We start from the raw sequence: 57089 nt of genomic DNA, 5'->3' as shown, positions 1-57089 counted from the left end.
GCCAAATCACTCAAGATTTGGCGGGTGGCGATATAGACCCTTTGGAGGAACTGGTTTCAGCAGTTCCAGAACAGGATTATCAAAATCTTGATGATTTTACTCAGTGTTCTTCAGCAAATGAACAACAGCAAGCGTCTGGAGATTCTCTACACCCAAATCATATTCCTTCCCGTGAGATGGAGCCAGAACTTAAAAAGGCGATCGCACAAATTAAGTCGGACGAACGCCATGATGTTGCCCGTGAATTTCTCAAGCAACTAAAAGGAATAGGGATAAGCGATCGCGATTTAGAAGAGCAACTGAAATTATCTAGCAGCCATGCCAATCACATGAATGGGAATGACGTTAGCCAACTTGCAGTGTTCACCTATGACAATCATCCGGAAATTTTTCAGAACGTGGTATCTGAAAAACCTGTAATTGTCAAATTTCTCAGTAATTCTCTCGTGGGAGCGATTTTAGGTGCAATTGCTGCCAAGTGGTTGGGAAACCGTAGATACTAAGCTCTTGTGCATCTCGCATCACCTATTTAACTAATCGGTGTTAGGGAAAAGCTGAAGGGTGAAAGGTTAAAGGGGAAAAGGTTTTTCCCTTGCCCTTTAACCCTTTGCCCAGACTGCATAATACAAATTAAATGCGTGACCGCTTAAGCAAGCCCCTCAAACTTACAGCTTGCGTGGTAATGCAAGACACATCTAGGGACACACTCTACAGTGCCCCTATTTTTCGTGACTGATGCCCTTAAAGCAATTGTGAAGTTCAGGACAATTTTGTGTGAATTTTTACAGAAATTCTTGCCGTTCTCCGAAAAGAGGAAAAAACTAGAATTTATTAGGAGATTGCACCAAGATAACTTAGATTAGCTAATTTCAATATTAATAAGGGACGTTAGGAATGGCACTTACATTTATCGGTCAGTCAAGTTTTGACTCAACAACAACGTTTGACGGAACCACAGTCGGTGGGTTATCCGGGATTACCTACGATGCAGCAAATAACGTTTACTACGCCATCTCCGATAGCCGCAACAATGGTAATGGTCCCGTCCGCTTCTACTCCCTCACAGTTGACCTAAGTACTTTAAGTGCAGGTACTCCACAAGCGGTTAATTTCACAGATGTAACATTCCTAGCCAACCCAAACGGTACTCCCTTTGCTGCCAATGTTTCTGATACAGAGGGCATCGCCGTCACCAATGGCGGCAATGTTTTCATCTCGTCAGAAGGTGTTTTTGGTTCGCCAATCGCTCAGCCATTTGTGAATCAATTTAACGTAGACACAGGACTACAAAATCAGACACTGGCTCTTCCTGAGAAGTTTACCGCCTCAGCCGACACAACATTTGGGATTCGGGATAATCGAGGGTTTGAAGGTCTAACGATTACCCCTGACCAACAATTTCTCTTTGCAGCAACAGAAAATGCTCTCGAACAGGATGGTACGGCTTCAACATTCAATGCTGGTAGTGCTTGCCGCATCTTGAGCTACGACCTGACGACAAATTCAGCAGGAGCCGAATATCTTTACAACACTGACAACGCTACTGGCATTTCTGAAATCCTAGCGATAGATGAAAACACACTGCTCGTGATGGAGCGCTCTGTCGTCAACGTTTTACCTAGCTTAAAGCTGTATCAGGTGTCTTTAGAGGGTGCAACAGATATTAGTGCTTTTGACGATATTGGTAATGCACCTGGCATTATACCTGTAGAGAAAACCTTAGTTGCTAATTTACTTTCTCCAGAATTCTCGTCTTTAGGTTTTACCCCTGACAATTTTGAAGGGATGACCTTTGGCCCAACGTTGCCTGATGGAACGCGATCGCTTATTTTAATGAGCGACAATAGTTTCGGTCAGTTTGAAGCGTTTGGTAGCCTCACCCGGTTTGCCGCTTTTGAATGGGATACTAATCCCTTGCTGTCTTCTGTTAGCACCACTCTGCCAGCAGGTGAAGCAAATCTAACTTTAACGGGAACCGATAATATCAATGGCATAGGCAATGAACTCGACAACATTATCGCCGGGAATGATGCCAACAATACACTAATAGGTAAGTCTGGAAGTGATACGCTCTTAGGGAATGAAGGTAGCGATCGCATAGTTGGTGGTTTAGATAACGATCTCCTAACTGGCGGCGATGGGGCGGATCGTTTCTTCCGTTGGTACAGCACAACCGGAGTAGACACCATCACTGATTTCCAAGTGACTGAGGATAAACTCTGTTTCTCTGCTAGTGGTTTTGGGGGTGAACTCACTGCTGGTGCGGTGCTAGGTTCTGAGCAATTTACCTTTGGTTCAGCTGCTGGGGATGCAAGCACTCGCTTTATTTATGACAGCAACAGTGGTGCCCTCTTCTTTGATGTAGATGGTACAGGCGCAATTGAACAAGTACAGGTAGCAACCTTATCTGCGGGACTTGACATGGGCTACACTAACATCTTCATTTTTGCCTAGAACACTAATAGTTGTTGGTTGTTAGTGAGTTGGGATTTATAGAGCGGTTTTCACTTGGATGAGGTACGACGGGAGGTGTGTGAAAACTAGAGAGAGCAAGGAAAACAAAAAAGCTGATAGCTGACCGCTTTCTGCTACAGCTAAATTAGCAATCCTAACTTAGGACTTACTCACCTTAGTTTCAAAGTGAGTAAGCCTTCGTTTGCTAAATGCCTAAGCGTTGATAAATCTCATCTAAGTGCTTCAAGTGGTGTTGCGGGTCAAAACACGCCTCAATTTCTTCTGGCGTTAACTGACTAGTCACACGAGCATCTTTGGCAATGAGAGCGTGAAAATCACCTTCTGGTTTATTCCAAGCTTCATGGGCGCAAGATTGCACGATGCTGTACGCTTCTTCGCGGTTCATTCCCTTTCCCACCAGAGTGAGTAGCACCCGTTGGCTGAAGACAACGCCACCATAGAGATTCATATTCCGCTTCATGTTTTCTGGATAAACCAACAGGTTTTTCACCAAATCGGTGATTTCTACCAACATGAAGTGAGTCAAGATGCAAACATCTGGTAAGATGACTCGTTCAACAGAACTGTGAGAAATATCTCGCTCGTGCCAAAGAGCAACATTTTCTAACGCAGCAACAGCGTGTCCCCGTAGGATTCGCGCCATCCCGGTGAGTCGTTCTGAACGAATCGGGTTGCGCTTGTGAGGCATTGCTGAGGAGCCTTTTTGTCCTTTGGAGAAGAATTCTTCGACCTCTAGGACATCAGTTCTTTGCAGGTTGCGAATTTCAACAGCAAAGCGTTCAATTGTTGCTCCTAAAAGGGCAAACTGCTGTACATAATCAGCATGGCGATCGCGTGAAATTACCTGTGTTGAAGCCGTATCCGGTCGCAGCCCCAATTTCTGACAAGCGATCGCTTCAATTTTCGGGTCAATGTTGGCGTAGGTTCCTACTGCGCCCGATATTTTCCCAACCGCAATTTGTTGCTGGAGACGCACAAGGCGATCGCGATTCCGACACACTTCTGCTAACCAACCTGCCAACTTAAAACCAAAGGTTATCGGTTCAGCGTGAATTCCATGAGAACGACCAATCATCACCGTATCGCGATGCTTCTGGGCTTGGAAGCGAATCGCTTGACTAAGTTGCTCCAATCGTTCCAGGATAATGTCTAAACTTGCGACAAGTTGCAGAGCAAGAGCAGTATCCAAAACATCGGAACTTGTCAAACCCAAGTGGATGTAACGACCCGCATCGCCGACATACTCATTAACATTCGTAAGAAAGGCGATCATATCGTGGCGGACTTCCGCCTCAATTTCTAGCACCCGCTTGGGGTCAAAGTTCGCTTTCTGTTTAATTTCCTCAACTGCCGCCTCTGGAATTTCACCCAGTTCGGCTTGTGCCTCGCAAACGGCAATTTCTACCTGAAGCCAGGTTTTGAGCTTGTAGGTTTCCGTCCACAATTCGCCCATTTCGGGCAGGGTGTAGCGCTCGATCACTGCCTGTGTCGCAGAATACAACCGTCATATTGTACAACTCACTGTCAGTCTAAGTTCGACATCAGCGATCGCTTTTGAAGAACAGCCCTTAACTCTCCACGCTAACTAGCAGCTTAGGGTAGTGATTTCCGCCGAATTGGATAAAAGTCCCATGTTGTGAACTTCTATCATAGAGATAGACTAGCAAAAGTACTCATCCAAATTCGTGAATGTTCGACTTCAACGCATTATCTGAGTTTTCACGCGCTAACTGTATCGCCATTTGTGCATTTTTGGTTCCTGCCAATTTGCTCTTTACGATACGGACGGTAGTTTTCACAGGACTACACCGCCCTCAAGCTCAGGTGCGCCAAGCGGCTGTACTTGCCTGTATCCCGGCTTTGGTGATGGTACTGCATGTCTGGACTTGGTTAATGATTGGAGTAGTCATGGCTCCGACTTACATCCTGTTTTGGCTGGCAAGTACCTGTGTATGTCTTAATGTTTGGGCGATCGCACATCCCAAAAGTATGGCTAGTTTACTCAAAGCTGTACTTCTTCGGTTGCAAAAACATCTGAGTTTGGCACTTATCAACAGGTAGAAGTATAAATTCTTCCTGCTTTTTCTTCATACTCCTGATATAGCGAATGAGGATGCCAAAGAAGGCTGTAGGTCGGGTTAACGCCTCATGGATTCCTTAAACTTGATAGAACGTAGGAGTTGAGATGCATCCTCGCTCAACCCTTTTACCCGTTACCATCATTGCATTCTGTCAATTGTGCGGTACTGAATTGCTTCTGCAACGTGATGTGTTTTGAGTTCATCATCTCCTGCCAAATCAGCAATGGTACGCGCTACTTTCAGAATGCGATCGCTTGCTCTGGCAGATAGCCCCAATTTGCGAATTGCTCCTTCGAGCAAGTTCCGAGAGGTATCATCCAGTTGGCACCAAAGGCGTAGGTGATTACTCTGCATCTGGGCATTGCAACGAACCACTGAATCATTCTTGAACCGAGTTCGGGCGCGATCGCGTGCAGCTTGTACTCGTTCTCGCACAGGTGCCGACTCCTCCCCCGTTGGTTGTCGCGTAATCTCCTCCGGCTTCAAGCGATTCACCGCCACTTGCAGATCGATCCGATCCATCAAGGGACCTGAAAGCTTTGCCCAATATTGCTCTCTAGCCCTAGGTGAACAGGTGCAGCCTTGAATCGTATCGCCAAAATAGCCGCACGGACAAGGATTAGTACTGGCGACTAGGGTAAATTGAGCAGGAAATAGCACCGATTGACGGGTGCGGGAAATGGTGACGTGACCATCTTCTAGAGGTTGACGCAAGAACTCTAGTACATCACGTTTAAACTCTGTCAATTCGTCGGCAATTTTTATATAGCTTTTTTTTATAACTCCCTTGTAGTCTTGACTTGAATTGCGTAGCATTCAAATGAACGATAGCAGACCTGAAAGATTTTTGAATCTGTCAGTACTCAAGTTCCACCTACTAGTTTGTAATACTTAAGTACTTTACAAATTCGCTATAGTATGCAATGAACACGAATTACATATTTACCATATAATTGCTTTTCTGCCAAGGTGTAAGTCCAAGTAGATTTGTTGCTAGCAATAACTGACAAAGCCAAGACTTCTCTAAACGGAACCCCTCAGCCACATCTTGGTCATTTGATAGAGTTTTATCTAACTCGTACTAAGCGACCGCAACTGGGAACCGCTTCACTAGATTGGGCGGGTCATGGCACTCCCTACAGCAATTCGGGTGAGCCATGACAATTAATCAAAGGGAGCGCCAAGCCCTCCGCTGTCGCCGCCCAATCTTTCCCAGTAGCTAGTTAATGGTTGAGGCAAGGGTTAGATGGCTTGATGTAACTGCCCATGCTTCGCGTCAAGCGAATATTCCTACTCCATTAAGAATGCGCTCTGTGCTGCCTAGGATTCAATCTAAGCGGGGTCAGTTAGGGTTGGTGGCAGATACATCTATGAAGTTAGGGAACTGAGCAGTGCGTTGGGTTAGAGCGCACGTAGATTGGCTCGTTCTCTAAAGCGTTCAAGGACATGGCTAAAGAGTTTGATGTCCCCTTTGTGTGTCTGGCTTAAATCAATCGAAGTGTTGAGGGTCACACTAACAAGCGACCAACTATAACAGATATCAAGGGCAGTAGTGCATCAAGCAGGATATGGATTTATGTCTGCTCCTTTACCAAGATGAGTACTACAACTCAGACACGCCCAAAAAAGAAATCATGGAGGTGGCTGTTGCCAAGAACCGTAACAGTCCTACAGGGGTCTGTAAGGTGCTGTTTAACCCTTCGCTAGGACAGTTCCGCAACTTGATTGCTCATGATTCCTAATTGGCGTAGTCCTTAATGCTTTGTAGGGTGCAGCATTGTCTAGTTTGCGCTGACTAGGTAATTACTTCAGGAATTAGTAGCTGAGCCACAAGAGTTGATAGGTGAGGATGACTTAGGAGAAGTGGATGAAAGCCATCTCTACTTTGGTTTGTCAACGAAAAGAGAAAAAGTATAGGCTTAATAGTTAATCTGGTACCAAATTTCCGATGAAAGCATGTCAGTTTTGCAAGCAACGAATCGTAGGTTGGGTTAAGCGTTATCGAAGACCAACAGAAAAAACGAGAGTGTTGGGTTAAGGTATCAACCTAACCTAGAAAGGTGACCTACTTCGATGTCCTACTGCATTATTTTGTAAGAGTGTGATGACTAAAAAACTGAAAGTCGATTTTTATCAAATAGAATTACCAACTACATCTAATGTATCTTTTGAAGCCCTCTTGCAAAAAGCTATCCAAATACAAGAGCAAGCTCGTATTAAAATCATTCGTAGTTTTCCAATTAGATTACAGTCACTAGATTGTAATGATTTCAATGGTGAACAATTTTTTGAAGGAGAAATAATTCGCATACGTATGGAGGATGCTCCTGTTATAGCGAATCTCAAGGGAGGTCTTGAGGATATTCATCTCACAGATGACCAAGGAATTGGTGAGCAAACAGCGTTTCTATACCATCCAAAGACACGAATTTTACTAATTCATACTACGCAAACTGGAGTTTCGATTTCTCTTTTATTAGGATATTTTAAAGAAATTGGAGGTTTCAATGAACTCATTTATGGCAATGCAGTTATTCAATTAGATACTATGCAAAAGCTTGATACTATGCAATATTTTCGTAGGTTTGAAGTTCGTGTAGCGGGGCTTGAAAACGCTGAAGTTTTTAAAGATCAGAATCGCAGTATTGAAGAAATGGTTAAGCTTTCGGAAGAGTTTCGTGCGCCTGTTTTAGATATTAGTATGTCCATAGGATATAAAAAAAATAAATCCTTAGATCCCAATATTATTAAAAGTACGGTAAATTCATTAAGAAGTATGTTGGGCAGCAGGCATAAACAAATTAGCAAAATAAAAGTCTCTGGCGTTACTGAGGATGGAGAGTTGGTCTTGCTTGATTTTATTAAAGATAGAATGATTGAAGTTGTGGATATTAGTACTCAGAAGAATCAACGTAAGATTCCGTACTCTACTCGTCAACGAGCTATTCGCGAGGCTTGGAATCATCGTCAAGATGAATTACTCAAGATGTACTGCCCTCCAAAGCCTAGTCAGAACTTCTGAGTATGAGTGAAAAGAGTTTAATTACTCTGTAGTATGAAAAAGTTGCAGTTATAAGACAAAGCAGCCAAAAGCTAATTATCCAAGGATGCCAAACTTCTTTTTGATTGAAATTAACGATTAAGCCAAAAGCACTGCTGATTGCTAATGTAAAAGACCAATGTATAGCAGTCATAAAATAATCAATTAGTTTGTCGTAATAACCTCCGGATTTTAGTTGCTGAATTACTCGTTTGTTACCTATTGAAAGTAGTATTGATTGTGAAGTACCCAGAAAGCCAACTGTTATAGCGCAGATGTTTATTGCTGCGGAAAAGAGGTCTCTTATTGCGTTAGGAAGTGAATAGCTTTTCAGGAAGAGAAGGTAGATAAGTGCGGCTATGAAACCGAATATTATTGGATGCCATCTTTCTGCTAAAGCTTTTCTACTTCCTGTTAAGCTTCTTCTGCCTGTACTCATAATCCACCCACCCTTGCAGTTACAGTTAGCCAAAGCTACTAGTACCGCTACGCGGAAGTCATAAAGTCAAAAACCTTACAAAAGGAAGCTTTTCGTCTATTTTGCATGGTAGCTTTATTTCCACCGCACTGTACTAGAAAATATTTTCTCTAAGTTCTTTAATTTTTTTGTAAACTCAAAAAAGTACATGTGTACTATAACGCGCTATCTATATTGTACTATATATACAGTTGGTATCAAATTCTATTTACAGTAGCTTTACATAGAATCTACAAAACTTTGTAAGGTGCTGTTCAATCCTTCAGTAGAACAGTTCCATAACTTGTCATAACTTGGTTGTTTAGATTGCTACCAATTGCTGTAAAAATTGTAGAATTTTTGGCTCTTTACAAGATCAAAAAACTAATTCAATTGGTATCCAGCTAATGTATTCATATCGGAATTGAGTTAAAGGAATAATGAATTAGGTTGTAATCATTTTTAAAGTGAAGCTCTAACAATGTAGCATTAGCAAGTAGTTACAATATCTATTTATTTTTATCAGAAATCTGAGGATATTTCTCTTCTGCTTTTTCAACCCTAGTTTTATCCCACTCCTCTACTGTTGGTCTATACAACCAATGTTCTAACTTAGATTCATCAATATATCCTCTTAGTTCAGAATCAACCCAAATATGAAGCCGCTCAATGCATCCTATCTCTTTAGCAGCAGCTTCAATATATTCCCATTGCTGAATAAAGTTTTCCGCCCAGGACTTCTTAGTCATAATAGAACGAGCAAATTCTAAACCTGCTGCTAACATCCTTTTTCCATTAGTGCCACGAGCATTGATAGGTTCCCAAAAAATCACCTCTGGATTAAAACACATAATTTTCTCCAAGTGCTTCCTGAAAGCATCTAAAGTCATGCTGGGAGGAGTGGGAGCAATTGCAACATATAGCCGACATCCAGCTTCGTAACCTACAAGCATTGCTTTGTAACGTTCAGTAGGTAGAGGTGCAGAAGGTTCAATCTTACGAGAGAGTTCATCGTCTAAAAACGGTAGGCTCATACCAACTATTACATTGGGGCGATTAAGAGTCTCAATATCATTTACCCATAAAGGACTACGGGTGAGAATTCTAACTCTTTTGTTAGACTGTGAGAGAGCTTCAACAGCTCCACGAGTGACGCTTGCTGTTTGCTTGTTTTGGTAAGGATCAGTACCAGAACAAAGTAAAACTACACCTTTCCCTTCTGGTGTTTCACGCCAAGATTTTTTACGTGAGAGAATTTTCTCTAGTAAAGCTGGTATTTCTTCACGGACAAAAATATACTGTCCCCAATCTAGTTGTGGGTCAGTTACTCCTTTTTCTTTCAGTTGTGCTTGACGAGTCCGAATTGCGGGAGTTGAAGGTACATAACAGAAAGTACATCCATGCAAACACCCTGATGCAACATTTATCACGTAATCACATAATCCCTTTTTATTAAGCGCACTTTCTTGAAGAGGATTAACAATTTTTTCGGTGCCTTTTATGATAGACATTGTATCAAGTTACTCAATGTGAAGATTATAACTAATTATTAGGTAAAGGAAAATTCAATGGGTAAGAAAGAAGAGATTCTTTGGAGTGCTGATGGAACCCTTTTACTCGAACTGCAACCTCACACTAGAGCAAAACATCAACTACTAGCTGAATATATTAGAAACTGGATAGATACTCTTTGCTCCAATAATAGATGGCGTGAATCAAAAGTAACTTTAGTAGACGGCTTTTGTGGCGGTGGTTTATACAGAGATGGCAATAGTTTTTGGGAAGGCTCTCCCATCAAGATGATAAGAATGCTTGAAGAAGGATACAGAATGGTTAGAGAGGAAAGATCTAAACCTTACTATCACCTTCATTTTAAATTTATCTTTATAGATAAACAGAAAGAACACATAGATTGCTTAAGAAAGCAAATTATAGATGCAGGTCTAGGTCACTATTTAGACTCTGATAGATGCCAATTGATATGTAAAGAATTTGAAAAAGCAGTTGATGAATGTATTTCTCAAGCGAAAGGAGGACATTCTTTCTTCTTATTAGACCCATGTGGCATAGATGATGTAAGCATGAGTAGTATTAGAAAAATTATTGATCTTGGTAATTCAGAAATTCTTTGGACATATATGATTAAACATCTTTTGAGGTTGCTACCTCAAAGTAAAATAAATGATAAGGAAATAAAAAGAAGAGTTATACAAGATATTCTAGAAGCAGAAATGTATTATGACTATAAGCATTATAAGCAGCTCGAAAGCACTAAAAATATAACGGCTGCTCAACAGTATCTTAAAAATCAGTCTCTTCAGTTAATCAGAAACCAGGGAAGAATTAAGTACTTGTACCCTTTTGCACTAATGAAGGATAAAAATACAGTTTTATACTATTTAGTTCATTTAGCTAATGACCCAAAAGCAATAGAAGTGATGAAATATAGTACTTGGAAATATAATAATTTAGAGTACCGATATCACTATGATTGCTATGGTGTAGGATTTAGAACCCTTGAGTACTATGAAGAGAATTCAAAATTCTGTGATGTTGATGAGACTAATCTCAATATATGTCTTGAAGATTTGAGTAAAAAAATCTTACCTTTGATAGGTAATAGTGAAGATGGCTTAACACTTTCCGAAATTCAGGATAGAATTATTGAAGCTACTCCGGCGACATCTGAGCATTTAATTTTCTTGATTAATGAATTAAAAAAATTTAATGAAGTTGAAGTTATTAAGACCAACGGAAAGGATTTTAAAGGTTATAACATTGCTCCGAAATATCTAATTAGGAAGCCATGGCAGAGGACTTTATTTGATCTCAGATCAATCATTAGATAGTGACTGAGAAGTGTGAGTAGTAACGGTGCCATGCTCTCCATGTATTCCACTGAGCTGCCAATCTCCGATTTTTATACAGATTTCTATGACAAAGCTCCCTGGAAGCGCTTTGAGTATGGCACTCCGTCCAAGTCATTGGCAGATTGGGGTTGGGTGCAGCATATTCTGGCTTCGCTGAATGACCAGGGACGGGCGGGGGTTGTGTTAGATACGCAGGCGGTGTCCCGTGGTTCGAGTGTATGTTGTAACTATTCAATGTAATAGTATCAATAGCAATTTTTAAGAGGAGCTTTAGATGTCTGACGAGAACCTTATAGGGCTAGCAGCACTGATTGAGCAGGTAAAGCAGGAATTACTCGCGCCCTCCCTTGAAGGTGAGTCTGACATCCCTCTGTTGAGTGTGGATGAGGTGGAACTCGAACTCCAAGTAACGGTTAAGAAGGAAGGCAAGGGAGGAATAAAAATTTATGTTCTAGAGTTAGGTGGGGGAGGTAGTCGGGATGATGTACAAAAAGTGAAGGTTAAGCTTTCTCCTATTGTTAGCAAAGAAACTCTTTTGGGTCTGTACAAAAAACGCCATCCGGAACGCTTGAACGAACTGGTGGATACCAGTATTGAAGGAATCTTTAAAGGTGGTAGCGAGAACTTAAGCGAAGAGTTTTGAGCGCTGTAACCAACAAACTCATGGAACTATTTGAGTTATATCTCTCACCCATTGATGCTACTCGGTTCAAAGTCATCATAACTCAATCGCCAGCGGGTGAGGGGGAAGTGGAGTCAGCGCTACCGTTCTGTGACGGTTCTCAAGATTGGCGAATCACTCTGATCAAAACACTCGAAAGTGCCAGCTTCCGTTCGGAGAGCTTCGCCGGGGAAGGAGAAAAGGAGTGGATGGTCAAGGCTGAGATTTTGGCGGCTGACCGGACAACTTTCCATTTCGATTATCAAGCCAGGATTGGTAAAGCACTCTATCAAGCCCTGTTTCCCTCCGGTTCAAAGGTCGAGAGAGCGTTACATTCCTCACTGCGTCAAGCCGAAGAAAAAAACACCCAATTGCTCGTGCAGTTAAAGTTAGAAGCTGATGCAGTGCAGCGCTCCCGCCTATCCGATTACCCGTGGGAACTGCTGCATGATGGGCAGCGATTTTTATTACATCACCAGCTCGGTTTTTCTCGATACATTGCTCACGATACTGCACCACCTTCCTTATCCCCTTCTGAACAAGTCAATGTGCTGTTGGTGTCATCGGCAGCGTTTGACTCACAAATGGGACTCAAACGGCTCTCGAAACAGGAACAACAAGCGATTGGTAAAGGACTGGACAAGGCAAGCGATGCCGAACATATTTGTCTGAGGGAACTGGAATATCCCACCTTCAATGAACTAAGAACTTATCTCACCGAAAACCGAGGCAAGGAAGCACCCCATATTGTACACTTTGACGGACATGGTTTGTATGGCAAGCGCTGTCAGCAGTGCGGTGCCATGCATAAGGGAATCAAGGTAGAACGCTGTAAAAAAGAAGCTTGTCTTGCTCCATTGCCTGAGCCTCAAGGATATCTGGTGTTTGAGGATGAGGAGGGTGAAGCTGATTATATCAGTGCCAGAGAATTGGGAACACTGCTACACCAGATCCGTTTGAGCGACGGTACTCATCAAACTGGTGGAGTGGCTTTGGTGGTACTGAGTGCCTGTCAATCAGGTATGGCAGTAGATGGGGAATCAGTCTTTAATGGCACAGCGCAAAACTTAATTGGTCACTGCGTCCCGGCAGTGGTGGCGATGCAATACTCGGTCAGTGTCGAGGCAGCGACTTCGTTTGCCGAACAATTTTATCGGTCTTTGGGGCAAAAAGATTCTCTTAGTATAGCTGTCAACCAGGGACGAGAGGCGATGGGGACAGACGGCAATCAGTGGTATCGTCCGGTTCTCTACTTGCGCTGGCGAGACAATGAAGGTGGACAGCTCTTTTCCGCCTCAAGGTCGCCTTTCCCTATTGGTATTTTGTCGCAACACAATAGTCAGACCCAAATCAGTAACTTCACTGTACAACAGTCGTTCAAGACTGCTGCTTACTCTTATGAAAAGGGATTTACACTACCCAGTTATGGTGCAACTAAACAGGTTGCTCTCAAGAAAATATTCATTCAGTACATCAACCCGGAAATTTTGTCACTTTATGGTGTACTTCAAAATATCAGTAACTCTAAAATTTGTGAACAAGCATTAAGAATAACAAAGTATGCTCTTTTATTTTCAGATGATATTATCATTATGCCAGCGTCATATCTTTTTGAGAGTCCGTTCATCTATAAATTTCTTGAAAAACTCCAACCGCTGATAGCAGATGGTATATTGCATTTTGCAAGTCCCACTTCAAGCTGGCAGGAGTATCTAGACACCAAGCTAATAGAGTATCGTGATGAATTGTCACTGTATTCCAATTCCCAGAATCGAAAAGTTGCTGCTGGAATAAAAAAACTAAATCCACAATGGATTCCTAGAATCCAACGTTCTTCTGCACAAGACATAAGTAGCGCATGGAAAAAGGAGTTATATAAAGATACAGGAATATGGAAAAAAATTTTAGATAAAACAATACAAAAACATGGCTCAATCCCTCAAAAGTTAGATTTGGCTATTGACAATGTTCCGGAACGTTTAGATGGTAAAGCTTTTATTTATAAGTACGCTGTATCGCTTCTACCCGTGACATTTGAAGCTTCAGAGAATACCCAAATAGGAATGTTAATATCTCGCTCTTACTTAGAAAGCTATTTAGAAGAGTTTGATGCGATTATGTTTACTAATACGCCTTTAGGACAGTTAGATTGTGGCTTACAACAGTTTAGTACTGAAGGGAAACTTCGCACAATCTCCCTCCGTGCATTATTCTCATTCTTAAAGTCGATAAGGATTCAACAGTATATTGATAACTCTCTGGAATGGGAGGAATTAATTGAACTACGAGAAAACTTCAAGTTCCGCTGGTTGAAAAAGCAAATTTTAGAAAATACATTATGCCCAAATCACCCCTTAGAAAGGGTTATTATCAAATCTAATTATAGGTTGGATGACAGACCTTTAAACCCAGACCCTTTACAAGCTATTGATGAAATTCTTGAGCAGCTAATAGTTACATTAGAACCTTTCCTAACTTAATTGAGTATGCAACATTTTATCTGTATTGCAGGAAATGTGGGAGCTGGAAAGACAAGTCTGACTAAACTTTTAGCTCAAAGAATGGGCTGGAAACCGCTATTTGAACCTGTAGACCATAATCCCTACTTAATCGAGTTTTATCAAAACATGACTCGATGGAGTTTTCATTCAAACGTAGCTTTCCTATCACATCATGCACGTCAGCATTCTGAATCGTTAAGGACTAATACTCCAATAGTACAAGACCGCAGTATTTATGAACACGCGGAAATTTTCGCATACAATGCCTACCGACAAGGTTACATGACTAGTCGCGACTGGAATTTATATTGTACTTTATATGAAACATTCAAGAGTCTGCTACCCATCCCAGATCTATTAGTTTACCTTAGAGCGTCTGTATCTACTTTGATAAAGCGCGTTGCTCAACGCGATCTTTCCTTTGATCGTGTTACTAGCGTTGAATATATATCTCAATTAAATGAGCTATACGAAAACTGGATATCAAGAGCTGTTTCCTGTAAAATATTAACTTTGAACACTGAGAATTTAGATTTTGTAAACAATCATGAACATCTTGAAGCAGCAATTAGCAATATATTGAGTGTACTTCCTTCTAAATCACTCGATTAATTGTTAGTGTTATTGTCGAACTAGCTTCAGCTTTTTTGTATTAATCTCGATATTGTACATCCTAGATTAGAGAGGTTAAGTAGATGCTAGTAACAGTTTATTGTTCTGGTAGTATTCAGAAAGGTTCAGCAGATACAGGGAAGATATGTTGGACTGATGTAGAACGAACTATGGTAGCAAGAGCGGCATTACCTATAGAAGTAAGATTTTTAAATCCTGATGACCCAGTAGCTGATCTGGGCAACGTTACTGCTGTTTTTGGGCGAGATATGTATCAAATACAGTTTGCCAACTTTGTCATAGTGGATGCAAGACAACGCAGAGGTCTTGGAATAGGTACAGAGATGGTTATCTCAAAAATTTTAAGTAAGCCATTGATTGCTGTTGTGCCACCGAATACGAACTATCGCAAAGATCAGCTTAGCTATCGTGGTTCAGAGGTCAGGGACTATATTCATCCGCATCTCAAAAGTCTTGCGGATGCAGTTGTTGATGATTTTGAATCAGCAGGCGTTTGGATAAAGAATTATTTGGCTACACCAACTTCATTGAAAACTACTTCAGTAGTTTTTGATGCAATTGAAACATATAAGGTAGAAATGCTACCTAATGATAAGCCTATGCAGGAAATAGTAAAAGAAATAAAGTTGAACAAATAGAATAAAAATAACATATTAAGACATTGATACAATTTGCCTCTTGAAGAGGACAAAGGAGGATGACATGCCCCAATCATGGCTAGAACAGGAGGGTAGTTACATGAGGCTAATTCAAATTGATGGTATAGACAAGGCGTATATTATAGAAAACGCTGCTCTTGAGAAAATACTTTTTAATCGAAATCTTATTGGACTCGAATTTACTCAAGCTTGTGAAAATGCAACTAGAGCATTCTTACTTCATTTAGAACCAGAGCTAAGTCCTATATTTAATAATATAGCTGAATTAATGATTCTGACGAAAGGTATATACTATTGGATGCATAATGCTTATGCAATGGCTTTCAATCGCAATCTTGAGATTAATTTTTCATCTACAAATCGTCTTGAAGTCTCTGGTGACTCAGCCCGTATTACAGTACACTCATCTAACTTTGATGTACCTGTTCCAAACTTAATTATCGGAGACACAATTGCATCGGGAGCAACCATTTGTGCTGTTCTTTCAGAGTATTTGAAATTCAATGAGCTGAAAAAAATTTTTGTTTTTACTATGGTAGGTAGTAAGCAAGGTGGGCAGGTAATTGCTCAGTTTTGTAAATCCCACAATATCGATTTGACATTAGGTTATGGTTTAGCCGCCTTTGGATTAGCAGATAATGGATTCGATCTATCATTTTTGCACCCTGACACGGTTACTAGCGTAGAGTACCAAGAGCGTGCGCGGAAAGTGTTTGAAGGAAAGCCTGTGTCTTCTGCTGGATGGGACTTTGGGACACAAGCTCAAGCTCTACGTAAGTATAGGATGCTTTGTTGGATTGAAGCTAAATATTGGGGATTAGAGGATAGTAATGTATTTCAGGAGAAAGAACCCCCTGTTGATAGGCATCTTGTGGAAAAAGAACGTGCAGCATATGAGGATATATATGGAGACATATTCTAAAATTTATAAGCTTATTAATTAAACTCTGTTTTCCTTTAGATATGTAAGAACTTTATTTAAAATGAATTCTTTATTATGAGAAGCGGGTATACGTAGAAGACTGTAATTTGACTCAAAACTTTGAATGACTGGCTTAACGTTACTATTGAACCAACTAATCCTAGAGCGAATTGATTGAATTTGAGTGTCGTCCAGCCTTTGGATTAAAGAGCCACCACACATTGAGCAAACACTAGAATTATTCTCAGACGGATTTCCACAACTAGAGCATATTACTCTTTTTTGTAATCTCTCTTTTATCAAAGTTTCACATGCATCTAACCAAACTCCAGTGATTGTTTGATAGCTGAAATCTAATTCTGAAAGTAAATTCTCTAAGTTCGTTAACTGTACTGCATCCCTAGGATATCCATCAAAGACAATATTTTTCAAAGACTTTCCTGCTAGCTCTTCTTTAATCAAACTAACAACCAAACTGTAAGGTGTAGAGGTTCCTTTAAGAATTACCTCCTTCGCTACTTTAGTGTTTTCATTATTTTGATTTTCCTCTAAAAGCTTTCTAAGTAAGCAACCAATACTTACTTGAGTGAAGTTAGTTTGGGCTGATAAGCTTTTAACGAGGCTACTTTTTCCTGAGCCAGGTAATCCTAGAACAAATAATGCTGCTTTTTTAGATGAAAACATAAGTTATTTCTATATATAGCCAGTCTAAATCATTGGCGAAATCCTACTCTTTACTGGACAAGGCATTCATACATTTGCGTTCACAATTCATTTAGGCGACTATACGAACTGTTAGTAGCTTGGTCTTGGTTATCATCACTTAAGTAAATCTAAAGTGAAAGCAACAGCTTCATAATTAGATGTTTGTAATTGAAAGCGATAAATCCCAGTAACGATTAATCACCATAACTGGTGTTGTCTTACTTGACAAGTACTAAATATGTAATCTTTGACAAAAGCGCCAAAGGCGTTGCCCAACACTTTCAGGAAAACGTCGAACCCTTGGGCTTCAAAGCCTTTCTCGTAGCAGTAGACCGGGTAGCCTGCGTCCAAGACACCTAAATAATCAAGAACTGCTCTCTGGTTCATCCTCTACCTCAACACCGTAGTCAGTGAACAGACGAGCGATAGATATGTCTAGCGCTTTAGCTAGCTTCTCAACGTTCTCCAGAGAGGGATTTCGCCCCCCTCTCTCAATGTCCGAAATGTAGGTTTGATGAAGCTCAGCTCGTTCGGCAAGTTCCTCTTGAGACAAATCCAATTCTCGCCGCCGCCGCCTGAGGGCTTTCCCAAAACGCTTGTTAATCTCTGATGTTTTTTTTTGACTCACCGCCTGATTTTCAGGAAGTGCCAGCCGTGAGTCCATAGACAATGAGTTTAGTTTTATTGACTATAAGTTATAAAATGAGGGCAATCTGATTTCATAACTCACTATGCCTGGTACTCCCTCTCAGATATCGCCATTTGCATTATCAGTGGCTTATCAGCAAGGACTCCATGACTTTGCAGTCACAGATCTACTTATTCACTTACAAAACTTCTCTAGTCCCGAATTCGATAGCCAGCCAATCACTCAACCTGAATTAGAGATGGTTGCTGCTTTGTTGGTTGAACAGTTAGCGAATAATCTCGATTCTCATTTAGTTGCTGCCTATCTCAAGGCAATTCGCCAAGGAAACGAGGAAGTAGTCCCTGAACCAATAGATTTGGAATATCCTCAATCTACTGACCTTCCTGCCAACTTCCCAACTGCTGCTCCTTCTCCTCGCTTCATCTATGGCGATTGCTTACGTCTGTGTCCTGTCACTATTGATGGTCAGACAGAAAGCGAGACTGATACGGGACGTTGCATTGGGCGATACTATGCTTATGCTCCCCATCATTGCCACTGGATGTGGAAATATGTAATTTGGCTTGATAAGGATTCACTAAGTGCTTCTTGGTGTGTCGCCACAACGGCTTGGGAGGATGAACTTGAACCTGTAAGCCAAGAGGAGCCAGCATGACAAATGGACGCTCTTTTGGGGCACACGAACAAGAATTGCTTCAACGCTTTGCCGAGCGTCGTCCCCTGGCACTAACACCTCAACAACTAGCACAGAAGTGGACGGGCATTAGTCGTAACGAAATTGCCTTCGTGTGCCAAACCGATATATCGCGTGTCAATCACTGGTTGAGCCGAGGGCGAAGCTATGAGAAACCACGTCCCTACTACTCTCAAACCCTGGCACTATTTGATATCTTCTTGGAGTTTCACGAACAGCTTCCAGAGAGCTTGAAGAGTCGATATTGCTAGCGCAGAGCAACCGACTCTGCCCATCATCAAAAAGTTCTAGCGGCGTAAGTGTTTCAAGAAAGTTTACAGATTCAAGTAGTACTCTTGTTAAATCCTGCCTAGCATTTGCTAGATTGGTAGGAATTTTTCGTGTTTTACCATGAACACAGCTCAGCTCGGTGTCCGTATTCCTTCCAACCTCAACGAACGCTTGAGTGCGTTTATCTCTCAAACGGGTATGTCTAAAACTGAGGTAGTCATCAATGCCTTAGCGTCTTACATGGGATGTTCTTCTGAGATTTCGTTAACAGAGCGAATGACTAGCCTTGAAGCGAAGATGGCAATGCTAGAAACGTTGTCAAGGGAAGTTGACTAAGTTGGCTGTGGAAAAAGGTTGACTTTTTTGAATCTTATTGAGGAACTTATATTAAATGACAGACCCAGTCACCCTATCAGCAACAGTGATTGCCACTTTAGCTTTTACTAAAGCACTTGAGAAAACCGTTGAAAAATTTACTGAAGGCGCACTCGCCAAGATGGACGAGTTACGCAAGAAGATTTGGAATAAGTTGCAGGGTAATCCTAGAGCGGAAAACGCACTTACCGCAGTTGAGCAAGGCAACAAGGAAGAACTCCAACGGTTAGCCGTGTACTTGCAGGATGCGATGGAAGATGACCCGCACTTTGGCAATGAGGTACGGGCGTTGGCTCAAGAAATTAATGCGGGTAAGCTGCAAGATAACAGCCAAATGACCCAAAGCAACTACGACAACGCTCGTGGTTGGCAAACCAAAGTGGACGGAGGAACTGCATACATTGGCGAGATTCACTTTAATCAACCACCAACTTGACTAGAGCCGCCCAAATCGGAACGGGCAAAGTCGAATCCGCAAAGTAAGAATAAGCCAACCAGAAATTACAGCCAGCGCGACCCAAAAGCGGTGCTACTCAAGGCTGTCAAAATGCAGGTGGAGACACGGCTAGAGAGTTCCTTACACAATCGGGTTTATGTCATTCCGGATGCGGATACAAATCCTTCTCAGGTTGAGCATCCTTGGAACATTGACGTTAAATCGGGTTCTAAACCCAAGTTTCGCTTGCAAAAAAACACTAACATTATTACGGTATTTGACCAACCGGGGGTTGATGGCAGGTTACTGATTTTAGGCAAGCCTGGGGCTGGCAAAACTACCATGCTATTAGAGTTAGCCAAAGTCCTGGTGGAACGTGCGGCACAAGACTTAAGTGAACCCGTTCCTATTTTATTGTCCTTATCATCTTGGCAGAATGACCAACAAAGTATTGCCGATTGGATAGTAGCAGAGCTTAACTCAGGTAAATCTTACAAAGTTCGTCGAGATATCACTAAGCAATGGTTTGAAGACGGAGAGATTATTCTCCTATTGGACGGATTGGATGAACTAGCAGCAGAACGACAAGAACAGTGCGTTGTGAAACTTAATGAGTTTTTGCAACCGGGAACCTGGAGTAGTCCGCTAGTAGTTTGCTCTCGGATTGAAGAGTATCAGCTCTACCCAACTCAATTAGCATTGAATACGTCAGTTGAATTGCAACCCTTCAGCGAGGAACAAGTTCAAGAGTACCTGCGGCGTACAGATAACGACCAGCTTTGGAACAGTATAAAGGATGACTTAGAGTTAACAAAATTAGCCCAAACGCCATTTTTATTAAATGTGATAGTGCTTTCCTGTCAAAAACTATCGCAAGCTAAGTGGCAAGAGCTTGAGTCTTCAGAGGAACGCTTGAATTACTTGTTTGCTGCTTATGTTGAGGTGATGTTGGCAAGGAAGTATGAGAGGAAACGCCCTAGTCATGAAATAACTAAACGTTGGTTGGGCTGGCTAGCTCTTAAGTTAATCGAGCAAAATGAGACAGAGTTTTTTATTGAAAAAATGCAGCCAACGTGGCTGGAGGATAGGAGGCATGAACAAATTTATCGGCTGATTGTCAGGCTGATTGGAGGAATCAGAACATCTGAAATCCTTCAATTAAATTGGAAAACTTTTTGGTGGAAAGGGCTGATTGGAGCGCTGCTTGGAGCGCTGCTTGGAGGGCTGATTCTGGGGCTGAATGAAGGGCTGAATGAAGGGTTGAATGAAGGGCTGATTGTCGGGCTGATTGGAGCGCTGATTGGAGCGCTGCTTGGAGGGCTGGGTAGAGGGCTGATTGAAGGATTGAAGAGTTCAGAAATCGAAACAAGAACAAGTCCGAACCAAGGTATCCGCGCATCACTTAAAAATGCTGTAATTACCGGGCTGATTGGAGCGCTGAGTCTCGCGCTGATTGGAGGGCTGAGTTTCGGGCTGATGGGAGCGCTGATTGAGGGGCTGCGTTTCGGGCTGATGGGATGGCTGCGTTTCTGGCTGATGGAATGGCTGCGTTTCTGGCTAATTTTCGGGCTGATTTTCGGGCTTATCAATGGGGGGATAGCTTGTATCCAACATTTCAGCTTACGTCTTATCCTCTACAGCAATGGTCATATTCCCTGGAATTATGCTCGCTTCTTAGACTACGCTACTAACCGACTATTCCTGCAACGAGTAGGAGGCGGCTATCGCTTCATGCACGACCTCTTGCGTCAACACTTCGCCACTAACTATCGCTAATCCCTGATGAAGCAGGATAACAGAGATAACAGTAAAAATTGGCAAACCACTAATACAGGTGGAACCAATTACGTTGGCGAGATTCACTTTCACGGAAATGAGCAAAATTCACCGTTAACCCAACAAGAGTACCGCAACCGTCAGGCTTTACTTACTAAGGTCAAGAACTTTTGGGTCAAAGGTGTTTTAGAAAAATCTCTGTACAACCAAGTGCTGCTCGAACTGGGTTTGGAGGAACGACTTGATGCTGTTGCTAATCCTTGGAGTGTGGTTTTAGAAATTGAGGAGTCTTTGCATCAACCTCTCCCTGATGGGGCAAAGGTAATTGATATCTTTGAGCAAATAGGAGAAGGACGAACGCTGCTGATTTTAGGGGAACCAGGAGCCGGTAAAACTACAACTTTACTAGAACTAGCCTGCAATTTGATTGCTCGTGCAGAACAGGATGTCAATCACCTAATTCCGGTTATATTCAACCTCTCCTCTTGGGCTAATAAGCGGCAAAAAATTGCAGATTGGTTGATAGAAGAACTGAATACTAAGTATCAGGTTCCTAAAAAAATTGGACAGCATTGGGTTAACCAACAGCAACTACTCCTGCTATTAGATGGATTGGATGAAGTTCAGGCTGAACATCGAAACCAGTGTGTTTCTCAGATCAATGCATTTCATCAGGAGTATAGCCCTGAAATTATTGTTTGTAGTCGTATGAAAGACTACGAAAACCTCTCGAACCGTTTAAATTTTCAAGGTGCAGTTTATGTAAGGTCGCTCACCAAAGAACAAGTCTATCACTACCTAGCTAGTTTAAGTGCTGACCTGGTAGGATTGAGAGCTTTGCTTGAAAGGGATATGGTACTACAGGAGTTAGCCAAATCCCCCTTAATGCTTAATATTATGGTTATAGCTTACCAAGGAATAGCTGTTAAAGACTTGCCTAAAATAGACTTGGCGGAAGAACGTCGCTTGCAGCTATTCGATGCTTACGTTGAGCGGATGTTCAAACGACGTTTGGTTAGCCAACACTACTCAAAAGCACAAGTGATGCGTTGGTTGACTTGGCTAGCAAAGCGGATGAAACAAAAGTCTCAAACAATATTTTTAATTGAGAGGATGCAACCAAGTTGGCTACAAAATAAGAATCAAAAAATAAAATATCGAATTGGAACTGCACTAATTGCTGGGCTAAGTTTTGGATTGAGTTTTGGACTGCTTGGTCAGCTCATTTTTGGAATACGTGACGTTTGGCAATCTGGTTTACTTTATAGGTTGATTGACAGGTTGATTGACGGACTAATTATTGGAATAGTTGATGCGCTTGTTGTTGCGCTAGCATTAATTCTTGGACTCGTTAGAGAAAAGATCAAAACAGTTGAAACCCTGAAATGGTCTTGGAGGAAGGCAAGAAATGGTCTCCTATGTTGGATGATTCTTGGATTTACTTTGGGATTGATTGCTGGATTAACTATTGAGCTGATTGATAAATTCTTTTTTAGAACTGAGCTGGAGCAAATTGCTAAACCTGGTCTAGTAGAGATTGTTAGGCTATTTGATGGAGTTCTTGGGTTAATTGCAGGGCTGACTTATGGGCTGACCAATGGACTAGGTGGCTCGGAAATAGAGACAAAAACAATTCCTAACCAGGCTATCTGGATGTCAGCTATGAGTGCTAAGATTTTCGGGCTAGTTGGCGGGTTAATTGGTGGAATAGTTGGCGGGTTAAGTAGTGGGCTAGTTGGTGATTTAACTGTTGGAATAATTGATGGGCTGATTATTGGTTTGGTTGTTGGATTAATTGGTGGAGGTGGTTTAGCCTGCATAAAACATTTTACCTTGCGTCTTATCCTTTACTTCAATAATTACATCCCCTGGAACTATGCCTGCTTCCTTGACTACGCCGCAGAACGTATTTTCCTGCAAAAAGTTGGTGGTGGTTACATCTTCACCCATCGAATGCTGATGGAACACTTTGCCCAAATGGAACTTGAAGTTGAGCGCAAGTCCAGTTAGATGAACTCATGAAATTTATCAGGTAGACGTGAAAGATAATGAGTGAGCCGCAAATTCACGACCTTGGCATGACTGATACAGAGTATGCAACTCTTGCAGCAAAGGGTTATGAGCCTCTATTGGAGCTTCAAATCATAGCTATAGGTGAAGCCCCTTCTCAAGCCCGGAAACTGACAAAAGTTGTGGGATTGCTAAAGGACAAGCCACCAAAAACTGATGAGGAGTGGAGTGAGTTCATGACAGCCTGGGAAGATGCTTGTCAGGAAAGACCGTTGGAAGCATGAATTGATTCAACGATATTCCTCCAGGCTTTCATCCATCATCTAGAGCTAGCTACTTCTAAGATACAACCTTCATTCCATTCTTCTGATGTTAAGTCGAAGCGCAATCTATTTAAAAAGTCAATGTCTGAACAGCATAGACATTGACTAGCCATTGATGGGAGGCTAATTTTTGCTGTAATTATTTGGCATAAGCACATCCTCCCCTTAAATTCATGATTGATAAAGCTCATTTAGAAAATCAACTTACTCCTTATGCAAAGGCTCCAGTTTACTACCCAGACTCCCTTGACCCAATTTTCATTAAGTACATGAAAAAACAGCATAAGAAAATCGAAAAATCTTCCAATCCTATAGATTCATGGTTATATCTTATAGAAGGGAATATTAGAGTTATTTACACTGTATTGGTACAAAATAATATTCCTGCAATAGTTAAACACGGAAGTTTAGACTGGAGCAATAAAGGTGATTTTCCGCCTACTCTTACCCTTCATTGGTGGATAGATGTAGATCCATACCGCATTGATTATAGAGGAAGAGATTGGTATAGTTTCAATCCTTCAAGTAAACCCATAATTGAACAAGTTCCTTATGGTGTTTTTATTCCTAGTGATTTTCCTCTCGTTTCCTATAAATTTGAAAGAGTTGAAGAACTTCCTCCTTTGAGATTTAGATGAATACTTTAAATCCCTTAGTAATGTTACCTGGCACAAAGAAATGCTCAGCTTAATCTCATGGACGATATTCTGGTTCAGGTCGTCAAGCGTCCGCACGTCGCGGTTTATATTTCGTAACTTTATAAACGGCTAACTGACCGGAAATTATTTCTTAGTATTGAAGTTATCTACAAGGCAATGAACTGAATTTTGCATAATATTAGATAACGGAGTATTAAAGTGTCTCAAAAAATAACAGTAGCCATTATTCATGGTATTGGTACGGCAAACGAAGACTTTGTTGATGAAACGAAGCCTGATAAATTTGCTGGCGGCATTGCTAAACCACTAAAATCTCGGTTTGCAGCTTTAATGGGAGAAACGCTAGAGGATACAGATTCAAAACTAAAGATTAAGCCTGTGTACTGGGCACCAATTCTTCAACGTCCTCAAAATGAACTGTGGGATAGGCTAGAAGTTAAAAACTTAAGCAGCTTCTTTAAATTACGTGAATTTGTGTTTCACTCTTTAGCAGATAGTATTGGTTACCAGATTACTCCTTCAAAAAGAAATATCTATGATCAAGTACATGAGAAGTTTGCTGAAACTCTTCAAGAGCTAGCAAAAGATGGCGATGAAAAAGCTCCACTATGTATTATTGCTCATAGCCTCGGTTCCGTGATAGCGAGTAACTACATTTGGGATTTACAAAACAAGAAGGCAAATATAGAAATTGGCAATACATCCTTAGAGAAGGGAGAAACGTTTGCCTTGTTCTACACCTTTGGTAGCCAAATCGCTCTTTGGAGACTGCGATACGACGACTTTGGTACACCTATTACAGTCCCTTCACCGGAACTCTCAAAGCATTATCAAAACCTTAAAGGAGAGTGGCTTAATTTCTATGATAGGGATGATGTACTTGGATATCCTATCAAAAATATAAATGAAGAATACAAGAAAGTTGTTACCCGCGATATAGAAGTTAAGTCTGGCAATTTTCCCTCCGAATGGACACCTCTCTCTCATAATGGATATTGGACAGATAGTGAGGTTGTTGAACCGATTGCTCAAGGTCTTGTCAACGCATGGAAGAGTGCCTACCTGTAACATAGATACAATTGCTATTTAAACCTGAATATCATGGTATATAACCTTTAGCTAATAAGATTTAAACGCCAATTCAGTAGAGTGTAACGCTGTTGATCTTTGACCTGTCTAACAGCTAGGGTAATTGCTTTCTGTTGACCAACAATGACAGCTAACTGCTTTGCACGAGTTAATCCTGTGTAGAGTAAGTTACGGCTCAACATTGGGTAGTGCTGCATAAACATCGGCAGAATTACCACAGGATATTCCGAGCCTTGGCTTTTATGAATCGAAATGCTCCAGGCGAGAGCGAGTTCATTTAAGTCAGCGTAATCATAGCTTACCTGCCGCTCAGCAAACTCAACTGTAACTTCTTGTTCCTCTAAATCAATGTGAGAAATAACTCCCATATCACCGTTGAAGATCTCACGGTTGTAGTCGTTCTTTTTTTGAATCACACGGTCGCCTACCCGTAGAATTGTTCCACCTCTAACAATCTCTATCTTGGCTTTACTAGGTGGATTGATTAATTGTTGCAACACTATATTGAGATTCTTCGTTCCTACGTCCCCCCGTGTCATAGGACACAAGACCTGCACATCAGTAGCTGGATTAAAGCCTACATCGGGAATCAGGTTAGCTACTAATTTCTGAATAGCTTGTACACCCTCTAATGGCTCTGATGCCTCAAACCACAAACAATCAGACTGTGGTTCGTTAGAGATTGGTTCAAGAGTAGGGTACTGCCCTTGATTAATAGAGTGGGCATTTGTGATGATTTTACTGGTTTGGGCTTGGCGGAAGACTTGTGTAAGTCTTACTACAGGCACTCGCTCACTTATAATTAAATCTCGTAATACTTGACCGGGACCAACACTAGGCAACTGATCAATATCTCCTACCAGTAAAAGTTGAGCATCTTGGGAAATAGCCTTTAATAAGGAGTTAGCTAAAAACAAATCCATCATTGATGATTCATCAACCACAATAGCCTGTGCTGGAATAGGATTTTCCTGATTCCGTTTAAAGCTAAAGGTCTTCGGATCGAACTCCAATAGTCGATGCAGGGTTTTAGCCTCCATCCCTGTCATCTCGCTGAGACGCTGAGCAGCCCGTCCGGTGGGTGAAGCTAAAGCAATAGATTTGCCCATTGCTTTCCAAAGGGCAACAATGGTACGAGTGGTAAACGTCTTTCCTGTTCCAGGGCCACCTGTAAGAATTAGAATTCTTGAAGAGGCTGCTGTCTCTACAGCTTTCTGTTGCTGAGTTGAGAGTTCAATTCCTGTTTTCTCGATAAATCGCTCAATCCAGCGTTGAACACGATGTAAGTCTACTGTAACCGGAAGCTCTAGAAGTGACAGAAACCGTTTAGCCAGATGCTTCTCTGTGTGAAAGAATTCAGGTTTGTAGCAGAGCAACTGACTTTCATAACCACCAGCCTCATCCTCAATGACCAGTTCTTGTTCCTGTACCATCTGAGTTGTTAGCCTCAGAAATTGCTCTGGTTTGGGTTGATGGTCTGGAAGTGTTAACAGTTTCACTGCTGCTTTTACAAGTTCAGTTTGGGGTAGAAAACAATGTCCATTTTCAGAAGCTTCACCCAAGACATGAATGATTCCGCAACGGTATCGGAAGTCACAGTTGGGTGCGATTCCCATATTCCGAGCAATTGTATCGGATGTAATGAAGCCAATACCGTAGACATCCTTAGCTAATTGATATGGGTTTTCTGTAACAGTAGTAATCGAATTATCGCCGTACTGTTTGTAAATCTTTACTGCATAGGTAGTCGAAACCCCATGACTTTGAAGGAAAATCATGACTTCCTTGATAGCTTTCTGACTTTCCCAAGCACTCTGAATTAACTTAATTTTCTTTTTACCTATACCAGGTACTTCAATAAGACGGTGTATTTGATTTTCAATAATATCAAGAGTTTCTAATCCGAAATGGGCAACAACTCTTTTAGCCGTGACTGGTCCTACTCCCTTGATTAAACCACTACCTAGATACTTCTCAATACCCGTTAAAGTTGCTGGTTTTGTTTCTCGGTATCGGGTAACTTGGAATTGAGAACCATATTGAGGGTGGTCTTTCCAAAAACCAGTTAGTTGTAGTGTCTGACCAGATTGAATATTAGCGAAGCTGCCAACGATAGTAATTAGTTCACTGATTTGAGGAGCTTTTATACGAGCAACAGTGTAGCCAGAATCCTCAGAGTGGTAGGTCAAACGCTCCACTACTCCCTGAATATCTTCAGGCTGAGGTTGTTGTTGTGAAGGAGCTTGCTCACGCATTAATAATCTACATCTGGAATCTCAGGTTGTTTTGTAGCGTGTTTCTTTGCTTCGGCAAAATTCTTCTTTTCCTGAGAGCGTTCAGAAGCCTCCAGTTCAGTAACCCGATTAAAAAGACGTTGATTTTGTTTCTTTAACTCTTCATTTTCTACTTCAAGTGATTCTATTGCTAGGGATTTAGCTTGAAATTCTCTATTCTTGGTATTCAAACGCTTAATGTCTCTCTGTTGAGCTAAGATTTTCTCTCTCAACTCTGCCTCTGAAAACCCACCTACCTCCTTTAATAAGTTTCTTAAATCAAGATTCTCAGCTTCCAACTTTTCTACTGATTTCTTCTGCTTGGATTGTTCATCGAACTCATGTTTTTCTGAGGTGGTAGATTGCTCATCAGCTATGTTAGGTGTCCATTCTTCCTTGAGTGCTTTCATCAGACATGCTGCTAGGCTGCCAACGTCATGTATGCTGCGGTATTGCTCGAATGCCTCGATTGCCTTAAGTACAGCTTCTTGTGAATGCCGAGGAATCTCTTGGCGCAGTGTTGAGTTGAGCTTGATGCCAGTTTGCTTCAGCGCTGCTTCAATCTGGACAGACATATTTTGAACAGGCAGATTAACCACCTTTTCTTGGGATGCCTGGGATGCCTGTAGTGTTGCCCACAACTCCCGACTCTGTGTCCGCAAGCGCTCCACCTCGTCTTCTAAATCTACAACTCGTGCTACTTGGGCTAGCAGCTCTTTGTTAGCTCTGCGCTGCTCCTCAAGTTGTTGCTGCAAGCGACGGTTCAATAACCTTAACCGCTCTAGATCTTTAACTTCAGCGCTAAGCTGACGTACAGTGCGCGATTTTTTGGTAGATTCCTGTTGCTTCCGCTTCGCTATCTCTATTTCATACGCTAAGTGCTTGTTAACAAAACCGACACTAAAACCAGTACGTCGAGCAACTTCATTTTGACTGATGGTTACACCTTGAGCTAGCATCTCCTCAATAACATCGTGAGCAAGAGCGACCTTCTCCTCCCTTTCATTAGCAAACCGTTCCCGCACCTGCTGCCCATGACGGCTGCGTTCTGCTTCATCCCAATTGCGCTGAACTTGTCGTTGTATCTTCTCGCTCATTGCCTGACTCCAACGCTGCAATCATCTCCTCCAAAGCATTCATCAACTCTTGGTAACTATCGAGAATCTCTGAAGAACCATAATTAAACGCTACTTGCTCCTTAGTACGCAGTCGCTCAAGCTGAGATTTGTAGTGGGAAAGTTTATCGGCAGAGGCAATATGAAAACCACAAGTGTAGCAGCGTCCGAAGCGAGGGCAAAAATCCCGAAAGCTACAATACCCATATAAAGGCTCCCCATTAAGCATCGTCAATCCATCGAGTTCGTGTAATTCTGGGTTGTCCCGCAGGCTCTGAGGATTGCTGTCGTAGGCATAGTATTTCTTGTCCAAGTTCGCCATCACAGTAGCTACATCCAGTAACTCACCAGCAGGATAACGTGTGTAGTGACGTTTGGTAGTTGTTGCGTGGCGATGTTTAAGCCAGATGCGAACAAAATCTAAGCTGAAGCCGTTGCGAATGAGATGTGTTGCCCGTGAGGGACGCAGAATAGCTCCAGTGAATTTGGCTAATTTCCCGTTACTATCTTTGATCTCACAATGTTCGATGAGGTAGCGAATCATTCTAACCATTGGACCACACCCAGCTGTAATAAATGGCGGGCGTTTTACAGCTTTCATTCTTGGGTAGTTTGGGTAGCCAGTTTTGCCTACTCCCTGATAGTGACAAAATAGGTACGGATAATCTTCTCCGTGTAGTTTTTTAATGTAGTGCTGCTGCTGTTGGATAAGGTGGACAAGATCAGTGGTAATAGGCAGGCGATGCTCGTCGTTGGCTTTGTCTCGTTGAAATTTTATCCACCATGTACTACCGTCAGGGTCAAGGCTAATACAGTCTCTACCAGTGTTACAAAGTTCGCTAGGACGGGCACCAATCCAAAAACCTAGCATAAACATGAGCTGTATTGGTTCCGGTAGAATATGTATGTTATCCCGAATTGAGTCAAGCACAGAGTCTTCTAATGGATCGGGTTCGTCATAAAAGATTTTTGGAAAGTCAAAACTGGTAATGAGAGTAGGCGAGGTACTAAAATGTTGCTTAGTGTTCCCCCAATTGAGAAACATCTTTAGGGTAGACATTTCACCCGCTAGTGTATTCGTTGTTATCTTTCCTCGTTGTTTTGTCCAGTAAATTCCTAGCAAATCTCGATCAATTTTTTCCATTGACATTACGCACTGCTGCTGAAGAAAGCGCCCAAAAAAGCTCAATTTATTGGCATACAAATACAAAGATCTAATTTGAGAGCCTGTTTCAATGGCTGAGAGAATGTAAGTCTTTAACAACTTCTTAAACCAATCAGAACCACACCGACTGAAATTCAGAAATAGCGTAGTAAGTTTGTGTTCTTCAGTATTTGGAAAAAATTCTCGTATATCCCAAAAATCATCACTAAACTCCCAAGGGCGACGGGGAACAATTTGTCCCATCCTTCGCTGCATTCCAGCCTTCCAGGGCTGTCCTTCTCCTTTGAACTTTTGACCACAACCTAAACAGAGTAGTGAACGAACAACTTTCCCTTGTACGCAATACTCTGTCTTCAGCACTGCATTCTTTTTGTTACACTTTGGACATGCAACATCAGGTATATGTTCTAATCCTGGAGGGTCGTAGTAACGATGTATGACTTTACCGTTAAGGACAATCTCTCGAATTTCTCGTTTATCTTTTGAAAAGCCCTTGCCACAAGTTTTGCATGAACAAGGTTGGCTCGTATAGCCCTTGTTTATTCTAGGACTTCCTAATTTAACTGTATTGCAGCTACCGCATTTTGGGCAGTTCTCGCCAGCAGGCTGGGCAGGTGGTTTTAAGTAATTACTAGAGAAACTTTTCCCACAAAGATTGCACTTGTATCGTTGTACTTCTTTTCCATTTGAGAAAGTATGAAATCCTCTACTTGTAATATGGTTGCCACCGCAGGAAGGACAGCTATTCCCACTCGCATTAACAGGAATATGGGAAAAATACTCTTCCATGAACGAACGGCCACAGCTTTTGCATTTGTATTGTCGTACTCTACCATTTGAGCGGAGACGAAACCCATTTTTCCGGAATGTACTGTTACCACAGTGAGGACACGTTAAATTACTCATGAGTCAGCTTCTGATTCCCTTCGGCCCATAAACCAGCAACAATGGTGTTTAGGATAGAAATAAATTGACGCGCACTATGTGCCTTTCGGCTATCAGATTGTCCAGCTTCCAGACAATGCTCCAACAACTCTTGATTTCTCTCTCGTACCTGTAGCAATTGAGGCAGATGTTCATCGGCAAAACGGACATGTTCGCAGCCCAGACAGACATATTCAAACTCGCACTTTTCGTTGATTTTGGGTCGAGTGCAAAGTCCTAGTTCTACCTGTCTAGCTCCCCACTCTTTGCGAAGAAACTGGCTGTCCTGATCAGTAGGATAAATGGTATGTCGCCCATCCTTATCTACCAGTACCCGCTCGGTACGCTTCTCCTGTTCCTGTGGCGAAACACAAACATAAGAATCTTGCATATCAGGATTAGCATGTCGCAGCCCGTTCTGAATTTGATCTGGGCGTTTACCCATACGGTCAGCTATCGTTGCATAAGTGCGTCGATACATATGAGTAGTGACATGAGCTAGACTGCCGTCATTGGTACGAATATCATTCTTTTCAATAATCCTTGTTAACAGGTTGTTCAATTTTTCTCTTAGTTTTTTAGGCTGCTCCCTATGGTACTTGACATTGGGTGGCCAAGAATCTTGATGCTGAAATCCTTTTGTGCTCCAGACCCAATGAGAGAATAACCACGGGAAGTCTTCCCCAAACTCCTGGCGCACTAACACTTGTTGTTGCTTGACTAGGAAAACTAGTTCCTCAGGCAAGTCCTGTTCTTGTTTGCTGTTGTCCTGTTTTCCTGTGCAGAGTCGTATTCGTGGTACTCCTTCTCGCCATCTCAAACAATCTATAGGAATCTTAGAAATTTCGCTGATCCGAGTCCCTAATGCTGCATGGAGTTTGAACATGAGATATATCGGTTTATCCAATTGCTCTAGAGCTATATCAAGTTTGTGTTTAACCTCTTCAGGGATGATTTTGGGAGGCTTAGTTCGGTTTTGTCCTAAGTAACTTACTTGAAACTGGATACATCCTGATTGTCTTAGCACATAAAGCAATCCTGACAAACAGTGCACTTGAGACATAGACTTATCCTGTGCCCACTGCTGTACTATCTGAAGAGTTAACAAAGATGGCGTAACATAGCCCTGCTCAACTAGCCATTTACTGAAGTTATTGGTAGCAGAGAGTATATTTAACAAACGCGACAGACTCCACCGTCGATTCCCAACAGCAACCAACACTGACAGTTTTGTCAACTCTTTCAACCACGGCAATGAGATAGCCTTAAAGGATATAGTCCTAGACCCATTAAGTTGGGCATCCTCTGCAAGTGTCGGTAAGTCTTGCCGTATGTCCCAAATATCCCGCTCCAGCTTTGTGTCATTCAGATGAACATAAATCGGATTGTCAGGATGATTCAATACCTCGTACAGTTCAGTTTGTTGTAACGCCAGTATCATTTTATCTTCACTACTCTTTCGATTCCTTCCGCAAGTTCAGCTTCTGCAAAGGAGTGGTCGTAAACATCCAATGTTGTAGCGATAGACTGATGACCAAGCTGCCGCTGTACAGTCTTTGCTACTTCTAACTTGTCTTTACCTTTCTGCCGTCCCTCTCGAATGTTGTGAGTTGCATAGCCATGTCTAAACAAATGTGGATAGATCCGCTTCAAGTCAATACCAGTTTTCTTGTGTAACCGCTTCAGCAGCTTGTTAAGGTTCTGCGGTTCTAATGGTTTGCCATAGCTAGGTGAACCACGGTGAAGGACAACGAAGAGCATGTCGTGTCCCAACCGCTCAACGACTTCACGGGGATACTCTTGTTCGGTGTATTCCGTCAAGATTTCACAGAACTCTCGGTCTCGCAGGAGGTCTGCGATAGATAGCTCTCGTTCCTTCCCCTTTACATAGGCGTGATTTGGATTGTTCCGGCGTACTATTTTTATTGTTCGGGCAGTCCAATCCAAATCAGACTCGTGTACTCCTAGCAGTTCACCCCTACGCATCCCGGTATCTGCCAACAGCCAAAGGATCAGCTTGTCTCGTGCAGTGCTGCAAGCATCGATGAGGATACGCACCTGTTCAGAGGTTAGACAACCAGGAAACTGCTTGGATTCCTTATACCGCAGTTGCGTGGTTTCAGTGGGTGATTGCTTGATGTATCCTGCAAGCTTCCCCCTTTGCTTGGTTCTACGGGATGTGCGATACTTCCTCAGTTTCTTATCCTCAACAGTTCCAATGCTCGTATGGAAATCATAGAACTGTACTACTACGGTGATTGCAAGATTAACGGTGCGCTCGTTGCGACCAGCTAAGATTTCCCCTGATTTGGGAGAAACAGCCTTCCCATCCAATAGCAAGCCACCACTGAGATACCAATAACCGAACTCATCCAGTCGCGATGAACTAAAGTCGCGCCAGTCAATCACCTTTACCTCAAGGTATTTCCAGAATGCTTTGAGTTTTTCGGCATAGGTCTTAATCGTTCCAACGGCAGCTCTAGATCTTTGCTTTGAGCGCAGAAATCGCTCAACTGGCTTGATGAGCTGGTAGTTTTCATCCAATAAGTGCCACCGAACTAGCTCTTCCCCGTTGGAAAGTCGCTCTACAGATTCAAGAACTTTTGCTCCCATGAATAATATGAATAACTTGAATAGCTTACATGAGAGTGATATTACTACAAGACAGCTCCTGTTGTTGTTGTTTATGTGAATAGATAACTAATGTCTATAAAAAAGGAACAGAACGCCTCGGTGAGCAAGGGAAATTTCCCCTGGTCGCGGAAAGCTACCACCACCAACTAAAGAGGGTCCAGAAGCCGAGTGGTGGGGACTACGATAAGGCCGATCGCTTACTAATGTTCCTTTATCTTTCAATAACCCAGCAACGGAGTGGATTTGCGTCACTTCAAGGGCTTCTTCAAACGAGAGCGGGGGTAAAATTCCAGGTAGTCGTCGCGCCAGCATTGTTTTACCACTCCCAGGCGGTCCAACAAAAATCAAGTTGTGTCCCCCAGCCGCCGCAATTTCCAAAGCGCGTCGAGCGTGAGCCTGACCTTTAACATCTTTTAAATCGGGTCCAGTCAACTTGGAGTGAGCCAACTCCTGCAACCCATCAATCTGCATCGGTGAGTAACGCTCTGGCTCATTCAAAAAGTCAGCAACTTGCGATAAATCCTTAAACCCATAAACGGCTAACCCTTGGACAACGGCTGCTTCTCGCGCATTGTCAACGGGGACAACCAAACCAGCAATCCCCAACCGCGCTGCTGCTGCCGCAATTGGCAGTACCCCAGCAACGGGTCGCAAATTCCCATCCAGAGAAACTTCTCCTAAAAATAAATAATCTCCTAGCAACTCAGCACTCACTTGCTCGGATGCTGCCATAATTCCCACACTGATCGGTAAGTCAAAGCTTGGCCCCTCTTTCCGCAAGTCAGCAGGTGTCAAATTGATCACAATCTTCCGCATCGGAAAGGCAAAACCAGCGTTCTTTAGTGCCGCCTTCACCCGTTCTCGCGATTCTTGAACGGCTGTATCCGGTAAACCCACAACCACAATTCCCGGCAGTCCCCCGGAAACATCAACTTCAACGCCCACCTTCACGGCATCAATCCCTACAATAGAAGCACTCCAAACCCTTGCAAGCATATCTATATCCCTTGATACTTGACTTGTGAGTATAGTGCTTGCAATCTTGGCAATTTAACCGGGAAATTACTGTATTTAGTTTCTTCCCAGACGCTCACCACGTAGAATTGCACGTAGCAGCCTGAGTAACTGCAATCAATGCCATTTGGAAAGAGCAGCATGAGCGAAACTATCTTTAGCAAAATTATCCGTCACGAAATTCCAGCGGACATTGTTTATGAGGACGACTTAGTACTTGCCTTCAAAGACATTTCTCCTCAAGCACCTGTTCACATTCTCGTAATTCCCAAAAAGCCTATTCCTCAATTGGCGGCTGCCGAGTCGGAAGACCACGCCTTGATGGGACATCTCCTCTTAACCGTCAAGCGTGTTGCAGAGCAAGTCGGTCTGGAAGACGGCTATCGCGTTGTGATTAACAATGGTGTTGATGGCGGTCAAACCGTTGACCATCTACATTTACACATCTTGGGTGGACGCCACATGAAATGGCCACCCGGTTAAGGTAATGCCCAAAATCTGAAATTTCCTTTAAGAACTTTACAAAACGAAATAAAGGAGTTAAGGTATTTATACGCAGACATCAAACCTCTGCAAAAACATCAAAACAAAGCACTAATAAACCAAATGACAACCACATTACAGCGCGAACGCAGCGCATCCGTGTGGGAACGGTTCTGCAACTGGGTAACCAGCACCGACAACCGCCTGTATGTAGGCTGGTTCGGAGTGTTGATGATTCCTACCCTGCTTGCCGCCACCACCTGCTTCATCATCGCCTTCATCGCTGCCCCTCCCGTAGACATCGATGGTATCCGCGAACCTGTTGCTGGTTCTTTACTCTACGGAAACAACATCATCTCTGGTGCCGTTGTTCCTTCCTCCAATGCTATCGGCTTACACTTCTACCCCATTTGGGAAGCTGCATCTCTTGACGAGTGGCTCTACAACGGTGGTCCTTACCAGCTAGTAATCTTCCACTTCCTCATCGGCGTATTTTGCTACATGGGACGTGAGTGGGAACTCTCCTACCGCCTCGGTATGCGTCCTTGGATTGCCGTAGCTTACAGCGCTCCTGTTGCTGCTGCAACAGCAGTATTCCTCATCTACCCAATTGGACAAGGTTCCTTCTCAGACGGAATGCCCTTGGGAATCAGTGGAACATTCAACTTCATGTTCGTGTTCCAAGCTGAGCACAACATCCTGATGCACCCATTCCACCAGTTAGGTGTAGCTGGTGTGTTCGGCGGTTCACTCTTCAGTGCCATGCACGGTTCCTTGGTAACCAGCTCACTGGTACGTGAGACAACCGAGACCGAATCTCAGAACTACGGTTACAAGTTTGGACAAGAAGAAGAGACTTACAACATCGTTGCGGCTCACGGCTACTTCGGTCGCTTAATCTTCCAATACGCTTCATTCAACAACAGCCGCAGCTTGCACTTCTTCCTCGCGGCTTGGCCTGTCATCGGTATCTGGTTCACCGCGTTGGGTATCAGCACGATGGCGTTCAACCTGAACGGTTTCAACTTCAACCAGTCGGTCATTGACTCACAGGGTCGTGTGATTGGCACCTGGGCTGATGTGTTGAACCGCGCCAACCTGGGTATGGAAGTGATGCACGAGCGCAATGCTCACAACTTCCCCTTAGACCTAGCTGCTGGTGAAGCGACTCCTGTTGCGCTGACAGCTCCAGTTATCAACGGCTAATTCTTAGCACCTAGATAACGAATAAAGCGCTCTCCAAAAGAGGGCGCTTTTTGTTTTTGTGCTTGGTTGGGAAACAGGGATGCTATGTTGCGATCGCGTTTCATCCACATCGCAGTCAAACACAACCACTAATTGAGCTTCAGGCATGAGGCGACGAAGTACCTGTAAATGTCCCTCAGCATCAGAGCGTGTACGACAACGATCTACAACTTTCCGCTGCATATTGGGAAGCAAACGAACTACTAACCACCCGATAAGGCGATCTTTTTTAGGTGCTGTGGGTGCGATCGCATCTCCCGTCTGCCTGATCGGTTGCGCTAAATTGTCGATAAATCCATTGTGGGCAACCTCCTAAAGAATATGGAACCGGGAAATCAAAGGCGTGTTCTTGCCTCTAGTGCTGTCTTAGTTAGTCTATTTCTGGCGGGTGCCAGTTTTGCCCAAAATCCACAACCATCGTCTCCTAGCGCAGTTGCATCGCCCACGGGGAAAGCTTCTCCATCACTACAGCCTGCGGCTACAAGTAACCCAACTGCTTCACCTACAGCAAAAGCCTCTCCGTCATCAACACCTACTCCAAGATTCTTGCAACGCACTGAAGGCAACTGGATTGCATGGTCTGGCGTAATTATAGTTGCCCTTATCACTGGTGGAATTACGTTGTTTACGTTGCGAAAAAACCACCAGTTGGAACGGGACAAAATGCAAATGACAAGGGAGTTGGAGGAGTTGAAGCATGAGCATACAGTAAAACTGAAAACTTGGGAAGCAGAACAACAGAAACAACGGCAAGTAGAAGAGGCGGCAGCAGCAGCAAATCGGGAGGAGGAAGCTAAGGCTAAACAGGCACGGACTGCCCAAGAGTGCGCTGAAGCTTATCGACGCAGCCTGATTAAGACACTCTCTAACCTGAAGATTCTGGAAATGTCCAGTCCTCTTCACTTGGAGGACATCTACGTGCAGGTGCGAGTGCGGGAAGAAGAACCTCTGCGCTATGCCAAAGAGGAGGAGATGGCACCACTAGCAGTAGGAGAACCCACAGAACTGCTACAGCACTCCCAGATACGCTCGGCGGAATGGGCAACTAAAGCCATGTCACCGGAAGACGCCTTAGCCAGATTGCGACGAATGGTAGTGCTGGGCGATCCGGGGGCTGGTAAAACTACGATGTTGCGCTATCTGGCTCTGAGAGTGGCTAAAGGGGAGCTGTCAAACTTGCCTGAATTGCCAGTCTACGTTGAATTGTGGCGCTTTGTGGACAGCAAAATGGACAGCCTGCTCGATTTCGTTGCCTCAGACTGGGCTGAACGCTACGGCTTCCGGGAGGCTCGCTCCTACCTTCAGGAACAGTTGGAGCAGGGAAAAGCCGCCTTATTGTTGGATGGACTCGACGAGGTGCTGGCTGGCGCTACCCTTGAAGAGGCTAAAGACGTTTACAAGCAGGTTATTGATGAGGTAAATCGCTTGGATAGCCTATTCCTTGAGGCTCCCATCGCACTAACTTGTCGCAAAGCTGGCTGGCATAGGGGATTGACAGCATTTCAGACTTTAGAAGTGCTGGATTTTAGCTGGAAGCAGATTCAGGATTTTGTCAATAACTGGTTTAAAGCAGATACCGCCAAGGCTCAAGGACTACAGCAAGCACTGGCAGGAAATTTGCGGATGCAGACGCTGGCAGCAAACCCACTTATCTTGGCTCTGATTGCAATTGTCTACCAGAAAGACCTGGAATTACCGGAGCGTCGCGCTGAGCTATATAGTCGCTGCCTGGAAGTCTTGCTTAGAGAGTGGGATACTCATCGAAACATCAAGCGATGCACCCAGTTCACGACAGATCGAAAACTCAACCTCTTGAAAGAAGTAGCTTGGCATTTTCACCAGTCAGGGAAACGCTACTTCCCTGAAGCTGAATTGCTGCAACTGGTTGCCGATTTTCTACCTGCCATCAATATTCCTCCAGAAGAGAGGCAAGCGATCCTAGATGAAATTGCCACCCAATATGGTTTGCTAAAGGTGCAAGCTCATAGCTGGTATGGGTTTCTGCATTTAACGTTCCAAGAGTACCTGGCTGCTCTCGCTGCCAATGACAGAGGTACAGACGGAATCCAAACAGTTGTCGCTCATCGCCACGAGCCTTGGTGGGAAGAAGTCATCCTGCTGTTAGCTGGATGCATGGCAGATGCAACACCACTACTGTTGGGCATCTTAGGGCGTTCAATTGAATTGCCGCCTGAAGACGTAGACAGGCTAGTGTCTACAGAGGAACATCTAGCTGCAAATGATGACCTTTTCGACAGTGATTTACTCTTGGCGGCACGTTGTTTAGTAGGCACTCCTGTTATTAGGATGCGAGGTTTGAGAGAGCGCATCATTGCCGAGGTAAAAAATCTGCTTCAAACCTCAGCATACAAGCTTGATTGGGATCGGGCAGCTCAAGTCTTGGTGGAGATTGGCAACACAGATCTAATTGATGAGCTGCTGGAGATGCTCATTCCTGTAGGAAGGACTGAGCTAGAGAGACAGAGAAATGTTGTTGCATTAATGGAGAAGCGCTTTAGCATTGCCTCTGCCTGTGGGCAACATGGCGATCAAAATGTAGCTGAGCGCTTGCTGAACCTTTTGAAGAGGAGCGTAGAACCTGATGGACAGGTACTTGGGCGTATCTCATATGCACTAGCTGAGTTAAGAGCTAGCAACGCTGTTCCTCAGCTACTTACTATGTTCAATGCTGCGACAGAGCAATGGACTCAGATACAGTTGGCTACGGCTTTGTTTGAATTAGGGGAAAAATCCATAGTTCCTAAGCTGATAGATACGCTAACTGACGAGGATTGCTATGACGCTGAAAAAATTACAATCCTTGAGTTGATAGGCAATTCAGGTGACAAGTCTGTTGCTCCTAAATTACTACAGATGCTATTGACAGAAACCACTAACACCAGCATAAAGCCAGCGATCGCTCAGGCTCTGAGAGACTTAAAAGATTCATCATTAGTAAGTTCCATTTTGGAACAACTTCAAGATGAAACTCTAGATTGGGAGATTCGGTGGTTGTTGACAGAATCCTTGGAAGGTCTGCAAGAAAGTGCTATGACTTCATTAAGGAAAATGCTGGAAAACCAAAATATTGCCAAGCGCGTCCGAGCGGGCATAGCTGCAACTCTAGGAACTTGGGGAGAACAAGAGAGTATCAAATGCCTACGCGAGGCAATACAAAGCCAGGTCGTTCCTCCTAACTTGTGTTTGGGAAACTCTAATTGGATTGGCTATGTTTGGCGACGGATAACTCGTACTCTCAAAAGCTTGGGAGATAACTCTGTATTGCCAGCACTAGTGAGAGCATTGGAGCAGACTACAGCTAACTGGAGAGAAGAGGGCTTGTCATCCCCGTGGTTTATACGTGATGAGATCAACAGACTCTTCACTTGGACAACAAAATATAATGCATCTGTCTGTGAGGCAAAGGGCATTATCTTTGCTACCTTGGAATACGAGCCTGATGTAATTGCTCAGCAAGTGCTAGGGATTTTGCGTCAACAGACTTCACGCTCATTTCAAGATGAACTTCTAGACACTCTGCCGAAACTTGCTACCAAGTCGTTGGTGCCTGAGTTATTGCATCTACTAGCAGAGCGTGGGACGTACACAGCCCCGTACAAGACATGGGTTTCTGTAGTCAAGGTAATTGGTGAATTAGCCGATGACTGTGAGACAGTCACAGCATTGCTCGAAGTGGGTTCATCGCTGAGCAGCCAAGAGGAAAGCTATTTGGAACCTGCAATTTACCAAGCGCTCTATTCAGTTAGCCGCAGGGCTAGGGTGCGGGTGGGTCGTGACGAGCAGATAGAAGAATTAAAAACTCAGACCACACATTAAAGTCGAAGTATATACTTTGAAAACTAGCTATTAGGCTGTTGAACTTTTTTGGAAGTGCGTTGCGAGAGCAAGCGCAACAACAGCATTACCCAATTAGCGATCGCACTCACTACTGATTCCTCCCTAACTTGCCAGTTGTACGATTAAAGAAAAATAAAGCAATTCGAGGAGTCCATGACGCTAACACAGGTTTGGGGGTCTCTGCTCATCTTTACCGTCTGTCCGCTTCTCGGTGGACTCCCCCTGATTTCCTGGATTACTTATGCTCTAACCCGGCGACGGCTAGCAAAAGTTGGTACTGGCAATGTTTCAGTCTCAGCCGCCTTTTACCATGGTGGGCGCTGGGTTGGCATATTGGCTGTGTTATCGGAGGCAGCTAAAGGAATTGCCGCCGTTTTACTAGCGCGTTACTTCTTTCCCACTGAACCCACATGGGAGTTGATTGCTCTAATTGCTTTAGTCATGGGTCGTTACCAACTCGGCAAAGGAGCAGGTACAACTAATGTTGTCTGGGGCATCATAGCTCATGACTGGGTTGCAGCATTGTTTGTATTTTTAATTGGTGGAGTTGGCTTTACTATTTTCCGCGATCGCACTAGCGGACGTTTCGGTGTCCTTATTTTATTACCCTTAATCTTGGCACTCTTACACCCCCAAGACCCTGCCCGAATTGTTGCCGCGATCACATTGGGTGGAGTACTGGCTTGGATTTATCAAAAAATTCCCGATGATTTAGACCTTCCATCAAAGGAAGGAAAGGCAGAATCTCAAAAAGTGTTTCGTTTTTTTCGAGGCGATCGAACCATTATTTCTCTTGACTCTAAGCTAGATTCCAGCAAAGTTGGACAAAAAGCAGCTACTCTATCTCAACTCAAGGGGTGGGGTTACTCAGTCGCGACTGGATGGGTACTACCACCCGGAGATGACCCAGACCCATTGATCAAATACCTCCCCGTATCTGACTTTGAACCTTTAGTCGTGCGTTCTTCCGCAATTGGGGAAGACTCCGAGGAAGCATCAGCAGCAGGACAATATCGAAGCATTTTGAATGTTACCAGTAGACCTGCATTGCAAGAAGCAATTACTCAAGTCTTGGCTTCCTACCATGACCCTACCGCCGTTCAGTATCGGCGTGACTTGCTCCTGCGGAATCCCTCTAAAGCTAAGCGAGTCCAAAGCAAATCGCCAGAAGACTCAATGGCAGTGCTGATTCAAAAACAAGTCCAAGGCGTTTTTTCGGGTGTTGCCTTCAGCCGTGACCCAATCTCCCAACAAGGTGATGCAGTAGTAATTGAGGGGTTACCAGGAGACGCAACAAGGGTGGTATCCGGTCGAGTCACACCAGACCATTACCGAGTGTATCTTCAGGAATCAAAACTCCAGGGCAATGGAGATTCCTCCACTAGCCCCGACTCACCCGTACCCAGTGCCCAAATTGAAGGAAGTGGTGATTTACCCCCGGCATTAATTCAGGAAGTAGCTGTTCTAGCACGTCAGTTGGAAGACCGCTACCACGGCATTCCTCAAGATATTGAATGGAGTTATGACGGTCAGCAGTTGTGGTTACTGCAAGCACGACCGATAACTACCCTACAACCGATTTGGACACGCAAGATTGCGGCGGAGGTCATTCCTGGTTTGATTCGACCCCTCACTTGGTCGATTAATCGTCCCCTTACTTGTGGCGTGTGGGGAGAGATTTTTACCGTTGTTTTAGGGACAAGAGCGCACGGATTGGATTTTAATGAAACAGCGACACTGCACTATTCCCGTGCCTACTTCAATGCCACACTACTAGGGCAGATTTTTCGGCGCATGGGTTTGCCACCGGAAAGCCTGGAATTTTTGACCAGGGGAGCAAAGTTTTCTAAGCCACCGACCCGTTCTACTCTGCAAAATCTGCCGGGGTTATTGCGGCTGTTGGGTCGAGAATGGAGTTTAGAAACAGATTTTGAGTCGGATTACCAAAAGCAATTTGCTCCTATCCTCAGCCAACTGACAACTCAATCTGTATCTATCTTGTCTCCAACCGCAATCCTAGAACGAGTAGACGGAATTTTGGAGCAGTTGAAGCGAGCAACCTACTACAGTATTCTTGCTCCTCTAAGTCTTTCACTTCGGCAAGCAATATTGCGGGTTCAGGATACGGAATTGGATAATAGCCAGACACCGGAGGTTGCCAGTTTGCGATCGCTTACGCAACTGGCAGATGATACTCGCCACTTACTACGCCATTCACCCGATGTTTATGAAAGTGGGGCAGCTCTCTTTGCTACTCTGGCAGAAATCCCAGATGGTCAAAGCATTTTGGAGCAGTTTGACCAGTTTCTTGACCACTATGGTTACCTCAGCGAAGTCGCAACCGATATTGCTGTTCCCACCTGGAAAGAAGACCCCCGACCTGTTCGGCAATTATTCACTCAGCTTCTTTCTTATCCACCACCTCCGTCAGCACAACCAACTGACCAGAGTTGGAAAGCACAGTTAGTACAGGCACGACTAAACCTTAAAGGTCGAGTCACAGAGATTTATTCGCAGTTGTTGGCACACCTACGCTACAGCTTTGTCGCTTTAGAAACAACCTGGCGACAATCAGGTTTATTATCCGAAGCTGGAGATATTTTTTTCTTGGAGTTCTCAGAAATTCGTCGTCTTATTGCTGATGCAGACCAGGAACTGCGAGAACAACTGCCTCAAATCGTGGAAAAAAGGCGATCGCAACTTGAACAGCACCGCAAACTCGCCAGTGTACCTTCTCTGTTTTATGGCAATGAGCCTCCCTCTCCCCTTACCGTCTCCGCCTCATCCCACTCAGCTCAACAACTGCAAGGAATTGGTGCCAGTGCTGGGCAAGTAGAGGGCTTAGTTAAGGTTCTGACTAACTTGCAATCTGTTACCCACATTGACCGACAAACTATTCTTGTCGTGCCTTACACAGATTCTGGTTGGGCACCACTACTAGCGCGTGCTGGCGGTTTAATCGCTGAAGTTGGTGGACGTCTTTCTCATGGTGCAATTGTGGCGCGTGAATATGGCATTCCAGCCGTGATGGATATCCAGAACGCTACCCAACTTCTACAAGATGGTCAGCGAGTGCGGATTGATGGTCAGCGAGGTATTGTCGAAATCTTGTAACTCAAGATTTCGGGTTGTTTACTACAGCACTGATTCTAGGTGCAGCAGAGGGAACGCTCTTAAGCCAACGATAGCCAACGATTTGTAGAAAAGCGATCGATCTTCTTCCTCTTCAATCAATCTGTAAGGATAGCTTAAGTTAAATAAACTTCTTTAAACAACTCTCGCCTTCTTTCAAAAGTCCTGCTAACTTAAAGATAGGCACATAAAGAAATCGGTATTCAGGGCTGTGCCTCCCACCCTGAGCCTCTTACAGCTTACTTTAACTTGGTAGTAGAGATTAGAAGCGGACGGCGCGTGTTTTAACAGATTGGTGAAAATTTCCCAAAGCTTGAACTCAGCAATGAGGCTAGCAAAACTGTTAAAACAGAGAGCCAAACCACCCTTGAAAACTAGGAATGGAGGAATACACAAGTCTGATTAGTTGAAGCTGTGAGCATCTGTAAACCTTAGTTGGATTTTTTGTTGAATAAGTCTAAGCGTGAACTCGGTACCTTTACCGAGTTCACTGAGTTTTTAGGGGTAGTTGATTCACTGGTATTCTCAAAGGTAACGCTTCAATTTGTGCTTAGCTGTAATCTGTCTTCAATATCAGATTTTTTCAAACTGTAGAGTACATCTAAAAAGTGCATCTGTAAGCTACCAGGACCAGCCGCTTTTTCTGCCGCCAGCTCACCAGCAATTCCCATCACTGCCATAGCATGAGCTGCTGCGATTAAGCTATCTGAATTGACGGCTAGAAACGCTCCGATTATCGCTGTTGAGGTACAACCCATACCGGTCACTTTTGCCATCAGGGGATGACCATTTTCTAGCTTTATGACTTGGTTAGCCTTGATAATATAATCTTTGGCTCCACTAATTACTACCGTACATTTATAAGATTGAGAGAGTCTCTTTGCTGCCGCTACAGCCGCTTCCGATTCTTGGGTACTATCGACACCTTTAGAGACAGCTTCTGTTCCCAAAATTGCAGAAACTTCAGAAGCATTACCTCGAATCACAATTGGTGGAACTAGTTCAAAAAGTTTCTGAGTTGTTGCTGTTCGATAAGTAGTAGCGCCAACACCAACAGGGTCAAAAACAATTGGTTTGTTAAGTTTTTGAGCAAAAAGCATTGCCTTTTGCATCGCTTTTATCCAGGCTTCACTCAACGTACCTATATTGATGACCAATGCGCTGGAAATCCTCACTAAATCTTCTACCTCTTCTATAGCGTGTGCCATGATGGGTGAAGCTCCTAATGCTAAAAGAGCATTTGCAGTATTATTCATCACAACATAGTTGGTGATGTTATGGATGAGAGGATTAGTTTGTCGAATTGCTTGGAGGTCATCCCAAATGGTATCTGGGTTAATGTTCATGGGTAGTAATAGTTTTTAGTGCCAGCCTCGTAAGTTTTTGTGTACGCAAGCTAGATACCACATATAATCATCAAGCTTGTATTCATTAGCAGCTTTAAGGATGTAAAAACGCGATCGCAAAGTGCTGCTGCTTTCAGGAGATTGCTCTAAATCTTTTGCTGCTTCATAGTACAAACCAATGTAGAGATGGCTGTAAAACCTGCCATGTCTGCCATATTTCTTGCCCGTAGCAAGGACATCCTCTGGAGTACAATTTCCCGCATACAGGTCATACACGCTATTCATAATCGGTCGTGGGTCATTCTTCACGGCTAACAAGACTTGTCGCGCCTCTACCGTACCCTTAAGTTGAGCGATACAGAGATACCGCCAGATGGTTTCCTCCACATCTTGAGCATTCACATTTAAATCCAACTCAAACTGTGCTGCGCCTTCCTCAAATCTTTCGGCATAGTAGTACGATAGTCCGCGCTGCCACAGATAAGGTGAGACAGTTGGGTCAAGCTTCTCTGCTTGGTCAAAATCTTGAATGGATTCTGAAACATTAGCGAGTTTGAAGTTGACCATGCCTCGTCGAATGTAAGCTTTAGGGTCATTCGGGTAATTTCGGATGACCTCGTTCCACCGTGCGAGTTCCTGTTCGAGGGAAATTGAAAAAGCCATGAACTCAATAGTTCCAAGTAGGATAGACAAGTAATATGCACATTTGCCTAAACTGCTAGTTTATATGGAATTAGAGGGACGCTATCAACAAATTCAAAACAAGCTTGAAGAACTTTCAGATTTTTCTGTTGATTCACTAACTCGTTCTCGTAATCTTTTCCATTTAGAAACAAAACAAGTTATTCCGAGAAGATTTGAAGTCTGGACTCTTGTTGTTGGGCTACCTCTACCAAATCAGTTAACCCAAAGTTTTCAAACTATTGCTCAGCAGATAACTGAAAGATTTCCAGCGAATACCCGATTTTACAAGGTTCTTCCCCAAAATTATCATTGGGAACTTTTCATTGTCAAACGACCGGATGAAGACGTTACAGAGGATTGTCTACGAAAAACTCCAGATGTTTTGAGAGAAATGTTGAGTAATCAACCTTGTTGTAGAATCTCCTATCGAGGATTCTTGATCACAACCGATGGGACAATCATCGTCAAAGGTTATGGAGAATTTGATGAATTGCGCGATCGCCTTCGCAAGACACTCCCTTGGGCATCGTTGCAGCAATCGAATCTTGGGCATATTTCTTTAGGACGCATTCTCGATCCAGTTGGCTATCAGTGTTTTACTGAACTTAAAGATTTCGTTCGGACTTCAGAAAATGAGGTTTATGGAGAAATTGAAGTCAGTGACGTTAAATACATTCACGAAAGCCAGTGGTATATGGAAGATAGAGAAGTTGTTGCTGTTTTACCATTAGGAACTTTATGTCACTGAATCTTAAAGAAAATAGGACTGACTTAAGAAAAATCATCACACCGATTGCCCTTTGTGCAGGGAGTTTTGGGGAGGCACTCCGTCCCCCACCGGAGATGAGAGTGAGGAGGGGGTTTGGGGGAAGCCCCCCAAGCAGGGTTTTTCTACAAACGACAATTTTTCGCTTAAGTCAGTGCCATTCATCTTAAAGGAGCAATAGTTCAAAAATGCGATCGCTTAATGGCTTTCCGCCAACACATTAAATTGCTCCTCATTAATCCGACCCGCTTGATACAACGTTTCGGTAATTTCAGAAATGGTTAATACTGAATGCGCCTGATAGCCATTGGCTTTCAACCTATCCTTGACTCCTTGTTCATGATCCATAAACACCACAATATCCTTGACCTTTAATCCAGCCGATTTAAGCTTGTCTGCGCCTTCCATTACACTTTTGCCACTAATAAGAATGTCATCAACCACCACTACTGTTTCCCCAGGATGGAAGTTGCCTTCAATCACGCGGCGAGTCCCGTGTGCCTTGACCTCCTTGCGGGGAAAAATCATTGGGTGATTGAGGCGCAAAGCTAAACCAGTTGCCGTTGGCAATGAACCATAGGGAATACCAGCGATGCGGTCAAAGTTGAGAGTTTTGAGAATATCCGCGTAGGCGCTTAAGATTTGATGGAAGATTTGTGGGTTAGAGATGATTTTACGCAGGTCAACGTAGTAGGGAAATGTCGCCCCTGAGGCTTGGACGTATTCCCCAAACAAAATGCAACCGATATCATAGAGTTGCAAAATCAAATCTTGATAAGGATGCTGATTGAGCAAACAAACATCAGGCATCCATAAATCACAGGTAGACCCTTCTCGAATAATCTGGTTTCTAGTTTGGTTGACGGATTGACGTAGCGAGTCAATTTGTTCGGCTGGATGTTCGCCAACTAACATATCTATGGGAACTGGGATAAGCAGACCATCGCCATCTGTATTTAAACCTGCTGTCAGGATTTGATTGAGGTCGCTGCCGCCTTCTGCCCAAATGCTACGTGCTAGGATAACTCGTTCGGGAGCCTCGGCACGAATCCGTGCTAAAACCTCTACATTAGTGGTTCCCACTTCTAGCCCTAATTGTTCGGGAGTTCCCCAGGTTTTAGCTTCCTTCACCACTTGTAAGTAAAACGGAGAGTCAATTGTGGGATACTGCTGTAATGCGATCGCTGCCTGATTAGAAGTACAGCACAGGACAAATACAGCTTTATTCGGGTGAACTAAAAAGGATGCAACATGGTCTTGTCCAGCATAAGGACTTAGGGTAATGGCATCGACTTGCCAGTCTTCAAAAACAGTTCGAGCAAAGACAGTGCTAGTGTTGAGGTCACCATGCTTTGCATCCAAAATAATTGGGATATGGGAAGGGATAGCCTCTAGAGTCTTGTGCAGTAGTTCTAGTCCTGCGGAACCCAACGCTTGATAAAAACCGAGAGTCGGTTTATAAGCGCAGACTAAATCAGCGGTTTGAGCGATTTGGAATTGCAGCCAGTCCCACAAGCTATCAATGATGCTGATTTTACTGCCTGATTCACAGTATCGCTTCGGCATCATTTCTGGATTTGGATCGAGTCCCACAAACAGCAAGCTCTGATTTTGGGCGATCGCTAAATTCAGTTTCTCAGAAAAGTTCATCTGTCTTCACGGCAGGATAACTCATCCTATCGTTTAGTAGGGGGGTGAGGAAAGCGTTGGTAGTTAGGTTAAGAATACCGTTTTTGTTTTCAACCCCTGAAGATGGTTCAAGCACTCCGTTATTCTGTGGAGAGGTGAAAATTGATGCAGAAAATCGATACCACGCCATCCCGCGCACTCGACCCAGCCAAGAGTGACTGGAATTTTGTTGAAGTCTGGATTGACCCGATGCTTTCTCCTCCCTACATCTTGTTATTAGTAGGTGATCCATCCGGGAGGTGCCTTGTACATGATCCGGCTGAGGATTATAAAGTCGTGTTCAGTAGTGCAACTTATGATGAAGCTCAAACATGGTTGTTAGAGGATGAATATGAGCCAGTTGAAGGGCGGCTCTCAGCGTCAGAGTTGTAGGCAACCCTAAGTCAATCTTCATCGCGGCAACGTCGAGTCTGCCATGCTTTTCGGCTCAATACCGATGAGCCAATCCGTATTGATTAAAATCAGCAGAATCAGTGTGACAATCGCAACAAGTGCAACAGTATTGCTAAACGTCTTCCTGACATCGCGCTTACAGGCGTTGGCGCAACTCTCGAATGGCAACTCCAGTGCCACGCTCCTTTGCAGCTTCTAAGCATTGAGCTACAATCGCCTGCAAATCAACGTCAGGAAAGTAGCGACTAGTAGCTTGTAGTTGGTATTTGCTGTCCTGTAAACCGTAGATGGCAAGTTGGTTTCGTTTTAGCAACCAGACCTCTGGCACTTGATACAGGGCATAATCGTTAGCATCGGTGTAGGTAGTGACATCAATTTCAATCACGAGATCAGGAGACGGATCGGTACCCCACTCTAAGCGATCGCGCCCAACTACCGCTTGCCAGTTGTCGATGTAGAAGCAGTAATCTGGTTCTATACCACCTTCTTCTGGCAACTCCATTGTAATGGGAGTGAAAGCTTCATAGTTGCAGTTGGAGGCATCGAGTAGAGCAGTAACTACATTAGCGACCAAATGGGCATCACGTCCATGTTTGGGTAGAGGGGACATCAGCAAGATTTCTCCAGAACGGTACTTGAGCCGAGGAATAGATGAATCTCCCCGGCTTTCACATAAAGTAAGATAGTCTTGCCAGGAACCCAGCATCCGCACAACCATCCCTGGTGCTAGCTGAATTTTGTCGCGTGAAATGAGAGCGTACATGAAGATTACTTCCCCGTGAAAACTCCTGCGATCTACAACTATATTGCAGCTTGACGAAGGCAGAGGGCAGGAGGCAGATGGCAGGAGGCAGATGGCAGGAGGTAGATGGCAGAAGGGACGAAAGGGAAGAAAAAGTTTAGTTATGGGTCAAAAGTCCAGTTTAAAGAGAATTAGTACAAGAAAAGTTTTTATCACAACGCCACAAGACTTCATAGTTTAAGCCCACGTTGAAAAAGGTGGGAACCTTCTACCTTCTACCCTCTGCCTTCTGCCTTTTGCTGCATCTTCATCGCGGCAACGTCGAGTCTGCCAAGGCTTTAGGCTCAATCCCAATTAGCCATGCGGCAATGATTAAAATTGGAAGAATCAGTGTGATAATTGCAACAAGCGCTACAGTGTTGCTAAATGTTTTCCTTGATTTGATAGGTTGAGCGACTCTAAATTCATCAAATTTCACAACCTCTGATTGTGGATCGAGTGTGTTGAAGCGATAACTGCTGACTGTACCTGTACCTGTGTCTAAGATGCTAAACGCTGAGACTTCGTTACTCGCTATATAAGGTAGTGGCTGGTTGTCTTCTCCCACAAGTGGGGCAAGCGTTGGCATTATGGGTTGAAGACCATTTGGGTCACCTATTGCTGCATAGTCTGCCTGATTGCCAGTTGGTAGCGATCGCTTTTTGTCACCTGTGAAAGCACCATAGGTATTACCAACATTCGATGTCTCCAAGAAGTGTGTCCCATTCGGACTGATAAAGCGGTTCCAGACGTGCGAGTGTCCATAGAATACCAGTTGCACACCCGACGCCTCCAGCAGTGGCACCACATCACGAATAATGTAATCCGCCTCCTTAGGGTACTCATAACGTACTGCTTTGACTGTCCCGTCTGGATTCCGCTCAATGATCTGTACGGGGTCTGTATAAGCTGGAACAATGTTGTCACCCAAAGAATGAGGGGGATGATGAAACATCACGATTTTGTACTTGGCTTGCTGGAACGCTTCGCTGTTGAGTTCTTCGGCTAGCCAGTTATATTGGGCACTACCCTGACTCACTGGTTCAAAGATATGCTGTCCATATCCCCACTCCAGCGGATTGTTTAAGTCTTTTTCTCGTTCGCGATACCTGCCTCTAGCATCAGCATCTAAGCTGGGTGTTCTCCAGATATTAGTGATGTACAGGACAACCAAGCGGATGTCCCCGAAGGTCACGGCATAGTAGTTCTGTCCCTTCGGATTATCTTGGGGTAGTGAGAAAATCTCGTTGTAGGTGTCGGTATTAAAGGAATTGTTTTTCAGCCAAAATTCGCGCAAGTTTGGGTTGTTGCTGGTATTCCATTCCTTGGCATTTTTTTGATAGATGTCTTGGGCAATAGCACGAGGGAAAGGGTCGTTAAACTGTTCGTTTAAGTTGCTAACCTTGTCCAAACGCCCCATTACCTCATGGTTGCCAGTTGCTGTAAATAGTGGGGCATATTGAATCAGCGCACCGCCTGTGTAGGAGGCTTTGACACCATCCTTGTCTAGTTTGTAGTTCGCACGACCTTGAAGAGTGGGAAAGAAAGCGCCACCGCGATTGTCATCAAACCATTCCGAGGCGCGATCGGGAACGTTAACCAAGTCACCTGCGAAGAAAATGGCATCGACTTTCCCGATGGTTTGAGCAACTTTCTGAATATTTGCCGTTGTCATCGGCATCAGTTGATGATCAGAGGTCAGTAAAATTTTCAGTGGTGTCTGTGAGGTTGGTGTAGGCGCAAGGGTAAATTGGCGACTGCTTACACTTTGTCCATTGTCCTGCACACTCGTTACTTGATAGGGAACGCGATCGCTAGGACTTAAATCTGTCACTTCTGCCTCATGACGCCAGATGTCCCGCATCGTTGGCTGTTTGTAAATCTGACTATCTTCTGTCTGTTCCCCTACTTTTGATAACTGATCTTCGCGAGTGCGGCTGAGTTTGGTTGTTGTTGCGATCTCACTACGGGTGAGTCCCTGTCCATAGGCAACACTATGGCGGGAACCCTCAAATTCCGTAAACCATACCACTCGTACTGAAGTCTCTGTTGGCAGCTGCAAAAATGGGTCAGTTAGCAACTGGGGCGCAGATGTCATAGTTGGCTGCCTGGTAAGTAGTACAACAATTGGGGCAAGGGCAATGAAGACAAGACATACAGCCGCAATGAGGAGAGAACGACTGATTGGACGTTTGACCATTTCTTGTCTTCCAAAAAAAAAGGCACATCGTTGTTCGCACTCTAGCAATTCAGAGATACGATGTCATGTCTTTTGGAATACACTTCCTTGTTTTAGTGTTCCGAGGAAACATTACTAACCCTACTATTAAAAATCGCACCTGCTTTGAAGTAGAGGTGCGATTAGGAATTATTGAAGATTTAGTGAAATGGTTGGATTAAATTTTTCTGTTTTTAAAGATTAAGGTTCAATTAACTTACAACCCTAAACAATGATTACTTTAGATTTCAACTCTTGTTCATCAATCGCCCTCAACCGTTTAACCATTAAGGCAGTAATCAATGAGTGATAGCCTGCCTATTCACCCTTCTCAAGCGAAGTTTATACAAGTACTACGTCAGCCGTCAGCTTTACAGAAGCAGAAATAGTTTGCTCGTCAGAGACTGCTACCTCAGTGCTACCAAGTGAGCAATTTACAGAAAACGCCTCTTTTAGTATCAGCTTTTCATCCTGTAAAATCTCTTCAATGCTTTCCCAAGATGGTGTAAACAGGGGTAAGGCTAAAGAACACGCTTTCCAGTTTCCCCTAACCGATACACCGAGTTGCTGACACGTCCCTCCACGTCGTCCCTCGACATCGTAATGGCGGCAATACCGGCAGGCAGAAGTTGGAAAATTTAATGTCTTCATTGGAGTTATTCTCAGGAATTATCTTCATCTCCTCTTCACATTCAATTCTCCTACTTCCTGATTTAGGAGTTTAGAGCTAGCAAACATTGAGCCTGTCTAGGTTAGAGTGATCCCCGAAGTAAATAATAGTTTTAGATTTTCTTTATTTTTCTGTTATACACAGATACATTTTTGTTTAAGAAAAGACACAATTTTAACTATGCCTCTGAAGAAAGACGCTGTTTTATCCGTAAACATTATGGGGATCAAGCTAAAACACAAGGAAATATGTATAGCAAGTTACTAAAGTTTTGGCAAGTAATTGGGTTAAAACCAATGGTTAGTAAAAAAATGGAGTACGAACAATTTTTAGAGAAACTTGCTTTCATCTTGCCAAATCAGTCAGGAGCGCAACCTTACCAATCCTTTACCTTTACTGCACAAAGGCTACAAACCGTCCAGCGCTGAGTTCTCCAAGCGGTATGGGGCACTGGTATTGGGGGCAAAGTGGACTGGATAGCCGAGCATTCAGCTTCTTCAAAATTGAACGACGCTTAAATTTCAGGTTTTGTGCCCAAGCCGAGCTAGACGTGACAACAGAAAGAACATCTCTAGAGAACGAGTGCGATCGCCTCTGCTGCGCCACTGCATTACCCGCGATTTCAGCCAGCCGCGAATTAAGTATTGAAGTTGTTTTGGTTCTTGCCACTGCGGCTGATTTTCGACCGAACCTAATATATTATTGAGAGATTTCAGCCTAAATCCTGTTTATACTCATCCAGGAGCCTTATCGTTTGGAGCAATCTCATATGATGGCAGCGCATCTACACTAAATCCTAGACCAATAGCAAAAAGCCAGTTTTCTTCTTATCTTCATTGGATCACAACCCAAAAGCCATTAAAAAACTGACAGCGAGCGTCACGCAAGAGAAACTCCTTTGCAGGATTTGAATCAAAAACTTAACCCTAAAGCCCTCCTCATGAGCCAAAACACCCCCGTTGAATCCTCACGCCCCTCAATCAATCCCACCTTGCAAGCTGCTCTGGGCAGTTTTGATGTACAGCTAGAAGAAGAACTAGCACGTTACCGACGTCAACGCTCAGGGCGTCCAATCACACCGACTCGTGGTTTAGGTCGTAACCAAAGCCGTAAACCCATTGAGTTGATTCCGGTTGATAAGGGAGGAGAGCAAACTCCGCCGCTACCAGCATCGAGGAGGCTTCCTCCCTCGCAATTGATGCCATTTCCCCTAACATTAGGTAATCAGACACCAGATGCTGCCCCTCCAAAGGAGACACAAGACGAGCCAATAGCTCAACAGAATGCCAACTCACAACAGACAACGCCACAAAATGCCTCATCCCTGACAACTGAGGGAAGCGCGAATGAGCAACTTACTCCTCCTAGGGAACCAGCCGATATTGAAGGCGATTTAGCCAATTTTGCCGCTGAGCCAGCACAGCCAGAAGATTATCTGGAATCCTCAGAACAATTGCTGCGGAGTCTGGGGGAAGAAGAAGCCGATATTCATCAGCCAAGAAAGCGTTTTACGGATAGGTTGCTGACTCCATTGGGGGTTGGCTCAGTGTTGCTGTTACTGCTTTCAAGCGCTACAGTTGCCTACATCATTACAAATCCCTCTACCCTCGGTATTCTGGGTTTCAATAAATCCGCCGAGAAAAAGACAGCAACCATAGCTCAAAGCCCAACACAGACAACAGTAACGAACAGCGAAGTAGCGAAAGAGACACCCCTTGTGAAGGGTCCTGATTTGGCTTCTGATGAATTCGTTGACGTGAATATCAGTAACCTCAGTCAATTAGAAGCTAGTCCGCCACCAACACCTTCAGCAGCCCCGATTCCCCCACTTCCCGATTTGCCTAGTCCTGTGACGACACCAGTTGCTCCTAGCGCTGTTCCTAGCCCAGTGCCTCCTCGACGTTCTTCAGATTTATCTTCAACACTGCTACCACCTGCTGCACAGTCGGGAGTTGTGCCGCCGCCACTATCCGTTGTACCCGTACCAACATCACCCACATCTGTACCACAAGCAAGAACACAAAGTTCTGTGGCACCTGCATCACCGTCTGTAACGCAGCAGCCAGAAGCGTCTCCTTCTCAAGTACAAGTAGCAGCTAACGCCACACCATCTAAGGATAATTACTACTACGTGTTGCTCAACGATGGTAGTGAGAGTGCGCTACAGCAAGCCCGGACAATTGTTCCAGATGCCTATACGCGGGACTTCCCACAAGGTACTCGTGTACAGATGGGAGCCTTTAAGGTTGAAGCCGAGGCAAAAAGTCTGATTGCTCAACTCCAGCAGCAAGGAATTTCTGCCTCGATTTATCGTCCCTAGATGTAGTAGGGTGCGTTATTTAACGCACCCCACAAGTAGATTCGCTGCGTAAGTCCTATAGGAGTTATGCCGTTAATCAGTGACAGCCTGATTCGGTCGCAGGGGTTTGGCAAGCTCAAGCCCGTATAGCAGAGCATCCATGGGAAATTCAGGGGTTTGAAGCTATCAACTTGAGTAATTCATCCAAAAGTTAAACGGGGTCTTGACCCTGAGATACCATGATGTTAAAGATTCCCCCGACCCGCAACGTGAATGGAGAGCTGCCATGGGATTGATCGATCGCATTATGCGAGTGATTCGCGCCAACCTCAACAGTCTAGTTGGGCAAGCGGAAGATCCAGAGAAAGTTCTGGAGCAAGCTGTAGAAGATATGCAGCAGGATTTGATCCAGCTGCGGCAGGCTGTGGCGCAGGCGATCGCGACCCAAAAACGCACGGAACGACAAGCCTCTCAAGCTGAATCGACAGCGCAGGAGTGGTACAACCGCGCTCAACTAGCACTCTCCAATAGCGATGAAAACCTGGCACGGGAAGCTCTAACGCGACGGAAATCCTACCAAGAGACAGCAAAAGCAATGCGATCGCAGCTATTGCAAGAAGCGGATGTTGTCACCAAGCTGAAGGAAAATATGCGGGCGTTAGAAGGTAAAATCTCCGAGGCAAAAACCAAAAAAGACTTATATATTGCCAGAGCACGCTCCGCTCAAGCGTCCCAAAAAATCAACGAAATGCTGGGCAATGTGGGAACGGGTAATGCCTTAAGTGCCTTTGAACGGATGGAAGAAAAAGTGATGCAGATCGAAGCTCAGTCCGAAGCACTAGAAGAATTGGGAAGCAATGAACTCGAAAAACGATATGCCGCTCTAGAAGCTGGCAGTGAGGTTGATAATGAGCTAGCCGCACTGAAAGCCAACCTGAAGGCAGGCACAGAACCCGCAAAATTACCGTCTAATCAGGCATCATCCGTTAAAAATCCTGAAATTGATGGAGAACTTGAAAAACTGCGTTCCGAAACTGATGGGGCTTGATGAAGAAAGCAGGGGAAGCCGGAGGAAAAGATAATGGCATCTCCCGTTGGGGGAATCTTCTCAAACTCACTTAGTGCTTTGCCGTTGACACTTTGAGAAATTGGTTAGTATCTGGCACTTTTCATCTAGAAGTTTTTAAACTGGATTAAACAGCGTCCTGTTTTGATAGCTTGGGTATGAGTGTTTTAAATGATTCAAAGAAGCGCTTTAGACTTGAGACGGGACATCCATTGCTTAAACCTCAGCCCAACCACAGCAGACTGACGCAAAGCGAGTCTGCTTTACACCTACTTTATACATTCCGAGAGGATAGACAAGCGTCATGGGATTATTTGATCGCCTTAGCAGAGTCGTCAGAGCCAATTTAAACGATGTGGTTAGTAAGGCTGAAGATCCAGAAAAGATTCTGGAGCAAGCGATTATTGATATGCAAGAAGACCTGATTCAACTGCGTCAAGCGGTTGCTAGGGCAATTGCTACTCAAAAACGCACTGAGCAGCAATACAACAAAAACCAAACAGAAGCCAACAACTGGCAGCAACGCGCTCAACTAGCACTCCAAAAAGGAGATGAAAACCTGGCGCGTGAAGCACTGACTCGTAAGAAAGCGAATGCCGAAACCGCGGGTTCACTCAAAGGTCAGTTGGAGCAGCAGAGTGGTCAGGTGGACACCCTGAAGCGGAATCTAATTGCTCTTGAAAGCAAAATTTCCGAAGCCAAGACCAAGAAAGATATGCTCAAGGCACGGGCGAGTGCTGCCAAAGCCAACGAGCAACTGCAAAACGCTGTTGGGCGTTTAGGCACCAGTACCGCAATGGGTGCCTTTGAGCGGATGGAAGAAAAAGTCATGGAATTGGAAGCTCGTTCTCAGGCAGCCTATGAATTGACGGGAAATGACTTAGAACAGCAATTTGCCCAACTAGAATCCGGTAGCGATGTTGATGATGAGTTGACAGCGATGAAAGCGCAGTTGTCAGGCGGTTCCGTTTCACAGCAAGCTTTGCCAGCCTCTGAAGAGAAAACAACCACCTCCTCAGATTCAGCCGTTGATGCGGAATTGGAAGCACTCCGAAAGCAAATCGACAACATCTAGGTGTTAGCGATCTCGTCATAACGCTTCCTGCAATCAAACACCTTGTTGAGACTTCACTGACTTAAGCGGAAAGGTCGCCCTTTCCGCTTATTACAATATTTGATTGTTTAGACATATCGCTTAATAAAAAAACCTAAAGTTCAACTTATTGACGAGGAACCGACAAGCTATCCTGACCAAAGGACGCAACTACCTCAAGTTCGCAAACAGGAAGCTCTGGAGTGTAATTGCAGGTATAGGTTGCTAGACGTTCTCCCTGCTGGTTGAAAACTCTGACATCGTACTCATAATCTCTAGCAACCGTGCCGAAATTATTAACAAAGCGATAGCGTCCTAAATAGTCAAGAAGAGTCCAGAGTTGAGCGTTAACGACCATATCTATCCTCTTCTCATCTTGGTACGCTATCCAGTTGTTAATGAGCTTGCCACCAACCACATTGAACTGTTCCTTTGCCCACCAAAGGCTGGGAATTGCGACTTCAGTTGCAGAGATAGTATTTGCCGTGATTAAATCACGTCCTGGAGGTGGGGCATCCAGCTCTAGTAACTCTAATTCCAAAGGTTCCGAAGCAGGCTTTGGTGCTAAGGGCGTTTGAGCCAATGCTAGCTGAGGGATGAAAACTGTCAGGATACTCAACATTAGGAGCAATACAGTACGCTGGCTCCATCTTGAGTGAAGAAGTGGGGTTGACCTTTCCCTGTTTAACCCGTTTTCTCTGCATTCATTTTTTTTTAACGAAAAGCTCATACTCCTGCCTCAAATTGCTGAAGCACTCCCCGTTGCCGTCTTTACAGTGCTAACTTCCAATTTATGACATGACAGCCCTTTAATTGTTCCGCTTCAGGGAGTAACCAACAAGGGAGGTGGGGAAGTAGGAATGAAGTGCAAATTGCTACAAGTTCGTTCTTCAAACCGATATATAGAACCCATTTGAGATCTTGAGAAGAGGCTGAAAGCCTTTTAATCATTAGCC

At 43.9% G+C, this 57089-nt stretch carries 55 protein-coding genes and 3 pseudogenes (1 of these 58 running past the window's edge); 35 read left to right on the top strand and 23 right to left on the bottom strand.

The window, feature by feature from the left end:
- A protein-coding gene (locus tag AC5JL3_RS02035; protein WP_496072898.1) for a hypothetical protein crosses the window boundary here: on the top strand, window positions 1-503 show its 3' portion. The gene continues 25 nt to the left of window position 1, outside the view; the window shows 503 of its 528 coding nt (coding positions 26-528); its start codon lies beyond the left edge, outside the window; it ends in the stop codon at window positions 501-503.
- Window positions 504-894: 391 nt separating this feature from the next.
- A complete protein-coding gene (locus AC5JL3_RS02030; protein WP_496072897.1) occupies window positions 895-2454 on the top strand; it encodes an esterase-like activity of phytase family protein in 1560 nt (519 codons plus the stop codon).
- Between the two features lie 205 nt (window positions 2455-2659).
- On the opposite strand, the gene purB is transcribed toward AC5JL3_RS02030, so the two are convergent.
- Window positions 2660-3955 (bottom strand): adenylosuccinate lyase, encoded by a 1296-nt coding sequence (gene purB / locus AC5JL3_RS02025; RefSeq protein ID WP_496072942.1) that lies wholly within the window; start codon window positions 3953-3955, stop codon window positions 2660-2662.
- 209 nt (window positions 3956-4164) lie between these two features.
- On the opposite strand from purB, the gene AC5JL3_RS02020 reads away from it, so the two are divergent.
- Entirely contained in the window at window positions 4165-4536 is a 372-nt protein-coding gene (locus AC5JL3_RS02020) for a hypothetical protein (protein WP_496072896.1), read from the top strand.
- A gap of 158 nt (window positions 4537-4694) precedes the next feature.
- Here AC5JL3_RS02020 and AC5JL3_RS02015 read toward each other — a convergent pair.
- Window positions 4695-5321, bottom strand: a pseudogene (locus tag AC5JL3_RS02015) (ATP-binding protein); the annotation flags it as partial.
- 225 nt (window positions 5322-5546) lie between these two features.
- Between AC5JL3_RS02015 and AC5JL3_RS02010 the strand changes: the two are divergent.
- The 3 genes from AC5JL3_RS02010 to AC5JL3_RS02000 all read left to right on the top strand — a co-directional run bounded on the left by AC5JL3_RS02010 (window position 5547) and on the right by AC5JL3_RS02000 (window position 7578).
- Entirely contained in the window at window positions 5547-5717 is a 171-nt protein-coding gene (locus AC5JL3_RS02010) for a hypothetical protein (protein ID WP_496072895.1), read from the top strand.
- A 407-nt stretch (window positions 5718-6124) separates the two neighbouring features.
- On the top strand, window positions 6125-6298 hold the full coding sequence (locus tag AC5JL3_RS02005) for a DnaB-like helicase C-terminal domain-containing protein (protein ID WP_496072894.1): 174 nt from the start codon (window positions 6125-6127) through the stop codon (window positions 6296-6298).
- 362 nt (window positions 6299-6660) lie between these two features.
- The gene (locus tag AC5JL3_RS02000) at window positions 6661-7578 is read left to right on the top strand and encodes a DUF6731 family protein (RefSeq protein WP_496072893.1); all 918 of its coding nucleotides are present in this window, start codon (window positions 6661-6663) and stop codon (window positions 7576-7578) included.
- On the opposite strand, the gene AC5JL3_RS01995 is transcribed toward AC5JL3_RS02000, so the two are convergent.
- Window positions 7562-8035 carry a hypothetical protein gene (locus tag AC5JL3_RS01995; protein WP_496072892.1) on the bottom strand — a complete coding sequence of 158 codons (474 nt, stop codon included), beginning with the start codon at window positions 8033-8035 and terminating at the stop codon, window positions 7562-7564. The two genes, AC5JL3_RS02000 and AC5JL3_RS01995, sit on opposite strands and share 17 nt — an antisense overlap.
- 527 nt (window positions 8036-8562) lie before the next feature.
- The gene (locus AC5JL3_RS01990; RefSeq protein WP_496072891.1) at window positions 8563-9564 is read right to left on the bottom strand and encodes an SPL family radical SAM protein; all 1002 of its coding nucleotides are present in this window, start codon (window positions 9562-9564) and stop codon (window positions 8563-8565) included.
- A gap of 57 nt (window positions 9565-9621) precedes the next feature.
- Between AC5JL3_RS01990 and tcmP the strand changes: the two genes are divergently transcribed.
- The 7 genes from tcmP (at window position 9622) to AC5JL3_RS01955 (ending at window position 16299) form a co-directional block, all read left to right on the top strand.
- Window positions 9622-10902 (top strand): three-Cys-motif partner protein TcmP, encoded by a 1281-nt coding sequence (gene tcmP, locus AC5JL3_RS01985; protein ID WP_496072890.1) that lies wholly within the window; start codon window positions 9622-9624, stop codon window positions 10900-10902.
- A gap of 30 nt (window positions 10903-10932) precedes the next feature.
- Window positions 10933-11163, top strand: a complete 231-nt coding sequence (locus AC5JL3_RS01980; RefSeq protein ID WP_496072889.1) for an N-6 DNA methylase — start codon at window positions 10933-10935, stop codon at window positions 11161-11163.
- 34 nt (window positions 11164-11197) lie between these two features.
- Window positions 11198-11566 (top strand): trypco2 family protein, encoded by a 369-nt coding sequence (locus AC5JL3_RS01975; protein ID WP_496072888.1) that lies wholly within the window; start codon window positions 11198-11200, stop codon window positions 11564-11566.
- 20 nt (window positions 11567-11586) lie between these two features.
- Window positions 11587-14064 (top strand): CHAT domain-containing protein, encoded by a 2478-nt coding sequence (locus AC5JL3_RS01970; RefSeq protein ID WP_496072887.1) that lies wholly within the window; start codon window positions 11587-11589, stop codon window positions 14062-14064.
- Window positions 14065-14070: 6 nt separating this feature from the next.
- On the top strand, window positions 14071-14697 hold the full coding sequence (locus AC5JL3_RS01965; protein WP_496072886.1) for a deoxynucleoside kinase: 627 nt from the start codon (window positions 14071-14073) through the stop codon (window positions 14695-14697).
- An 83-nt stretch (window positions 14698-14780) separates the two neighbouring features.
- Window positions 14781-15356, top strand: a complete 576-nt coding sequence (locus tag AC5JL3_RS01960) for a hypothetical protein (protein WP_496072885.1) — start codon at window positions 14781-14783, stop codon at window positions 15354-15356.
- A 100-nt stretch (window positions 15357-15456) separates the two neighbouring features.
- Window positions 15457-16299, top strand: a complete 843-nt coding sequence (locus AC5JL3_RS01955) for a hypothetical protein (RefSeq protein ID WP_496072884.1) — start codon at window positions 15457-15459, stop codon at window positions 16297-16299.
- Between the two features lie 18 nt (window positions 16300-16317).
- On the opposite strand, the gene AC5JL3_RS01950 is transcribed toward AC5JL3_RS01955, so the two are convergent.
- Window positions 16318-16983, bottom strand: a complete 666-nt coding sequence (locus AC5JL3_RS01950; protein ID WP_496072883.1) for a nucleoside monophosphate kinase — start codon at window positions 16981-16983, stop codon at window positions 16318-16320.
- A 234-nt stretch (window positions 16984-17217) separates the two neighbouring features.
- Here AC5JL3_RS01950 and AC5JL3_RS01945 point away from each other — a divergent pair, with 234 nt between their 5' ends.
- On the top strand, window positions 17218-17364 hold the full coding sequence (locus AC5JL3_RS01945; RefSeq protein WP_496072882.1) for a hypothetical protein: 147 nt from the start codon (window positions 17218-17220) through the stop codon (window positions 17362-17364).
- Window positions 17365-17368: 4 nt separating this feature from the next.
- Here the strand turns inward: AC5JL3_RS01945 and AC5JL3_RS01940 are convergent, their stop codons facing one another.
- Window positions 17369-17668 carry a helix-turn-helix domain-containing protein gene (locus AC5JL3_RS01940; protein ID WP_496072941.1) on the bottom strand — a complete coding sequence of 100 codons (300 nt, stop codon included), beginning with the start codon at window positions 17666-17668 and terminating at the stop codon, window positions 17369-17371.
- 67 nt (window positions 17669-17735) lie between these two features.
- Here AC5JL3_RS01940 and AC5JL3_RS01935 point away from each other — a divergent pair, with 67 nt between their 5' ends.
- The 9 genes from AC5JL3_RS01935 to AC5JL3_RS01895 all read left to right on the top strand — a co-directional run bounded on the left by AC5JL3_RS01935 (window position 17736) and on the right by AC5JL3_RS01895 (window position 25264).
- Window positions 17736-18308: a hypothetical protein gene (locus AC5JL3_RS01935; protein WP_496072881.1), complete on the top strand. Its 573-nt coding sequence runs from the start codon at window positions 17736-17738 to the stop codon at window positions 18306-18308.
- On the top strand, window positions 18305-18598 hold the full coding sequence (locus AC5JL3_RS01930; protein WP_496072880.1) for a hypothetical protein: 294 nt from the start codon (window positions 18305-18307) through the stop codon (window positions 18596-18598). The genes AC5JL3_RS01935 and AC5JL3_RS01930 overlap by 4 nt, the downstream gene beginning before the upstream one ends.
- A 139-nt stretch (window positions 18599-18737) precedes the next feature.
- A complete protein-coding gene (locus AC5JL3_RS01925) occupies window positions 18738-18953 on the top strand; it encodes a hypothetical protein (RefSeq protein WP_496072879.1) in 216 nt (71 codons plus the stop codon).
- A gap of 55 nt (window positions 18954-19008) precedes the next feature.
- Window positions 19009-19428, top strand: a complete 420-nt coding sequence (locus tag AC5JL3_RS01920; protein WP_496072878.1) for a hypothetical protein — start codon at window positions 19009-19011, stop codon at window positions 19426-19428.
- 90 nt (window positions 19429-19518) lie between these two features.
- Window positions 19519-21204, top strand: a complete 1686-nt coding sequence (locus AC5JL3_RS01915; RefSeq protein WP_496072877.1) for an NACHT domain-containing protein — start codon at window positions 19519-19521, stop codon at window positions 21202-21204.
- 6 nt (window positions 21205-21210) lie between these two features.
- On the top strand, window positions 21211-23214 hold the full coding sequence (locus tag AC5JL3_RS01910) for an NACHT domain-containing protein (RefSeq protein ID WP_496072876.1): 2004 nt from the start codon (window positions 21211-21213) through the stop codon (window positions 23212-23214).
- 38 nt (window positions 23215-23252) lie between these two features.
- Window positions 23253-23498, top strand: coding sequence for a hypothetical protein (locus tag AC5JL3_RS01905; RefSeq protein WP_496072875.1), 246 nt, complete (start codon window positions 23253-23255; stop codon window positions 23496-23498).
- A 212-nt stretch (window positions 23499-23710) separates the two neighbouring features.
- A complete protein-coding gene (locus AC5JL3_RS01900) occupies window positions 23711-24175 on the top strand; it encodes a hypothetical protein (protein WP_496072874.1) in 465 nt (154 codons plus the stop codon).
- A gap of 219 nt (window positions 24176-24394) precedes the next feature.
- A complete protein-coding gene (locus tag AC5JL3_RS01895) occupies window positions 24395-25264 on the top strand; it encodes a hypothetical protein (protein ID WP_496072873.1) in 870 nt (289 codons plus the stop codon).
- A 47-nt stretch (window positions 25265-25311) separates the two neighbouring features.
- Here the strand turns inward: AC5JL3_RS01895 and recD2 are convergent, their stop codons facing one another.
- The 7 genes and pseudogenes from recD2 to AC5JL3_RS01860 form a co-directional block, all read right to left on the bottom strand.
- A complete protein-coding gene (recD2, locus tag AC5JL3_RS01890) occupies window positions 25312-27540 on the bottom strand; it encodes an SF1B family DNA helicase RecD2 (protein ID WP_496072872.1) in 2229 nt (742 codons plus the stop codon).
- Window positions 27540-28655, bottom strand: coding sequence for a DUF6262 family protein (locus AC5JL3_RS01885; protein WP_496072871.1), 1116 nt, complete (start codon window positions 28653-28655; stop codon window positions 27540-27542). Before AC5JL3_RS01885 ends, recD2 begins: the two co-directional genes overlap by 1 nt.
- Window positions 28612-30198, bottom strand: a complete 1587-nt coding sequence (locus AC5JL3_RS01880; RefSeq protein ID WP_496072940.1) for a tyrosine-type recombinase/integrase — start codon at window positions 30196-30198, stop codon at window positions 28612-28614. The genes AC5JL3_RS01885 and AC5JL3_RS01880 overlap by 44 nt, the downstream gene beginning before the upstream one ends.
- Before the next feature lie 435 nt (window positions 30199-30633).
- Window positions 30634-30744: pseudogene (locus AC5JL3_RS01875) on the bottom strand (hypothetical protein); the annotation flags it as partial.
- Window positions 30737-32203: a tyrosine-type recombinase/integrase gene (locus AC5JL3_RS01870; protein WP_496072870.1), complete on the bottom strand. Its 1467-nt coding sequence runs from the start codon at window positions 32201-32203 to the stop codon at window positions 30737-30739. The pseudogene AC5JL3_RS01875 and the gene AC5JL3_RS01870, both read right to left, overlap by 8 nt.
- Window positions 32200-33375 (bottom strand): tyrosine-type recombinase/integrase, encoded by a 1176-nt coding sequence (locus AC5JL3_RS01865; protein ID WP_496072869.1) that lies wholly within the window; start codon window positions 33373-33375, stop codon window positions 32200-32202. Before AC5JL3_RS01865 ends, AC5JL3_RS01870 begins: the two co-directional genes overlap by 4 nt.
- A 102-nt stretch (window positions 33376-33477) precedes the next feature.
- A pseudogene (locus AC5JL3_RS01860) lies at window positions 33478-34392 on the bottom strand (YifB family Mg chelatase-like AAA ATPase); the annotation flags it as partial.
- 159 nt (window positions 34393-34551) lie between these two features.
- On the opposite strand from AC5JL3_RS01860, the gene AC5JL3_RS01855 reads away from it, so the two are divergent.
- Both AC5JL3_RS01855 and psbA read left to right on the top strand, forming a co-directional pair.
- On the top strand, window positions 34552-34893 hold the full coding sequence (locus AC5JL3_RS01855) for a histidine triad nucleotide-binding protein (protein ID WP_496072868.1): 342 nt from the start codon (window positions 34552-34554) through the stop codon (window positions 34891-34893).
- 123 nt (window positions 34894-35016) lie between these two features.
- Window positions 35017-36099 (top strand): photosystem II q(b) protein, encoded by a 1083-nt coding sequence (gene psbA / locus AC5JL3_RS01850; protein ID WP_192221405.1) that lies wholly within the window; start codon window positions 35017-35019, stop codon window positions 36097-36099.
- Between the two features lie 3 nt (window positions 36100-36102).
- Here the strand turns inward: psbA and AC5JL3_RS01845 are convergent, their stop codons facing one another.
- Entirely contained in the window at window positions 36103-36321 is a 219-nt protein-coding gene (locus AC5JL3_RS01845; protein ID WP_496072867.1) for a hypothetical protein, read from the bottom strand.
- Between the two features lie 138 nt (window positions 36322-36459).
- Here AC5JL3_RS01845 and AC5JL3_RS01840 point away from each other — a divergent pair, with 138 nt between their 5' ends.
- Both AC5JL3_RS01840 and AC5JL3_RS01835 read left to right on the top strand, forming a co-directional pair.
- Complete coding sequence (locus tag AC5JL3_RS01840; RefSeq protein WP_496072866.1) at window positions 36460-39975, top strand: NACHT domain-containing protein; 3516 nt, start codon at window positions 36460-36462, stop codon at window positions 39973-39975.
- Between the two features lie 174 nt (window positions 39976-40149).
- Window positions 40150-43110 carry a glycerol-3-phosphate acyltransferase gene (locus AC5JL3_RS01835; RefSeq protein ID WP_496072865.1) on the top strand — a complete coding sequence of 987 codons (2961 nt, stop codon included), beginning with the start codon at window positions 40150-40152 and terminating at the stop codon, window positions 43108-43110.
- Window positions 43111-43667: 557 nt separating this feature from the next.
- Here the strand turns inward: AC5JL3_RS01835 and thiM are convergent.
- Together thiM and AC5JL3_RS01825 are read right to left on the bottom strand one after the other, a co-directional pair.
- Complete coding sequence (gene thiM / locus AC5JL3_RS01830) at window positions 43668-44474, bottom strand: hydroxyethylthiazole kinase (protein ID WP_496072864.1); 807 nt, start codon at window positions 44472-44474, stop codon at window positions 43668-43670.
- Between the two features lie 15 nt (window positions 44475-44489).
- Window positions 44490-45137 carry a tetratricopeptide repeat protein gene (locus AC5JL3_RS01825; protein WP_496072863.1) on the bottom strand — a complete coding sequence of 216 codons (648 nt, stop codon included), beginning with the start codon at window positions 45135-45137 and terminating at the stop codon, window positions 44490-44492.
- Window positions 45138-45180: 43 nt separating this feature from the next.
- On the opposite strand from AC5JL3_RS01825, the gene AC5JL3_RS01820 reads away from it, so the two are divergent.
- Window positions 45181-45906, top strand: coding sequence for a hypothetical protein (locus tag AC5JL3_RS01820; protein ID WP_496072862.1), 726 nt, complete (start codon window positions 45181-45183; stop codon window positions 45904-45906).
- Window positions 45907-46122: 216 nt separating this feature from the next.
- Here AC5JL3_RS01820 and AC5JL3_RS01815 read toward each other — a convergent pair whose 3' ends face one another.
- Entirely contained in the window at window positions 46123-47574 is a 1452-nt protein-coding gene (locus tag AC5JL3_RS01815) for a bifunctional orotidine-5'-phosphate decarboxylase/orotate phosphoribosyltransferase (protein ID WP_496072861.1), read from the bottom strand.
- A 44-nt stretch (window positions 47575-47618) separates the two neighbouring features.
- On the opposite strand from AC5JL3_RS01815, the gene AC5JL3_RS01810 reads away from it, so the two are divergent.
- On the top strand, window positions 47619-47771 hold the full coding sequence (locus AC5JL3_RS01810) for a DUF6972 family protein (protein ID WP_496072860.1): 153 nt from the start codon (window positions 47619-47621) through the stop codon (window positions 47769-47771).
- Window positions 47719-47985 carry a hypothetical protein gene (locus tag AC5JL3_RS01805; protein WP_496072859.1) on the top strand — a complete coding sequence of 89 codons (267 nt, stop codon included), beginning with the start codon at window positions 47719-47721 and terminating at the stop codon, window positions 47983-47985. The genes AC5JL3_RS01810 and AC5JL3_RS01805 overlap by 53 nt, the downstream gene beginning before the upstream one ends.
- 18 nt (window positions 47986-48003) lie before the next feature.
- Here AC5JL3_RS01805 and AC5JL3_RS01800 read toward each other — a convergent pair whose 3' ends face one another.
- From AC5JL3_RS01800 to AC5JL3_RS01790, 3 genes are all read right to left on the bottom strand, one after another.
- A complete protein-coding gene (locus AC5JL3_RS01800) occupies window positions 48004-48174 on the bottom strand; it encodes a hypothetical protein (protein WP_496072858.1) in 171 nt (56 codons plus the stop codon).
- Window positions 48143-48769 carry a Uma2 family endonuclease gene (locus AC5JL3_RS01795; protein ID WP_496072857.1) on the bottom strand — a complete coding sequence of 209 codons (627 nt, stop codon included), beginning with the start codon at window positions 48767-48769 and terminating at the stop codon, window positions 48143-48145. The genes AC5JL3_RS01800 and AC5JL3_RS01795 overlap by 32 nt, the downstream gene beginning before the upstream one ends.
- A gap of 286 nt (window positions 48770-49055) precedes the next feature.
- Window positions 49056-50987 carry a metallophosphoesterase family protein gene (locus AC5JL3_RS01790; protein ID WP_496072856.1) on the bottom strand — a complete coding sequence of 644 codons (1932 nt, stop codon included), beginning with the start codon at window positions 50985-50987 and terminating at the stop codon, window positions 49056-49058.
- Between the two features lie 65 nt (window positions 50988-51052).
- On the opposite strand from AC5JL3_RS01790, the gene AC5JL3_RS01785 reads away from it, so the two are divergent.
- Complete coding sequence (locus AC5JL3_RS01785) at window positions 51053-51187, top strand: hypothetical protein (RefSeq protein WP_496072855.1); 135 nt, start codon at window positions 51053-51055, stop codon at window positions 51185-51187.
- Between the two features lie 160 nt (window positions 51188-51347).
- Here the strand turns inward: AC5JL3_RS01785 and AC5JL3_RS01780 are convergent, their stop codons facing one another.
- Window positions 51348-51656, bottom strand: coding sequence for a hypothetical protein (locus tag AC5JL3_RS01780; RefSeq protein WP_192221858.1), 309 nt, complete (start codon window positions 51654-51656; stop codon window positions 51348-51350).
- Between the two features lie 315 nt (window positions 51657-51971).
- On the opposite strand from AC5JL3_RS01780, the gene AC5JL3_RS01775 reads away from it, so the two are divergent.
- The gene (locus AC5JL3_RS01775; protein WP_496072947.1) at window positions 51972-52103 is read left to right on the top strand and encodes a hypothetical protein; all 132 of its coding nucleotides are present in this window, start codon (window positions 51972-51974) and stop codon (window positions 52101-52103) included.
- Here AC5JL3_RS01775 and AC5JL3_RS01770 read toward each other — a convergent pair.
- On the bottom strand, window positions 52069-52344 hold the full coding sequence (locus AC5JL3_RS01770; protein ID WP_496072854.1) for a DciA family protein: 276 nt from the start codon (window positions 52342-52344) through the stop codon (window positions 52069-52071). The genes AC5JL3_RS01775 and AC5JL3_RS01770 overlap by 35 nt on opposite strands.
- Before the next feature lie 271 nt (window positions 52345-52615).
- On the opposite strand from AC5JL3_RS01770, the gene AC5JL3_RS01765 reads away from it, so the two are divergent.
- The 3 genes from AC5JL3_RS01765 (at window position 52616) to AC5JL3_RS01755 (ending at window position 56115) form a co-directional block, all read left to right on the top strand.
- Window positions 52616-53995 (top strand): SPOR domain-containing protein, encoded by a 1380-nt coding sequence (locus AC5JL3_RS01765; protein ID WP_496072853.1) that lies wholly within the window; start codon window positions 52616-52618, stop codon window positions 53993-53995.
- Window positions 53996-54260: 265 nt separating this feature from the next.
- Window positions 54261-55022, top strand: coding sequence for a PspA/IM30 family protein (locus AC5JL3_RS01760; RefSeq protein WP_496072852.1), 762 nt, complete (start codon window positions 54261-54263; stop codon window positions 55020-55022).
- A 322-nt stretch (window positions 55023-55344) separates the two neighbouring features.
- Entirely contained in the window at window positions 55345-56115 is a 771-nt protein-coding gene (locus AC5JL3_RS01755) for a PspA/IM30 family protein (RefSeq protein ID WP_192221855.1), read from the top strand.
- Between the two features lie 145 nt (window positions 56116-56260).
- Here AC5JL3_RS01755 and AC5JL3_RS01750 read toward each other — a convergent pair whose 3' ends face one another.
- On the bottom strand, window positions 56261-56755 hold the full coding sequence (locus tag AC5JL3_RS01750) for a hypothetical protein (RefSeq protein WP_496072851.1): 495 nt from the start codon (window positions 56753-56755) through the stop codon (window positions 56261-56263).
- Between the last annotated feature and the right edge of the window lie 334 nt (window positions 56756-57089).

The sequence above is a fragment of the Symplocastrum torsivum genome, from assembly GCF_059505465.1.
This window is presented reverse-complemented; position numbering and strand designations above follow the sequence as displayed.

What these genes read in the sequence shown, in the direction of transcription:
- AC5JL3_RS02030 (WP_496072897.1), top strand. Translation starts at nt 895, where the DNA reads ATGGCACTTACATTTATCGGTCAGTCAAGTTTTGACTCAACAACAACG.
- AC5JL3_RS02020 (WP_496072896.1), top strand. Translation starts at nt 4,165, where the DNA reads ATGTTCGACTTCAACGCATTATCTGAGTTTTCACGCGCTAACTGTATC.
- AC5JL3_RS02005 (WP_496072894.1), top strand. Translation starts at nt 6,125, where the DNA reads ATGGATTTATGTCTGCTCCTTTACCAAGATGAGTACTACAACTCAGAC.
- AC5JL3_RS02000 (WP_496072893.1), top strand. Translation starts at nt 6,661, where the DNA reads ATGACTAAAAAACTGAAAGTCGATTTTTATCAAATAGAATTACCAACT.
- AC5JL3_RS01995 (WP_496072892.1), bottom strand. Translation starts at nt 8,035, where the DNA reads ATGAGTACAGGCAGAAGAAGCTTAACAGGAAGTAGAAAAGCTTTAGCA.
- AC5JL3_RS01990 (WP_496072891.1), bottom strand. Translation starts at nt 9,564, where the DNA reads ATGTCTATCATAAAAGGCACCGAAAAAATTGTTAATCCTCTTCAAGAA.
- tcmP (WP_496072890.1), top strand. Translation starts at nt 9,622, where the DNA reads ATGGGTAAGAAAGAAGAGATTCTTTGGAGTGCTGATGGAACCCTTTTA.
- AC5JL3_RS01980 (WP_496072889.1), top strand. Translation starts at nt 10,933, where the DNA reads ATGCTCTCCATGTATTCCACTGAGCTGCCAATCTCCGATTTTTATACA.
- AC5JL3_RS01975 (WP_496072888.1), top strand. Translation starts at nt 11,198, where the DNA reads ATGTCTGACGAGAACCTTATAGGGCTAGCAGCACTGATTGAGCAGGTA.
- AC5JL3_RS01970 (WP_496072887.1), top strand. Translation starts at nt 11,587, where the DNA reads ATGGAACTATTTGAGTTATATCTCTCACCCATTGATGCTACTCGGTTC.
- AC5JL3_RS01965 (WP_496072886.1), top strand. Translation starts at nt 14,071, where the DNA reads ATGCAACATTTTATCTGTATTGCAGGAAATGTGGGAGCTGGAAAGACA.
- AC5JL3_RS01960 (WP_496072885.1), top strand. Translation starts at nt 14,781, where the DNA reads ATGCTAGTAACAGTTTATTGTTCTGGTAGTATTCAGAAAGGTTCAGCA.
- AC5JL3_RS01955 (WP_496072884.1), top strand. Translation starts at nt 15,457, where the DNA reads ATGAGGCTAATTCAAATTGATGGTATAGACAAGGCGTATATTATAGAA.
- AC5JL3_RS01950 (WP_496072883.1), bottom strand. Translation starts at nt 16,983, where the DNA reads ATGTTTTCATCTAAAAAAGCAGCATTATTTGTTCTAGGATTACCTGGC.
- AC5JL3_RS01940 (WP_496072941.1), bottom strand. Translation starts at nt 17,668, where the DNA reads ATGGACTCACGGCTGGCACTTCCTGAAAATCAGGCGGTGAGTCAAAAA.
- AC5JL3_RS01935 (WP_496072881.1), top strand. Translation starts at nt 17,736, where the DNA reads ATGCCTGGTACTCCCTCTCAGATATCGCCATTTGCATTATCAGTGGCT.
- AC5JL3_RS01930 (WP_496072880.1), top strand. Translation starts at nt 18,305, where the DNA reads ATGACAAATGGACGCTCTTTTGGGGCACACGAACAAGAATTGCTTCAA.
- AC5JL3_RS01925 (WP_496072879.1), top strand. Translation starts at nt 18,738, where the DNA reads ATGAACACAGCTCAGCTCGGTGTCCGTATTCCTTCCAACCTCAACGAA.
- AC5JL3_RS01920 (WP_496072878.1), top strand. Translation starts at nt 19,009, where the DNA reads ATGACAGACCCAGTCACCCTATCAGCAACAGTGATTGCCACTTTAGCT.
- AC5JL3_RS01910 (WP_496072876.1), top strand. Translation starts at nt 21,211, where the DNA reads ATGAAGCAGGATAACAGAGATAACAGTAAAAATTGGCAAACCACTAAT.
- AC5JL3_RS01905 (WP_496072875.1), top strand. Translation starts at nt 23,253, where the DNA reads ATGAGTGAGCCGCAAATTCACGACCTTGGCATGACTGATACAGAGTAT.
- AC5JL3_RS01900 (WP_496072874.1), top strand. Translation starts at nt 23,711, where the DNA reads ATGATTGATAAAGCTCATTTAGAAAATCAACTTACTCCTTATGCAAAG.
- recD2 (WP_496072872.1), bottom strand. Translation starts at nt 27,540, where the DNA reads ATGCGTGAGCAAGCTCCTTCACAACAACAACCTCAGCCTGAAGATATT.
- AC5JL3_RS01885 (WP_496072871.1), bottom strand. Translation starts at nt 28,655, where the DNA reads ATGAGCGAGAAGATACAACGACAAGTTCAGCGCAATTGGGATGAAGCA.
- AC5JL3_RS01870 (WP_496072870.1), bottom strand. Translation starts at nt 32,203, where the DNA reads ATGATACTGGCGTTACAACAAACTGAACTGTACGAGGTATTGAATCAT.
- AC5JL3_RS01865 (WP_496072869.1), bottom strand. Translation starts at nt 33,375, where the DNA reads ATGGGAGCAAAAGTTCTTGAATCTGTAGAGCGACTTTCCAACGGGGAA.
- AC5JL3_RS01855 (WP_496072868.1), top strand. Translation starts at nt 34,552, where the DNA reads ATGAGCGAAACTATCTTTAGCAAAATTATCCGTCACGAAATTCCAGCG.
- psbA (WP_192221405.1), top strand. Translation starts at nt 35,017, where the DNA reads ATGACAACCACATTACAGCGCGAACGCAGCGCATCCGTGTGGGAACGG.
- AC5JL3_RS01845 (WP_496072867.1), bottom strand. Translation starts at nt 36,321, where the DNA reads ATGCAGCGGAAAGTTGTAGATCGTTGTCGTACACGCTCTGATGCTGAG.
- AC5JL3_RS01840 (WP_496072866.1), top strand. Translation starts at nt 36,460, where the DNA reads ATGGAACCGGGAAATCAAAGGCGTGTTCTTGCCTCTAGTGCTGTCTTA.
- AC5JL3_RS01835 (WP_496072865.1), top strand. Translation starts at nt 40,150, where the DNA reads ATGACGCTAACACAGGTTTGGGGGTCTCTGCTCATCTTTACCGTCTGT.
- thiM (WP_496072864.1), bottom strand. Translation starts at nt 44,474, where the DNA reads ATGAACATTAACCCAGATACCATTTGGGATGACCTCCAAGCAATTCGA.
- AC5JL3_RS01825 (WP_496072863.1), bottom strand. Translation starts at nt 45,137, where the DNA reads ATGGCTTTTTCAATTTCCCTCGAACAGGAACTCGCACGGTGGAACGAG.
- AC5JL3_RS01815 (WP_496072861.1), bottom strand. Translation starts at nt 47,574, where the DNA reads ATGAACTTTTCTGAGAAACTGAATTTAGCGATCGCCCAAAATCAGAGC.
- AC5JL3_RS01805 (WP_496072859.1), top strand. Translation starts at nt 47,719, where the DNA reads ATGCAGAAAATCGATACCACGCCATCCCGCGCACTCGACCCAGCCAAG.
- AC5JL3_RS01795 (WP_496072857.1), bottom strand. Translation starts at nt 48,769, where the DNA reads ATGTACGCTCTCATTTCACGCGACAAAATTCAGCTAGCACCAGGGATG.
- AC5JL3_RS01790 (WP_496072856.1), bottom strand. Translation starts at nt 50,987, where the DNA reads ATGGTCAAACGTCCAATCAGTCGTTCTCTCCTCATTGCGGCTGTATGT.
- AC5JL3_RS01785 (WP_496072855.1), top strand. Translation starts at nt 51,053, where the DNA reads ATGTCTTTTGGAATACACTTCCTTGTTTTAGTGTTCCGAGGAAACATT.
- AC5JL3_RS01780 (WP_192221858.1), bottom strand. Translation starts at nt 51,656, where the DNA reads ATGAAGACATTAAATTTTCCAACTTCTGCCTGCCGGTATTGCCGCCAT.
- AC5JL3_RS01775 (WP_496072947.1), top strand. Translation starts at nt 51,972, where the DNA reads ATGGTTAGTAAAAAAATGGAGTACGAACAATTTTTAGAGAAACTTGCT.
- AC5JL3_RS01765 (WP_496072853.1), top strand. Translation starts at nt 52,616, where the DNA reads ATGAGCCAAAACACCCCCGTTGAATCCTCACGCCCCTCAATCAATCCC.
- AC5JL3_RS01760 (WP_496072852.1), top strand. Translation starts at nt 54,261, where the DNA reads ATGGGATTGATCGATCGCATTATGCGAGTGATTCGCGCCAACCTCAAC.
- AC5JL3_RS01755 (WP_192221855.1), top strand. Translation starts at nt 55,345, where the DNA reads ATGGGATTATTTGATCGCCTTAGCAGAGTCGTCAGAGCCAATTTAAAC.
- AC5JL3_RS01750 (WP_496072851.1), bottom strand. Translation starts at nt 56,755, where the DNA reads ATGTTGAGTATCCTGACAGTTTTCATCCCTCAGCTAGCATTGGCTCAA.